Raw genomic sequence first — 57068 nt, forward strand, 5'->3', positions numbered from 1 at the left:
GTTCTTTGCCCGCAACGGCGCCCGCGTTCTGGTTGCCAATGTCATGGGCCGCGTCTTCATGCATCCGGAACTCGACGATCCCTTCAAGGCGGCCGAGGCGATCCTCGACGCCTGTCCGCTCGGCGAGCAGGCGGATGCGATCGTCTTCGATTTCCATGCGGAAGCGACCAGCGAGAAGCAGTGCTTCGGCCATTTCGTCGACGGCCGCGCGAGCCTCGTCGTCGGCACGCACACACACGTGCCGACCGCCGATCACCAGATCCTCAATGGCGGTACGGCCTATATGAGTGACGCTGGCATGTGCGGCGACTACGATTCTTCGCTCGGCATGGACAAGGAAGAACCGCTCAACCGCTTCATCTCGAAGATGCCGAAGGGACGCTTCGAGGCGGCCTCCGGCCCCGCGACCATCTGCGGCCTCGGCGTCGAGATCTCCGATCGCACCGGTCTTGCCGAAAAGATCGCGCCTTTGCGCCTCGGCCCAAGACTGGCCGAGACGATCCCGGATTTCTGGTCCTAAAGCGAAGTCAGCCGCATTTCCGGCCCGCCGAACGCGCTTCTGGTTGAAGCGCGTTCCACCACGTATCGCCTTCCGGGAATTGATTTTTTTCAAGGTGACAACCCCATCAAATGATGGCAGGTTATCGCGAAATCACGCCGGGCCGGGGCGTGATGCATTCGAGCGTTTTCAAGAATGAATACCGTCCGCAGTCATGGATTGCGGGCTTGTGCTGTCGTCATCGGACAATCGGGAGCAGGTGCTCTCTGCCCGGCGATCTCGATCCAACAGCGTTCGCCGGCCCTGAGCGGAGACCGCTGTAACATTTGATTTTTTGCATGACTTTGTGACTTGGGTCGCTGCCGACCCTGGACTTTGTGCAGAGCGCGATGCGGGTGGGAAGCGTTCCTCCCCCCGTCTTGCTCTGGAGCAATCAAAACGATCGCGACGGTGCACCGGAAGGCCGCTCATCGCGATGATAGCGCGACTCCGGAAGTCGTCCGAGGCGATTTCGCCAGGAGTGGTGTAGTTTCAAAGAGTTAGGTCATTTCATGGGATCTCGCGACCGGTGGAATGGCCTTGTGCATTCGGAGGGCATGCATGTTGTCTAAGTGGCATTTGCCGATGATCGTCGGCGCTTCTCTTTCCCTTCTATCCACTGTTGGTGCCCAAGCGCAGGACGCGCAATTGCCCGTCGTGACCGTCGCCAAGCCGGTGGTGCGTGACGTGGTCGACAGCGACGAATTCATCGGCCGGTTCGAGCCGGTCGACGAGGTGCAGGTTCGCGCCCGCATCGGCGGTTATCTCGACGAGGTCAACTTCACCGATGGTGCCCTGGTGAAGAAGGGCGACAAGCTCTTCGTCATCGACCAGCGCCCCTATCGCACGTCTCTGTCTCAGGCCGAGTCGACGCTGGAATCGGCGCGCTCGTCGCTGGAATTCGCCGAAGCGCAATTCAAGCGGACGCAATCGTTGACGGGCACCGGCACGCTATCGATATCGACGCTCGACGACCATCGCCGCGAACTGCTTTCGGCGCAGGCGCTGGTGCGCGGCGCGGAAGCGGCGGTGGACCGCGCCAAGCTCGACCTCGATTACACCACGATCACCGCACCACTGAGCGGCCGTGTCGACCGGCGTCTGCTGTCACCGGGCAACCTTGTGCAGGCCGATCAGACCGTCCTGACGACGATCGTCTCGCTCGACCCGATCGACTTCTATTTCGACGTCGACGAGCGGCGGCTGCTTTCCTATGCGCGGGTCGCGCGCGAACGTGGTAGTGCGTTGCAGGAAGGCGGCGGTGCGCTGGAGGTGCTGGTCACCATCGCCGACTCCAATGAAGAGCCGTTCAAGGGCAAGCTCGACTTTGCCGAAAACCGTGTCGACCCACAGAGCGGCACGATGCGCGTGCGTGCCCGTCTTGAAAACCCGAAGCTGGTACTGCAGCCGGGTCTCTTCGGCCGTGTGCAGATCGAAGGCTCGAACACCTACAAGGCCGTGCTCATTCCGGACGAGGCGATTGGCGCCGACCAGAACGAGCGCATCGTCTACGAGGTGACCGGGGATGGATCAGTGGTGACCAAGCCGGTGCGCCTTGGACCGAAGCTGCACGGCTATCGCGTCATCCGCTCAGGCATGACCGGTGATGAGACCATCGTCGTCAACGGCCTCATGCGGGCGCGCCCCGGCACCAAGGTGAAGCCCGAAATGGTTGAGCTGCCCCCTGAGGCGCAAGCGGTGGGGACGGCGCAATGAGGTTCGCTCACTTCTTCGTCGACCGACCGATCTTCGCGTCGGTGCTTTCGATCGTACTCCTGATCGTCGGCAGCATCGCCTATTTCCAGCTTCCGGTGGCGCAGTATCCGGAAATCGCCCCGCCGACCATCGTCGTTCGCGCCGCCTATCCCGGTGCTGACGCCGACACCGTTGCCAATACCGTCGCGACGCCGCTCGAACAGGAAATTAACGGCGTCGAGAACATGCTCTACATGTCCTCCTATTCGACCGCCGACGGTTCGATGGCGCTGACGATCACCTTCAAGCTCGGCACCGACCTCGACCAGGCGCAGGTGCTGGTGCAGAACCGCGTGTCGATCGCCGAACCGCGCCTGCCGGAAGAGGTTCGCCGCATCGGCATCACCACGGCGAAGAGTTCGCCCGACCTGATGATGGTCGTGCATCTGCTCTCGCCCACCGAGCGCTACGACCAGCTCTACGTCTCGAACTATGCGCGCACGCGCATTCGCGACCTGCTGGTGCGGCTCGACGGCGTCGGCGACGTCATCCTGTTCGGCGAGCGCGAATATGCGCTGCGCGTCTGGCTCGATCCGGAAAAGCTCTCGGCCTACGGCATGACGGCGGGTGATGTCGTGCAGGCGCTGCGTGAACAGAACGTGCAGGTCTCCGGCGGCTCGATCGGCGGTCCGCCGGCGCCGGGTGACAGCGCGTTCCAGTATACCGTCACCACGGACGGTCGCTTCAGCGATGCGCGGCAGTTCCGCTACGTCATCGTCAAGGCGACGGAAACGGGCCGGCTCGTGCAGTTGCAGGACGTTGCCCGCATCGAACTCGGCGCGCGCGAATACGTCAACAACAGCTATCTGGACGGTAGCCCGGCGGTGGCGCTCGGCATCTTCTCGCGGCCGGGCACCAATGCGCTCGATGCCGCCGAGCAGATCCAGAAGGTGATGACCGACGTGTCGCGGGATTTCCCCGACGGCCTTGAATACCGGATCGTCTACAACCCGACCGAGTTCATCTCGGAATCGATCAACGAGGTCTACAAGACGATCGCCGAGGCGGCGGTTCTCGTAGCCATCGTCGTTCTCGTCTTCCTGCAGTCCTGGCGCACGGCGATCATCCCGATCGTGGCGATCCCCGTGTCGCTGGTCGGTACCTTCGCCTTCCTCTACGCCTTCGGCTTCTCGCTGAACATGCTGACGCTGTTCGGCCTGGTACTGGCAATCGGTATCGTCGTCGACGATGCGATCGTGGTGGTGGAGAACGTCGAGCGAAATCTCGCGCGCGGCATGACCCCGCGCGAGGCCTCGCACGTGACCATGGACGAGGTGGGGGCCGCGGTCATCGCCATCTCGCTTGTGTTGACCGCGGTCTTCGTGCCGACCGCCTTCATCCCCGGTATCGCCGGCCAGTTCTACCTGCAGTTCGCGGTGACGATCTCGGTCGCAACGGTCATTTCCGCCTTCAACTCGTTGACGCTGTCGCCCGCATTGGCGGCGATCCTGCTGAAACCGCATGAGAACGGCCACCACGAGAGCCGCAATCCGATCACGCGTTTCGGCCGGTCACTGGCAAACGGCTTCAACAACGGCTTTGACCGCATGGCCGAAGGTTATGCCTTTATCGTGCGCAAGCTGGTTTCGACGAGGACGGCGCTGGCTGCGGCCCTCATCGTTTTCGTCGGTCTGCTCGGAGCGACCTGGTACATGGCGCAGATCGTGCCGCGGGGCTTCGTGCCGACGATGGACCAGGGCTATGCGATCGTCGTCATCCAGCTTCCGGACGGGGCCTCGCTCGACCGGACCGACGCCGTGGTCAAGCGGGCTTCGAAGATCATCGAGGACGTGCCCGGGGTGAAGAGCGCCGTTGCCTTTGCCGGCTTCAACGGTGCGACCTTCACCAATGCATCCAATTCGGGCGTGGTTTTCGCCTCCTTCGAAAGCTTCGAAGAGCGGCTGAAGCATGGGCAGGGCGCCAACCAGATCATCGGTCAGCTCTATGGCAGCCTGCAGAGTATCCAGGAGGCCTTCATCATCGCCGTGCCGCCGCCTTCGGTGCGGGGCATCGGCAACTCCGGCGGCTTCAAGATGCAGATCATGGACCGCCAGGGCTCCGACATGCGCCGGGCGCTGGGACTTGCCTATCAGATGATGGGTGCTGCCAACCAGACGGAGGGGTTGACCGGGGTCTTCACCACATTCTCGGCCTCGAGCCCGCAATACTTCCTGGCGATCGATCGCGACAAGGCGCGTACGCTCAACGTGCCGATCCCCAATATCTTCGAGGCGCTGTCGATCAACCTCGGCACCTCCTACGTCAACGACTTCAATGCCTTTGGCCGTGTCTACCAGGTACGGGCTCAGGCCGATCAGCAGTACCGCATCGAGCGTGACGACATCCTCGCGCTGAAGGTACGTTCGGCGACCGGTGCGCTGGTGCCGATGGGGACGCTCGTCGAAATCAAGGATACCGCCGGCCCGACACTGGTTCAGCGCTACAACATGTATGTGTCGGTTCCGATCCAGGGCAACCCCGGCATCGGCGTATCGACGGGGACTGCTCTCGACAAGATGGAGGCGCTGGCCGCCCAGATCCTGCCGCAGGGCACGACCTTCGAGTGGACGGAGCTTGCCTTCCAGGAACGGCAGACCGGCAACACGGCGGTGTTCATCTTCGCGCTGTCGGTGGTCTTCGTGTTCCTGGCGCTGTCGGCCCAGTATGAAAGCTGGGTGCTGCCGCTGGCGATCATCCTGATCGTACCGCTCGGCGTGCTCGCAGCGCTGGTCGGCGTGTTCGTCCGCGGCCTCGATAACAACGTGCTGACCCAGATCGGGCTTATCGTGCTGATCGGCCTTGCGGCCAAGAACGCGATCCTGATCGTCGAGTTCGCGCGGCAGGGCGAGGACGAAGGCAAGACTCCGATCGAGGCGGCGGTCGAGGCCAGCCAGTTGCGCCTCAGGCCGATCCTGATGACCGCTTTTGCCTTCATCCTCGGCGTGGTGCCGCTGATGATCGCCACCGGCCCGGGTGCTGAAATGCGCCAGTCGCTCGGCACTGCGGTGTTCTCAGGCATGCTCGGCGTGACCTTCCTCGGCCTGTTCCTGACGCCGGTCTTCTACGTGGCCCTCAGGTCGCTCCGGCGGCGCAAACCAGTTGTGGCGACAGAGCCCGCCACTCATCCGGCGGAGTAGCCAAGCCCTCCTAGAAAGTGGCGATGCCCGGCAGCAATGCCGGGCATTTGCTGTTGAACGGGGCCAATTTACCGGTTCGCAGTCGGGGGCGGTGACGAAAACGTGAGCAGGGCCTGCCGTTTGTAACTGGACGAGGCCGAAAGCTTGAACAATTCTCTCCCCGCCCGTGACGCCATCATCAGGCCGAGCGAAGGCAAAGGCTTCCATTCGCTGTTCAACGGCTTCACTCCACGCGGCCCTCAGGCCCGAGGTCAAGCAAAGTGAGAGAGGTGAAGGCTGATGCTCCGGTACCTTGTCTACACGTTCGCCGCCATATGGCTCATTCATGCGTTCTGGCCATCGGTCGCGCATGCGCAACAACCGCCAAGCCACGCCAGCCAATGCCAGGCGATTGCAGAGGCTATACCCCAGGCGACCTTCGCCAGCTTCACCCCCGCCGCTGCCGCCAAGAGACAGGCAGCGGTCGGCGAGGTGACGATAACCTATCTCGGCCACTCCACCTTCCTGATCGAGACACCCGGCGGCGTGTCGATCGCGACCGACTACAATGGCTGGTTCGCGCCGTCGGCGCCGCCGACGGTCGCAACGATGAACAAGGCGCATTCGAGCCACTACACGCTTTCGCCTGACCCGGCGATCAAGAACGTCCTGCACGGCTGGGGCGACAGCGGCAAGCCCGCCCGTCATGACCTCGTGGTGGGCGACACCTACATTCGCAACGTCACGACCGACATCCGCGCCGGTGGGGCGGCGATGGAGCACGACGGCAACTCGATCTTCATCTTCGAGGTGGCGGATCTGTGCATCGGGCATCTCGGGCATCTTCATCACGAACTCGACGACAGCCACTATCGCCAGATCGGCCGACTCGACGTTCTCATGGTTCCCGTCGACGGTGGCCTGACCATGGGGGGCGAAGGCATGAGCCGGGTCGTCAACCGGCTGCGGTCGTCGCTGATCCTGCCGATGCACCGCCGCGGCCCGCCAATCGATGCTTTCCTCGATATGTTCGGCGAAGACTACGACAAACGCTTCGCCGAGAGTGCCAGCGTCAAAGTCTCGTTGCGTTCCTTGCCAAGCAAACCTCTGATTTATATTCTGCAGGGCGTCTGAACTTTCAGGATCGCCCGATGAAGTTGCTTGTAGTTGGCGTTTCGCTTTTCCTGTCCCTGTCGACCCTTGCCGAGGCAGGCGGCGCGCCTCCGCCCCGCATGCCCTCTCCCGAAGGACAACAACTGCAGAACCCACCTGAGACGACGGTGCGGCCGGCGGGCGCGCAGGAGGTGTTCGTGATGCCCTCGGGCAATATCGGCTGCGTCTATACGCCGGCCGGCGGCACGCCGGTCTACCAGCCCGCCGACGGCGGCCCCGAACTTTCCTGCGATATCGTCGCGCCGCGTTACGTTCGGGCCACAATGGGCCGCACGGGTGCAGCCATGCTTGATCACGCCGTCGGCGATCCGAGCTGTTGTTCCTCCGGGCAGGTGCTCGACTACGGGCAAAGCTGGGTGCGGGGGCCGTTTTCCTGCGCCTCCGAACGCACTGGCCTTTCGTGCCGTCGCGATGACGGACACAGCTTCCTCCTAAGCCGCGCGCGGGTATCGGCCGACTGAAAAGCCGCGCCCCGGCTGGACGAAAAGCGGCAATAAAACTATAAGGCGCCCCATTCCTACATAATCATGCATGCAGAGGGTGCCATGGCTGGCCATTCACAGTTCAAGAACATCATGCACCGCAAGGGCCGTCAGGATGCGGTGCGCTCGAAAATGTTTTCCAAGCTCGCGCGCGAGATCACGGTTGCCGCCAAGTCCGGTATGCCCGACCCGGCGATGAACGCGCGCCTGCGCCTGGCGATCCAGAACGCCAAGGCGCAGTCGATGCCGAAGGACAACATCGAACGGGCGATCAAGAAGGCCTCCGGCGGAGACGCGGAGAACTACGAAGAAGTCCGCTACGAGGGTTACGGCCCCGGTGGCGTTGCCGTCATCGTCGAAGCCTTGACCGACAACCGCAACCGTACCGCCTCCAACGTGCGCTCGACCTTCACGAAGGCTGGCGGTGCGCTCGGTGAAACCGGTTCGGTTTCCTTCTCCTTCGATCGCGTTGGCGAGATCACCTACAAGCTTTCGGTCGGTGACGCCGACAAGGTGATGGATGCGGCGATCGAAGCGGGTGCCGACGACGTCACCACCGACGAGGACGGTCACACGATCATCTGCGGCTTCGAGGCGATCGGCGAAGTCTCCAAGGCGCTCGAAGACACGCTCGGCGAAGCCGAAACGGTCAAGGCGATCTGGAAGGCCCAGAACACCGTTCCGGTCGACGAGGAAAAGGCGCAGTCGCTGATGAAGCTCATCGACATCCTTGAAGACGACGACGACGTCCAGAACGTCTATTCGAACTTTGAAGTGTCGGACGAGATTCTGGCGAAGCTGTCGGCCTGATCCGACGCCCGGCAAGTTCCGGAATACTTACCCGTGTCCGGAAGGGCACGGGTTTTTCTTTGGGCGCCGTGCGCCTGGACAAGCGCACAAATACGCCCTAGCACTTTGATTCCAGAGCGTCTTCCCGCTTCCAGCGTTTCCACTTGAACGCTAATGTGCCGCTGATGACCTATCAGTTCGCGATCTTCGATTTCGATGGCACGCTGGCCGATACGGCGGCGGGCTTCATGGCCGCCTGCAACAGTGCCGCGCGTTGCTACGGCTTTCGTGAGCTTTCCACTGCGGAATTCCAGTCGCTGAGAACGATGGGCAACCGCGAAATCATCGCGCATCTCGGTGTGCCCGTATGGAAGTTGCCGCAGATTGCCACCTTCATGCGTAGGGCCATGGCGGCCGAGGCTGCCTCCGTCCGGCTGTTTCCGGGCGTTGCCGAGTTGCTGGCGCGGTTGAAGGCTGCCGGTATCGGCATCGCCATCGTCAGCTCGAACGCGGAAGAGGGCATTCGCGCTGCGCTCGGAGAAGCGGCTGCCGCTGTGGACCTATTCGAATGCGGTGCTGCTCTTTTCGGCAAGGCGCAGCATTTCAAGAAGGCGATCCGATACTCGGGCCTGGATCCCGCCCGGTTCCTCGCGATCGGGGACGAGGCGCGCGACATCGAGGCGGCGCGCAAGGCCGGCATTGCCGCAGGTGCCGTGGCCTGGGGCTATGCCGATCCGGACTTTCTGCAGAAGCTTGGACCGGACCGGTTCTTCACCCGCATGGAGGAGATCGCGCCCGCTTTCGGCGTGATCTGACCGTGCTTTATCAGGCTGCCTTGGCGAGATCGCGCTGGGCGTCGGCGAAGAGGCGAAGCGAATTCAGGCGGGCGTCCATGTCGAAGATCGGCATGGAGATGATCAGCTCGTCGGCCCTTGTCTGCTCAAGGAATGTTGCGATCTTGCGGCGGACCGTCTCTGGCCCGCCGACCACCGCATACATCATCGAATGGTCGACGAAGATCTTTTCGTCATAGCTCCAGAGTCCATCCATCGACTGGACCGGCGGCGGGAACTGCCCGCGCGCATTGCGACGCAGCGCCACGAAGGATTGTTGCATCGAGGTGAAGAGATAGTTCGCCTCCTCATCCGTATCGGCGGCGACACCCATGACGCCGACCATGACCTGAGGCTTGTCGAGCGTCTCGGACGGGGTAAAGCGTTCGCGGTAAATTTCGAGCGCCGAGAGCAGCATGTCGGGCGCGAAATGTGAGGCGAAGGCGAAGGGGAGGCCGAGCATACCGGCGAGATGGGCGCTGAAATGGCTGGAGCCCAGCAGCCAGATCGGCACATTGGTATCGGCACCCGGAACGGCGATGATCTTCTGGTCTTCTGCCACCGGGCCGAGCAACGCCTGCAGTTCGACGACGTCGTTCGGGAAATTGTTGCCGCTCGCTTCCATGTTGCGCCGAAGCGCCTGGGCGGTGCGCATGTCGGTGCCGGGCGCACGGCCGAGGCCGAGATCGATGCGGCCCGGATAAAGAGCTGCCAGCGTGCCGAATTGTTCGGCGATCACCAGCGGCGAGTGGTTGGGCAGCATGATGCCGCCGGAGCCGACGCGGATGGTCTTGGTGGCGGCAGCCACGTGCGAGATCACCAGTGAGGTCGCGGCACTGGCGATGCCCTTCATGCCGTGATGCTCTGCCAGCCAGAACCGTTGATAACCGTTTTCCTCGGCAGCCTGGGCCAGCCGGCGCGAATTTTCGAGCGATTGGGCGACGCTGCCGCCTTGCGTGATCGGGGAGAGATCGAGGACGGAGAAAGTCGCCATGGCAAAGGCCTTCATTGAGAGAAATTGATGGAAAGCTATGTAAGCTCAATTTTCCTCAATCCAAGGGTGGTAGCGAAGAAATCCCCGCGGGTCCTTTCAACTGTGCGTATGTTTTTGTTTTGTTCACTTTTTGCTGGCAGCGTCCAGGCTGGCATCATAGGGTGAATTTCATGCAGAATACGATTCGCATCATCGGCATCGATCCGGGCCTGCGCCGCACCGGCTGGGGCATCATCGAGACGCTCGGCAATTCGCTGCGCTTCGTGGCTTCAGGCACCGTTACCTCCGATGGCGATATGGATCTCGCCTCGCGGCTCTGCCAGTTGCACGACGGCCTTGCCGAGGTGGTGCACAGCTACCAGCCGCACGAGGCGGCAGTGGAGCAGACCTTCGTCAACAAGGACGCGACTGCGACGCTGAAACTCGGCCAGGCACGCGGCATCGCGATGCTGGTGCCGGCGCGCGCCGGGCTGAGGGTCGCCGAATATGCACCGAACGCGGTCAAGAAGGCGGTGATCGGCGTCGGCCATGGCGAGAAGCAGCAGATCCACATGATGATCAAGGTTCTGATGCCGAAGGTCGAGTTCAAGGGCAACGATGCGGCGGACGCGTTGGCGATCGCCATCTGCCATGCCCACAACCGGCAATCTGTGACCAGCCGGCTCGCCGCATTGATGGCGTAGTTGCAGTAGATCTAAAGTATGACGGCGACCCTACGCGTCTTGAAAGACGCGCGACGCTGGAGACAAGATATCTTCCGATGGTCTGGGCGACCATCCCCCACCGCGAGAGACGCCATATGATCGGCAAATTGAAGGGTACCATCGACGAGATCGGCGAGGATCATGTCGTGCTCGACGTGCATGGCGTCGGCTATGTCGCCTTTTGTTCGGCGCGCACGTTGTCCAAACTCGGCTCTGCCGGCGAGGCGGCCATACTCTTCATCGAGACCTATGTGCGCGAGGATCAGTTGAAGCTCTTCGGCTTCCTCACTGCGCTGGAGCGGGAATGGTTCCGGCTGTTGCAGAGCGTGCAGGGCGTCGGCTCGAAAGTGGCGCTCGCAGTGCTCTCGACCCTGACGCCGGGCGAACTGGCCAATGCCATTGCGCTGCAGGACAAAACTTCGGTCTCGCGCGCCCCGGGCGTCGGCCCGAAGGTGGCGGTGCGCATCGTCACCGAGCTCAAGAACAAGGCGCCGTCCTTTGCCGGTGAAATGTCGTCGTCGATCGGCCTCAAGCAAGAGCTTGGAGACGGCGTCGCGTCCGCGCCGGTCTCCGATGCTGTCTCGGCACTCACCAATCTTGGCTACTCGCGTGACCAGGCGGCCAATGCGGTTGCGGCTGCGCTGAAGAACGGCGGCGAGGGCGGCGACAGCGCCAAGCTCATTCGCCTCGGCCTCAAGGAACTGGCGCGATGAGCGCTTGCCTTGGCGAGGCGCAGAAGGCAGAACGGAAGAGGCCGGACACCGGTGGGTGCCCGCGCAATGACGACCGACCAACTGGAACGAATGCATGACTGACGCGGCACGTCTGATAACGCCGGAAAAACGCGGTGAGGATCTCGACGCGACCATGCGTCCGCAGTCGCTGGACGAGTTTACCGGCCAGGCGGAAGCGCGCGCCAACCTGAAGATCTTCATCGAGGCGGCCAAGAACCGCGGCGAGGCGCTGGACCACGTGCTCTTCGTCGGCCCGCCAGGTCTCGGCAAGACGACGCTTGCGCAGATCATGGCCAAGGAGCTCGGGGTCAATTTCCGCTCGACTTCCGGTCCGGTCATCGCCAAGGCCGGCGACCTTGCGGCCCTGCTCACCAATCTCGAAGAGCGTGACGTGCTCTTCATCGACGAAATCCACCGGCTCAATCCTGCTGTCGAAGAGATTCTCTATCCGGCGATGGAGGATTTCCAGCTCGACCTCATCATCGGAGAGGGTCCGGCGGCACGCTCGGTGAAGATTGACCTGTCGAAATTCACGCTGGTGGCGGCGACGACCCGCCTCGGCCTTTTGACGACGCCGCTTCGCGACCGCTTCGGCATTCCGGTGCGGCTCAATTTTTATACGGTCGAGGAACTGGAATCGATCGTCCGGCGCGGCGCCAGGCTGATGGGCCTCGGCATGACCGACGACGGTGCGCGCGAGATCGCCCGCCGCGCCCGCGGCACGCCGCGCATTGCCGGCCGGCTGCTGCGCCGGGTGCGCGACTTCGCCGAAGTGGCGCGCGCCGAAGCCGTGACCAAGCAGATTGCCGACGAAGCGCTGACGCGGCTGCTTGTCGACAACATGGGGCTCGACCAGCTCGACCGCCGCTACCTCTTCATGATCGCGCAGAATTTCGCCGGCGGTCCTGTCGGTATCGAAACCATCGCCGCTGGCCTCTCGGAACCGCGTGATGCGATCGAAGACATCATCGAGCCCTACCTGATCCAGCAGGGCTTCATCCAGCGAACACCGCGCGGTCGTATCTTGACCGCAAATGCCTGGAAACATATCGGCCTCAACCCGCCGAAAGAGGTCGAGGCGACGCAGTTTCGGCTGACACTCGAGGACGAATAGATGATTACACGCCGCGGATTATTGAAAGTGATCGGCGGCGGGATCGCCAGCATGGCCGCACTCGGTGGTTACGCCTTTGCCGTGGAGCCACTGGCTCGTCTGAGCGTGACCCGTTACGCGGTGACGCCGCCCGGTTGGACGCCCGGCCTAAAGCTTCGTGTCGTCATGCTCACGGATATCCATGCTTGCGAGCCGTGGATGCCGGCGAGCCGCATCGCTTCGATTTGCCGCCAGGCCAACAGTCTCGGCGGCGATGTCACGGTGCTCCTCGGCGACTATGTCGCCGGTATGAACTTCGTCACCAGCTACGTGCATTCCAGCGAATGGTCGAAAGCGCTTGCCACGCTCACGGCACCGCTCGGCGTTCATGCCGTGATGGGCAATCACGACTGGTGGGAGGACAAGACGGCGCAGAGAAATGGCGCTGGTCCGACCTTCGGGCACAAGGCGCTGCAGGATGTCGGCATCAACGTCTACAGCAATCGGGCGATCCGGCTTGAAAAGGACGGGCAGGGCTTCTGGATTGCCGGTCTCGAAGACCAGCTTGCCCTGGTGCCGGGCAAGAAGTGGCAGCGCCAGCGCATGACAGGTCTCGACGATCTCGACGGCACGCTTGCCCAGGTGGCCGACGGTGATCCTGTCATTCTGCTTGCCCACGAGCCGGACATCTTCCCGAGCGTTCCCGCGCGGGTCGCGCTGACGCTGTCGGGCCATACCCATGGTGGCCAGGTGCGGTTTCTCGGCTACGCGCCGGTGGTGCCTTCGCGCTTCGGCGATCGCTACGCCTATGGCCATATGGTCGAGGAAAACCGCAACCTCATCGTCTCGGGTGGACTCGGCTGCTCTCTCGCGCCTGTCCGTTTCGGCGTCCCGCCGGAGATCGTCGTCATCGATCTCGGGTAATCACGTCCACGCCGTGCGCGAGGGGTGCCCGCCACCACTAGTCGGGTGGGGTAGCCGATTGGGGAGGGCCGAGCGTCGCCTGTCTCCGTCGCTGGTGATGTGCCTGGCTCATTTCAAGGGGTAACGGCTGCGATCTGTGAATTCGTATTCAATGTGACTATTTTACAATATTCTTAATCTCGCCACAGCGATGCCGCGCTTTGAGCCGATTTCGTCCGTACCTAGAGCCCGGGCGACGCCAGACCTAGTCCAAAGGCCAGTTCGCAGGCGCTGAAAGGTGTCAGGAATGCGGCAAAGTAAGGGCTAGCTAAGGCGACAACGGGCGTAACAGTATCACATGCCGCCTAGGGACAGACGGAAGAGTATTGCGTTCAGCGTTATTTCACATGGTCTGAGGGAACACGAAGAGGCGCCAAATTAGCGGGGGGTGCCGTTCCCATGTGATGCTAACGACATCGGAAGGTACTTTTCTAATGGGACTCACGTTTCTGATTAATACCCTGAGCCTGGATCTCGTCATCGGACTGAAAACAGGCCTGCGCATTCTTCATTTCATCGGCCTTGCGCTCGGATTGGGCGCCGCCACCGTTCTCGACCTCATGATCCTGCGCTTTTTCATCAAGGGGAAGGTGTCTCCGGAGCACTTCGCCGTGTTTCACTTCGGGTCGAGGATCGTCAATTGGGGGTTGATCCTCCTATGGGTCACCGGTTTCGGCTTCCTGGCCTATTACGGCTTCTTCGAGCCGATCAAGCTCGGTAACGAAAAAGTCTGGGCGAAGATGACCATCGTCGCCATCCTGACGATCAACGGGGCGTTCATCCACGCGGTCATCCTGCCGAAGGTGAAGGCGCAGATCGGTTCGTCGCTGATGGATGGCATGTCGACGATGCAGCGCAGTGTTTTCCTCGTCTCCGGCGCCGTCTCGGCCACATCCTGGTATGTGCCGCTGATGCTCGGTGCACTGCCGCAACTCAACTTCGTGGTGCCGATGACTGCCATCCTGACGGCTTATGCGGTGCTGCTCGCTGCGGCCATTGCCTTTGCGCACAGTCTGCTCTTCGTCGTACCGGGCTCGGCAGTGAGACCCAGGTCCTCTTCGCGCGTTGAGCCGGAAATGGAACTTCCCGCGGTCGCCTGACCGCCCCGGCAGCTGATCGACTGCCCCGATCGGCGCTGGTTTCGGCGCGACAAGAAAGGCCCGGCGTCCGCGACGCCGGGCCTTTCCGCTTGATGTCAGGCAAGCATGGCTCCGATCGTGCGCCGCAGCCGCTCGATTCCGCCCGGCTGCCACCCCATTCCTCTCAGCCTTCGGGTATCCATGGCATTGAAGGACGCCAGGGGCGCGGCATCCGGCAAGGCATGCGTGCTGCCGGTGATCTCCTTGACGATGGCAAGCAGCGCGCGGTTATCGACAAGCACGTCGGAGACATTGAGGGTCACGCACCCGGCAGGTTCACGCGGGCTTTCTATTGCCAATCGGACCGCAGCGCCGACATCGTCGCCATGCACCTCCGTGCCCGCGCGCGACAGAACCGGGCGTCCGGTGAGGTAGTCCGAGACGAGTTCCTGCCACTTGTGGCGGGTGCCGGGGCGCGTCTCGCCGTAGACACCGGTGACCCGCAGGTTGACGGGCCTGAATTCCGGGCCGGACATGGCGGCCAGAGCCTGTTCGGCTTCGAGCTTGAGGCGGCCGTAGAGCGTTTCCGGCCGGCACGGCGTTTCTTCCATGAGTTCCAGGCCCGGCATCTGCTCGCCGTAGACGGCACGGCTCGACAGAAACAGGCAGGTCTTCACCCCGCTCATGCTTGCCTCCCGAAAGAGGCGAAGGCTGCCGTCCAGATTGGCCACGCGAAAGCCTTCGGGGTCGTTGCCTTCGCCACCCCGGTAGCGTCCTGGCACATGTTCAAAGGCCGCGTGGACAAAATGGTCGATATTCGCGAAGGCTGCACCTTGGTCGCGCGTCGCATCGAGTGCCAGCGGCTGAAACGCGGTCGGGGCCCGGAAGTGCCCGGTTGCCGGCGGTGTGCGTGCCCCGACGACGACCTCGTAGCCGTGGTCGGCTAGGTGCTCGACGATGAAGCGGCCGACGAAGCCCGTGCCGCCCGAGACAAGTACCCGGCTCATCGGTATGCCGGATTGGGTAGGGAGGCGACCTCCGGGATGCCGTCCCCGGTCAGGTAGGCGAACCAGAGGTCGATCAGCGGCTGCAGGATCTCGGCTCGGGGGTGATCCGTCTCCCAGGGCTTTTCATACTGGAAGTGCAGCACGCCGATCGAGCGCCAGTCCCAGAGATCGGGCATGTTGAACCAAACATATTGCAGCATGTTCATCGTCACCGGCAGGCCATGCCAGTCCGGGAAGAACGTTTGCAGGAATGTCTGGTCCGTGCGCGGCCAGAAGGCGTCGGGGGCGTCCAGGCGGGCGAGCATCTGCGTGAATGTCGCCCGTGACGGTTCGGCGACGAAGACGCCGGAATTCAGCCGGTGAAAGTCGGCGAGGCTTTCATAGACATTGGGCGCGGCAGAGAATTCCGGGTAGGCAAACAGCCGGTCGATGTCCTTGAGCACGATCGCGTCGGCGTCGATGAAGACACAGCGTCGGTATTCGCTAAGCTGCCAGAGTCGGAGCTTGCAGAAATTGTCGAGCGGCGAGTGAAACTCCGGTTTGCGGCCCTTGGTGAAGGGTGCTTTCTCATGCACGTTCCGGCGCTGATGACGCGCGTTAAAGGCGTCGGAGAGTGGCAACAGGTCGGTCTCGACCAGGCGGCATTGGAATTCTGCAAGCGGCGCCAGTGCTTCGATCGAAACGCCGCCGGTGTGGAGCACGACGATATCCGCCCTCGTGCCTGTGAGCCGGATGGAGCGCGCGAGCGCGCGAGCGCCGAGCGCATAGTCGGTATTGGTGACGAGCGTCACGTAGGCATGGTCGGCGGAAGGCGGCGAGGAGGGGCTGAGCCCCTCCGAGGGATCGTTCGATGTCATGAAACGGATTTCAGCCGCTTGCCCTCTGGGTCGTGGTTGATGAGCGGCGCGATGTCCTTGGTCCAGGCGGAGACGGCGGGCACGCGCGTTCTGTCGACACGATAGGCGAATTTCTTCGCGACATCGACGATTTCCGACAGAAGCCCGTCCTGCAGCCGTGTTGGGTTGAGGCCGAGCGCCAGGAATTTCTCGTTGTGGACGACGAGTTCGTTCTCGGCGGCTTCCTTGCGCGGGTTCGGCAACCAGGCGATCTGCGCGCCTGATATCGATGCGATCATCTCAGCGAGGTCGCGCACCCGGTGGGTCTCGGTCATCTGGTTGAAGATCTCGACGCGGCTGCCGCGGGCCGGCGGGCTCTTGAGCGCCAGTTCGATGCAGCGGACCGAATCCTGGATATGGATGAAGGCGCGCGTCTGGCCGCCGGTGCCGTGTACGGTCAGCGGATAGCCTATTGCCGCCTGGATGAGGAAGCGGTTCAAGACGGTGCCGTAGTCGCCGTCATAGTCGAAGCGGTTGATCAGCTGCGGGTGGCGGCGCGTCTGCTCGGTGTGGGTGCCCCAGACGATGCCCTGGTGAAGATCGGTGATCCGCAGGCCATCGTTCTTCGCGTAGAACTGGAAGAGCAACTGATCCAGGCACTTGGTCATGTGGTAGATCGAGCCGGGATTGGACGGGTAGAGGATTTCCTGGCTGACGGTCTCGCCGCCCATCGTCTCGATGCCGACAGGCAGGTAGCCCTCCGGAATGGCGGCACCGATGGTGGAGTAGCCGTAGACGCCCATGGTGCCGAGATGAACCAGATGGGTATCCAGCCCGAGTTCGACCAGTGCATTCAACAGGTTATGCGTGGCGTTGACGTTGTTGTTGACCGTATAGTTCTTGTGGCGGTCGCTCTTCATCGAATAGGGGGCGGCGCGCTGCTCGGCAAAATGCACGATCGCATCCGGGCGATGCTCGGCCAGCCAGTTCTTGAGCAGTTCGTAGTCGCGAGCAAGATCGATCAGGTTGAAGTGGATGCGGCGGCCGGTTTCGGCGTGCCAGATGCGGGTGCGTTCCTGGATCGAATCCATCGGTGTCAGCGATTGCACGCCGAGTTCCGTATCGATCCAGCGGCGCGAGAGATTGTCGAGAATATGAACGTCGTGGCCGGCATCGGACAGGTGAAGGGCCGTGGGCCAGCCGACGAAGCCGTCGCCGCCAAGGATCGCGATCTTCATGCACGTTCTCCAGATCGAGAAGGAAGTCCGTCACGTGATAGGATAGGATTGTGACAACGCTGCAATGCTTGCAAATGGCATTTTGTTCCTGCACAGGAATCGGGAATTCTTGTCGGAGAAGAGCATGTCCCTGATTTCGCTCGCAGGCGAACTGACCGAAAACGGCCATCGGCTGATCCAGCGCGTCTATTACGAAGACACCGATTTTTCCGGCGTCGTCTATCACGCCAGATACCTGCATTTCATGGAGCGCGCGCGCACCGACTTCCTGCGGCTGCTCGGTGTCGAACAGGCGACGCTGGCGATCGAGGGCGACACCGAAGGCCTAGTCTTCGTCGTGCATCGCATGGAGATCGACTTCAAGCTGCCGGCGCGCATGGACGATATCCTGACGATCACCACGGTCACGGAGAAGGCCGGCGGTGCCAAGATGGTGTTGCAACAGGAAATCCGCCGCGGTGAGCAGTTGCTGATCGCCGCCAAGGTGATCATCGCCGTCATCAACGGCCAGGGCCGCCCGCGGCGGCTACCGGAGGCGCTGGCCTACAAGTTCCAGCATGCGAAAGAGAGTGCCGGCTAGCCCGGCACGGCTGCGGCAAACAAGGCTCAGTCCGGCTCGTTCACCCCGAGCTTGTCCATGATCTTTCTGGTCAGGGACTGCCTGACCTTTGTCAGGTCCTGCCAGGGATCCGTCCCGCTTTCGATCCGTTCGAGAATGTCCGGGATCCGGAACCCATTGGCGGCTTCGAGGGCGGTAAGCTCGTTCCAGCTGATGGGCGTGGCGACGGGGCCGCCGGCCCGCGCTCGGGTGGAGTAGGGGGCGATCGCGGTCGAGCCGCGTTCGTTCCTCAGCCAGTCGATGAAGATGCGCCCCTTGCGCTTTTCCTTCGACATCGTGGCGATGAACCGGCCGGGCTCGCGGTCGGCAAATCCTTGCGCAAAACTCTTGGCGAATGCCTTGGCCTGCGGCCAGGTTGCCCGGGCCGTCAGCGGCACGATGACATGCACACCCTTTCCGCCAGTGACCATGGGAGCCGATTTCAGCCCGATCTCATCGAGCGCATCGCGCAGGACCATGGCCGCACCCTTGACCAGTTCGAAGTCGAGACCTTCATCAGGATCAAGATCGAAGACCAGTCGATCGGGACTTTCCAGCTTGTCGACGCGCGATCCCCATATATGGAACTCCAGCGTGCCCATCTGGACCGCGGCGACCAATCCCTTGGCATCGCGCACATACATGTAGTTTTCCGTCTCGCCTGAGCTTTCCGTGATCGCGACTTCCTTGATCTCGTCGGGAAATCCGTCGCCTGCATGCTTCTGGTAGAAGCGTGGCCCCCTGACGCCCTGTGGGGCACGCACGAACGAGAGCAGCCGTTCGGAGGCATAGGGCAGCATGCGGCCGGCAACCACCGCATAGTAGCGGGCGAGGTCCAGCTTGCTGATCGCTTGGCTCTCGAACAGGATGCGGTCCGGGTGAGTGATACGCACGCCGAGAACGGTTTCGTCGGGCGTGGCTTGCTTCGCGTTTACCGGCTTTGCCACTTTGCCCTGAGATTTCGTTGCAGCTTTCGTCGTTTCGGCTGTCACGGTCTTTCCCTCCTTGTCCTCCTCCTTGGAGGCCCAGACGTGCTTCTTCCTTCGCCCTTTCCCGAGGCGATCTCGTCCATGGTTCGGCCGGTGGCGACACTCGTCTGGCGGTCCTCCAGCAAAGCCTCGCCATCCTCGAAAGCGACGTCGTCAACCTCCTTGATCAGCAGCCAGTTCTCGCGCTTTTCGCCCGGTCGCGGGCGCATGCGCACCAATGCCCATCCGCCCTGCATGCGTTCGCCATTTAGACGGAACGTGAGCTTGCCGTCCCGCAGTCCCTGAGTGGGGTCCTCATCCGTCTCCCACCAACCGGTGTCCCACAACACGACGGTGCCGCCGCCATATTGCTTCTCTGGGATCGTCCCTTCGAAATCGCCGTAGGCAAGAGGATGATCTTCGGTTCTGACTGCAAGCCGCTTGTCTTCCGGGTCGAGGCTCGGTCCGCGGGTCACCGCCCAGCTTTTCAGCACGCCGTCCCACTCCAACCGGAAGTCGTAGTGCAGACGCGTGGCGTCGTGCTTTTGCACGAGGAAGCGCTTGCGGCCCGAGCGCTTGCGACCGGGCTTGCCTTTGGGTTCGCGGGTCAAGGTGAATTCGCGGCGCTTGTTGTATTCGGCGAGCGGGTCATGGCGTGCGGCCATCACCCGCCCCCACCCAGGCGTCGGAGGGTTGGAATCTTATCAACGGGTACGGCCGGTTGAGGCTCGCGGGCGAGGACCCGTTCGGTATGGGCGATGTCGCCGCTTGTGACGATGGGAACCGGATCGGCGATGATCGCCTGAAGGACTTCGGCCGACAGCACCCCGTGGGCAAGCGCGTCCTCCAGGCGGCGCAGGTCTCGCGCTCGGCCCTGAGTTCGGCATAAAGCGCCAGGATCAGTCGGTCCCGCGGATCGAAATGCGGAGAGGAAGAGCGTTTGTCGCGCTGTCGTGTCGTCTGATCGGCCATGGCGAAGAAACGTGCCTGACTGACGTAAGTTCCGGCAGCCAAGTGATACTGCAAAGACACAGCACGGTAACGGTTGCTTAACCATAATGGTGTCTTAATCACTGCATCAGGATTTGTGCAGTGCACGTCATCCTTTGACCAAAATTGACGGCAAGAAGGCAACCTAAAGCTAATTAAGGTCGCGATGGTGCGATCTGCGGCGGTGCCGGGCACTCTTGCAAACAGGACGTTTGGGCTACCCGGTCACGAGCATGAACCGCTCTTGCCGGGTGTTTGGATTCGGGGACTGAAGACGATGGAACAGGTTGGATTGGCCGCTGCGACGCACGATGTGACCCTCTGGTCGCTGTTCATGCAAGCGGGCTTTGTCGTGAAGCTGGTCATGCTGGGGCTGATTGCCGCCTCGGTCTGGACCTGGGCGATCGTTGTCGACAAGACGCTGAACTACGGCCGCGTGCGCCGTCAGCTCGACAGCTTCGAGCAGGTGTTCTGGTCCGGCCAGTCGCTGGAAGAACTCTACCGGACGCTCGCCGACAGGCAGACCGCTGGCATGGGAGCGATCTTCGTTTCCGCGATGCGCGAATGGAAGAAGAGCTTCGAGCGCGGGGCCCGGTCGCCGATCGGCCTGCAGATGCGTATCGACCGCGCCATGGACGTGACGCTCGCACGGGAATCGGAATCGCTGGAGGCCCGCCTCGGCTCGCTTGCAACGATCGGTTCGGCTGCACCCTTCATCGGCCTCTTTGGTACGGTCGTCGGTATCATGACCTCCTTCCAGGCGATCGCCGGCTCGAAGTCGACCAACCTTGCAGTCGTGGCGCCCGGTATCGCCGAAGCGCTGCTCGCCACCGCGATCGGCCTTCTCGCCGCTATCCCGGCGGTTATCGCCTACAACAAGTTCTCCGCAGACGCCGGCAAGCTGTCGGCACGCATGGAAGCTTTCGCCGACGAGTTCTCTGGCATCCTGTCGCGGCAGATCGACGAGAAGCTGCAGAACCCGCGCCAGGCCGCGCAGTAATCGCCAGAGAATACGGAGACCACGCTGATGGGTATGTCGGTTGGCGGAGCCAAAGGTTCGGGCGGCGGTCGTCGTCGTCGCGGCGGCAAGAAAGCCATAATGAGCGAAATCAACGTCACGCCGTTCGTCGACGTCATGCTCGTGCTGCTGATCATCTTCATGGTGGCGGCACCGATGATGACGGTCGGTGTGCCGATCGATCTGCCGGAAACGCAGGCCAAGGCGCTCAATTCCGATACGCAGCCGATTACCGTTTCGGTCAACCCGGCCGGCGAGATCTACCTGCAGGAGACGCCGATCGCGATCGATGAGGTCGTGCCAAAGCTCGAGGCGATCGCCACCACGGGCTACAACGAGCGCATCTATGTGCGTGGCGACACCAACGCCGACTACGGCACGGTCATGAAGGTCATGGCCCGCATCTCGGCTGCAGGTTTCAAGAACCTCGGCCTCGTCACGCTGCAAGAACAGGAAAAGTGATCGTCCACGATGAAGGGCAGTCTCGCTACATCTGCTGTCCTCCACGCCCTGGTTCTGACCTGGGCGATGGTGTCGCTCGGCAGCCCGGCTGACTTCCAGGTCGCCGACGTCGAGGCTCTGCCTGTCGACATCGTTCCCTATTCGGAAATGACGCAGGTACAGCAGGGCGACAAGAAGGCTCCGAAGAAGGAGACGTCGTCACCGGTGCCGACCAAGCGGCCGGAGACGAACCAGCCCGCCGAGAACGTCGGCGACAACGATACCGACCTGAAGACGCCGCCGACGCCGAACGCCAAGCCGTCGAAGAGCGAAGCCACGGCCTCTCCGCAGAAGAACGAGAAGCCCGAGCCGACGCCTGATCCGGTCGAACAGGAAATCAAGAAGGTCGAGGAGACCAAGCCGGCATCCGAACCTGCGACTGAAGTCGCGGCGCTGCCGGAGCCCAAGCAGGAAGTGAAGCCGGAGACGAAGCCCGATCCGGCGCCGGCCGAAGAAAAGCCGGCCGAGAACCCGGAAGCCGAAGCGCTGCCCGAAAAGGTGCCGACCCCGGCGGCCAAGCCGAAGGTTGAAAAGCCGGCCCAGAGCGCCAAGACGCCTGAACGCAAGAACGAGGCAACGCCGAAGGAACAGAAGAAGGCGGCCTCCACTGAAGATAGCAAGTTCAACGCCGACGAGATCGCGGCCCTGCTCAACCGGCAGGATCCGTCTGCTGGCGGCGCAAAGCGCTCGACGCAGGAGGCTGCTCTTGGCGGCAAGAAGACGATCGGCGTGGGCCTCAGCGCCAACGAGATCGATGGCGTCAAGGGTCAGATCCAGGGCAACTGGTCGCTGACGCCCGGCCTGACCGGCGTTCAGGAAGTCCGCGTCTCGATCCGGGTGCAGTTGGATCCGGCCGGCAACATCGTCGGTACGCCCGAGGTCACTGCAACTGGCGGGCCTGAGGGAACGCGCCGCGCTGTCGAAAGCAGCACGCTGCGCGCGCTCCGTCGCTCGTCGCCTCTACAGAACCTGCCACCTGAAAAATATGATGGCGAAAAAGGATGGAATACCCTCGTGCTGAACTTCGATCCCTCGGAATTCGCACTCTAGAGCTGCCGGGAATGGAACCATGCCGGATAGCCAACACTACCGCACAAACCCTTCGTATTAAGCTGAAAGGCTTGTCTCAATGATCAAGGTCTCTCTTTTCCGTGCCCTGATGGTGGCCGCGGGCATGTTAGCCGCGGTTGTCGCGGCGACACCGGCGAACGCCGTCGTCGAAATCAACATCAACAAGGGTAATGTCGAACCCCTGCCGATCGCGATTACCGATTTCCTTCAGGGCGAACTCGGTCAGAAGATCTCTGATGTGGTCGCTGCCGACCTGAAGCGCTCGGGCCTGTTCGCGCCGATCAACAAGGGCGCCTTCATCGAGAAGATCAGCAATCCTGACGCCACGCCGCGCTTCGAGGACTGGAAGGTCATCAATGCGCAGGCGCTCGTCACCGGCCGCGTGACGCAGGAAGGCGACGGCAGGCTGAAAGCCGAGTTCCGCCTGTGGGATACGTTCGGCAACAAGCAGATGACCGGCCAGCAGTTCTTTACCCAGCCGGAAAACTGGCGCCGCGTCGCCCACATCATCGCCGACGCCATCTATGAGAGCGTCACCGGTGAAAAGGGCTATTTCGATACGCGTATCGTCTATGTCGCCGAAAGCGGCCCGAAGACGGCACGCAAGCGTCAGCTCGCGATCATGGACCAGGACGGCTTCAACGCCCGTGCGCTCACCAATTCCAACGACATCGTTCTGACGCCGCGCTTCTCGCCGAACCGCCAGGAAGTCACCTACATGTCGTTCGAAAACCAGCAGCCGCGCGTCTACCTGCTGCAGCTGGAAACCGGACAGCGTGAGGTCGTCGGCAACTTCCCCGGCATGACCTTCTCGCCGCGCTTCTCGCCCGATGGCCAGCGGGTCATCATGAGCCTGCAGCAGGACGGCAATGCCAACATCTATACGATGGACCTGCGCTCGCGCACGACGACGCGCCTCACCAACACCGCCGCGATCGACACCGCACCGTCCTATTCGCCCGATGGCAGCCAGATCGCCTTTGAAAGCGACCGCGGCGGTCGACAGCAGATCTACGTGATGGGCGCCGACGGCTCCGGCCAGCGCCGCATCTCCTTCGGCGACGGCTCCTATTCGACGCCGGTCTGGTCTCCGCGCGGCGACCTCATCGCCTTCACCAAGCAGTCGGGCGGCAAATTCTCGATCGGCGTGATGAAGACCGACGGTTCAGGCGAGCGCATCCTGACGACCGGCTTCCACAACGAAGGCCCCACCTGGGCACCGAACGGCCGCGTCTTGATGTTCTTCCGCCAGAACTCGGGCGCCGGCGGTCCGCAGCTCTATTCGATCGATCTGAGCGGTTACAACGAGCAGCAGATCCCGACCCAGGGCTTCGCCTCCGACCCCGCCTGGTCGCCGCTGCTCGAATAGGCTGATCCAATTTGCGGCGGGAAAATGTGGCAACGATGCCGCTTTCTCGCCGCAAAGTGCTGGTCTAGCAGGCCCCGAGCCGAAATTATCGATTTGTTAACCATAACTGTTGAAAAGCGATTAACCGCTTCCGGTTACAGTCTGGCAACCGTGAATTCAGACACTTCCAAGGAGACCGGCGCATGAGCCGAATTGACACCCCGGCCGTAGGCCGCATGCAGACCATCGCTCGCAACCCCGTCATGATCGCTCTGGTCATGACGCTTGCCATCGCTGGCTGTGCATCGAAGAAGAACATGCCGAACAACGCCAACGAGCTCGGCCTCGGCGGCGCGGGCGCCGCAACGCCGGGTTCGCAGCAGGACTTCACCGTCAATGTCGGCGACCGCATCTTCTTCGACACCGACTCCACCTCGATCCGCGCCGACGCGCAGCAGACGCTCGCCCGCCAGGCTCAGTGGCTCGCCAAGTACCCGAACTACGCGATCACCATTGAAGGCCATGCCGACGAACGCGGCACGCGCGAATACAACCTGGCACTCGGCGCCCGCCGTGCAGCCTCTACCCGCGACTATCTGATCAGCCAGGGCGTTCCGTCCAATCGGATGAAGACCATCTCCTACGGCAAGGAAAAGCCGGTTGCCGTCTGCGACGACATCTCGTGCTGGTCGCAGAACCGTCGCGCCGTTACCGTTCTCGGTGGCGCCGGCATGTAATCTCACGGCCGCGCTTCGGCACGGCTCCGATTGCACGTGTGATCGCAAGATCACAGACTGCTAAATTAAAAGGGCGGCTCTCGGCCGCCCTTTGCTTTTTTACCACACTTTGGCCGAACTCCGTTGCTTTTTCAGGGTAATTGGAAAACTGTGCGGCAATCACCCAATTGACTCGGCGAGATGTATTGCGGGCCCCGGCTCAAGGGTGGGACAACCGATATTCGAACAGGACAAATGAAATGAAGAGATTTGTCGTGGCGGGACTGATCGGTCTGACGGCTCTTGTGGGCCTGGGCCAGACGGCGAACGCCATGCCGCTTTCAGGGCTGCTGGCCCGAACGACTGAAGCTCAAGCCGGCGCGCAGCAGAAGCTGCCCGTGGTGAAGGTACAGTCGGCCGAGACCGCACGGATTGGCCAGCTTGAGGAACAGATCCGCTCGCTCAACGGGCGTATCGAAGAAATGAGCTTTCAGCTCCTGCAGATGCAGGAGCAGATCCGGAAGTTCCAGGAGGACAACGAATTCCGTTTCCAGGATCTGGAAAGCGGCAAGGCCTCCCCGAAGAAGAGCGGCGCTTTGCAGACGCCGAAGACCAGCGATCAGGCGTCCGTCACCCCCGGGGTGACGGATAGCCAGACCATGCCACCGGCGGGTGGCGGCAACGACATGGCTTCCTCCGGCCTTTCGTCCGGTGGTGACCAGGGCGCCAATGGTGCCGCTCCGCCGACCACGCTCGGCCAGATCGTCTTCGACCAGAGCGGCAATCCGGTCTCGACCACGACCGATGCGCGACCCGGCGCAAATGCGACACCGCCCGGCGTCGATGCCGGTGCTGGTCTGCCCACCAACGATGGCGGCCTGAACGGCAATCCGGGCAACCAGCAGACGGCGTCACTCGACAATCCTGGTGATCTCTACCAGTCGGCCTACGGCCATGTTCTCTCGGGCGATTACAGCACGGCGGAGCAGGAGTTCGGCGATTATCTGGCAGCGTTCCCGCAGGGTGACAAGGCGGCCGACGCCAGCTTCTGGTTGGGTGAGGCGCAGTATTCGCAGGGCAAATATAGTGATGCGGCCAAGACCTTCCTGAACGCACACCAGGCCCACGGCAAGTCGCCGAAGGCGCCGGAGATGCTGCTGAAGCTCGGCATGTCGCTCGGCGCGCTCGACAACAAGGAAACGGCCTGCGCGACGCTGCGTGAGGTCAACAAGCGCTACCCGAAGGCTTCGCCTGCGGTAAAGGCAAAGGTGACGAGCGAGCAGAGCCGCTTTGGCTGCTGAGGCCCACCCGCCAATCGCCGTTGTCGAGACGGCAAAACGATTTCTTGCCTCCTTCGATAGACCCGCACGAATCCTCGTGGCCGTCTCCGGCGGGAGCGACTCGAAAGGACTGCTTCTCGCTCTCAACGAGGCGATCGAGGCAACCAAGCCCACAGAATTTTCCCTGGCCGCCTGCACGGTCGATCATGCGCTGAGGCCGGAATCGGCCGAAGAGGCGCGCAATGTCGCAGCGTTTTGCGAGAGCCTGGGCGTACCGCATATCACTGTCCGATGGGACGGCGCGAAGCCCAGTACCGGCATTCAGGCAGCGGCGCGCGAGGCGCGCTATGCCTTGCTGGCCGCCGCCGCGCAGCGTTTAGAAGCATCCACAGTCGTCACCGGTCATACGCTGGACGATCAGCGTGAGACGATCCTGATGCGAGCCCAGCGCGGGGAGGGACCCGGCGCCGCGGGCATGGCCGGGGCCACGCTCTATGACCGACGCATCTGGGTGCAGCGTCCCTTCCTTGCGGTCGACCGTACGGCCATCCGCGCCTTTCTCACCGATCGGAAGGTCGGCTGGTTCGATGATCCGAGCAATGTGAACCCACGCTTCGAGCGGGTCCGCGCGCGGGCCTCGCTGGCGTCATCGGCCGAGATCGCTGCCGGCATTTGGGACGCCCAGTCCCGGGCGCAATCGTCGGCAGCCGCCGCCACTCTGCTCGACCGGCATGTGTGGGTGCATGCGGGGTTGGTCGCCGAAATCGCGCCTCAGATGGCCGGCCCGTCCCGGAACATCGATTGGCAGAGGGCGTTACTCGCGCTGACGACCGTGATCGGCGGCCGCGCGCATCTGCCTGCCGCCGAGACGGCGGAGCGGCTGACGGCGTTCCTGGAGAAGGAGGCAGCGGGCCGGCTAACCGCCGGGCGCGTCGTTTTCGACCGGCGCTCGACCGGTCTATATCTCTATCGCGAGGCGCGCGATGTCGAAGATTTGACATTGCAAACGGGACAAGCCGGTATCTGGGACGGTCGTTTTCTGGTCCGCAATGGGGGTGGGGTCCCCCTCACGGTGACGGTGGAAGGCGGCCGCGGACCACAACAGCAGAGACTTATTGCCGCAGGTCTGCCACCGGGCGTTGCCGGCCGCGCGTCGCTGACGGCGCCGAAGGTCTTGTCTGAGCAGGGCGAAAGTGTCGCATCCATCACAATCGAGCCGAGGATCGGGCTCTACGACACCTTTTTGCCGGGTTTCGACCGGATCATGGCCGATCGGATCGCCGTATTGTTCGGACGAGAGCCTTATCCTCCGCCGCCGGTTCACGATCTATTGACAGAAATGGAACGGTAGCCGGCGGTTTGCCTTGGCAATACGTCACCAGAACCCTATGTTAGGGAGCAAGACAGCGGCTCGCGAAATGCGCGGGTCGTGACAGGTTCCGGGGAGTTCGATGAACCCTAATTTTCGTAATCTTGCCCTTTGGGCAATCATAGCGCTTCTGCTGATCGCGTTGTTCAGCATGTTCCAGCAGCCGACGGAGCGCACCGGCTCGCGCGAGATTCCGTTCTCGCAGTTCCTTAAGGACGTGGATGCGAGCCGCGTCAAGGAAGTCGTGATCACCGGCTCGAAAGTGATCGGCAGCTATTCCGAAAGCGGCGCTACCTTCCAAACCTACGCGCCTTCAGTCGATACGGCGCTGACCGAGCGCCTCGAAGCCAAGGACGTGACGGTCACGGTTCGCCCGGAAACCGACGGCTCGTCCGGCTTCCTGAGCTATATCGGCACGTTGCTTCCGATGCTTCTGATCCTCGGCGTCTGGCTGTTCTTCATGCGGCAGATGCAGGGCGGTTCGCGCGGCGCCATGGGCTTCGGCAAGTCCAAGGCCAAACTCCTGACGGAAGCGCATGGCCGCGTCACTTTTGACGATGTCGCCGGCGTCGATGAAGCCAAGCAGGACCTTGAGGAAATCGTCGAATTCCTGCGTGACCCGCAGAAGTTCCAGCGTCTTGGCGGCCGCATTCCGCGCGGCGTGCTGCTCGTCGGCCCTCCGGGTACCGGTAAGACGCTGCTTGCACGCTCGGTTGCAGGCGAAGCCAACGTGCCGTTCTTCACCATCTCCGGTTCCGACTTCGTCGAAATGTTCGTCGGCGTTGGCGCCAGCCGTGTGCGCGACATGTTCGAGCAGGCCAAGAAGAATGCGCCCTGCATCATCTTCATTGACGAAATCGACGCCGTCGGTCGCCATCGTGGCGCCGGTCTCGGCGGCGGTAACGACGAACGCGAACAGACGCTCAACCAGTTGCTGGTCGAGATGGACGGCTTCGAAGCCAACGAAGGCATCATCCTGATCGCCGCGACCAACCGTCCCGACGTTCTCGATCCGGCGCTTCTGCGTCCGGGCCGCTTCGACCGGCAGGTCGTCGTTCCGAACCCGGATATCAACGGTCGCGAACGCATCCTCAAGGTGCATGTGCGCAACGTGCCGCTGGCACCGAACGTTGACCTCAAGGTGCTGGCCCGCGGTACGCCCGGCTTCTCCGGTGCCGACCTCATGAACCTCGTCAACGAGGCGGCACTGATGGCGGCTCGCCGCAACAAGCGTCTTGTCACCATGCTCGAGTTCGAGGATGCCAAGGACAAGATCATGATGGGCGCGGAGCGTCGCTCCTCTGCCATGACCGAAGCCGAAAAGAAGCTGACCGCCTATCACGAAGCCGGTCACGCGATCCTGGCGCTCAACGTTCCCTCGGCCGATCCGCTGCACAAGGCAACGATCATCCCGCGTGGCCGGGCGCTTGGCATGGTCATGCAGTTGCCGGAAGGCGACCGCTACTCGATGAGCTACAAGTGGATGGTCTCGCGCCTTGCCATCATGATGGGCGGACGCGTTGCCGAAGAACTGACCTTCGGCAAGGAGAACATCACCTCGGGCGCATCGTCGGACATCGAACAGGCGACGAAGCTTGCTCGCGCGATGGTGACCCAGTGGGGCTTCTCCGACCAGCTCGGCCAGGTCTCCTACGGTGAAAATCAGCAGGAAGTCTTCCTCGGCCATTCCGTTGCCCAGCAGAAGAACGTGTCGGAAGCGACCGCCCAGAAGATCGACAACGAAATCCGTCGTCTGATCGATGAGGCCTACGAGACCGCGCGCAAAATCCTGACGGAGAAGAACCACGAGTTCGTGGCACTTGCCGAAGGGCTGCTCGAATACGAAACGCTGACCGGCGAAGAAATCAAGGCGCTGATCCGCGGCGAGAAGCCGGCACGCGACCTTGGCGACGATACGCCGCCGCATCGCGGCTCGGCCGTTCCCTCGGCTGGTTCCAAGAAGGAAGGCCCGGCGGGCAACAAGGGCGAAGAATCCGAAGGCGGATTCGAGCCGCAGCCCCAATAGCGCGACGATTAGAGATGCATCCGAGCCGCCGTTCCTTAAGTGGAGCGGCGGCTTTTGGTTGCCGACTTGGCGTCTGGCATTTGGTAACGGGATGTAATGATTTCTGATGTTACGCTCGCTGCCGTTTCCGATGCTTTTGTGTCAAAGAAGACAGGACGTGTTTGCGGCGGCTGCCCTTGAACGGAACGCCGGTCGCCAGACAGACGGCATCCAAGAGCATGAAATGAGGTCCGGTCAATGAAACCCAGTCGCGCAAAACGCAGACAGGCGGAGCTGGCCAAACCAGCACTGACCCGGCAGAACGATGGAGTTCTTATGAAGCGAAAGTATTTCGGCACCGACGGCATCCGCGGCCAGTCCAACATGTTTCCGATGACACCGGATCTGGCGATGCGGGTCGGCATCGCGGTCGGTACGATTTTTCGCAATGGTGCTCACCGCCACCGCGTGGTGATCGGCAAGGATACGCGCCTTTCGGGCTACATGCTCGAGAACGCGATGGTGGCGGGCTTTACGGCAGCCGGTCTCGACGTCTTCCTGCTCGGGCCGATCCCGACGCCGGGCGTCGCGATGCTCACCCGCTCGCTGCGCGCCGATATCGGCGTGATGATTTCCGCCTCGCATAATCCCTACCAGGATAACGGCATCAAGCTTTTCGGTCCCGACGGCTACAAGCTTTCCGACGACATTGAACAGAAGATCGAAGCCCTGCTCGACCAGGATCTTTCCGGGCAACTGGCGAAGTCGGAAGACATCGGCCGGGCGAAGCGCGTCGATGGCGACATCTATCGTTATCTGGAACACGCCAAGCGCACGCTGCCGCGTGACGTCACGCTGCAGGGGCTCCGGATCGCCGTCGATTGCGCCAATGGCGCGGCCTACAAGGTGGCGCCGACGGCCCTTTGGGAGCTGGGCGCGGAAGTCGTGACCATCGGAACGGAACCGAACGGTCTCAACATCAATCTTGACTGTGGCTCCACCCATCCGGCCACGCTGTCGAAGAAGGTCCATGAAGTGCGCGCCGACATCGGCATCGCGCTCGACGGCGATGCCGATCGTGTGCTGATCGTCGACGAGAACGGCACGGTGATTGACGGCGACCAGCTGATGGCGGTGATCGCCGACAGCTGGGCCGAAGACGGCATGCTGCGCGGCGGTGCGGTTGCGGCGACCGTCATGTCCAATCTCGGTCTCGAGCGCTACCTTAAGGGGCGCGGCATCGATCTGCGGCGCACGAAGGTCGGCGACCGCTATGTCGTCGAGCAGATGCGTCAGGACGGCCTCAATGTCGGTGGTGAACAGTCCGGCCATATCGTGCTTTCGGATTTCGGCACGACGGGCGATGGCCTTGTCGCCGCTCTGCAGATCCTCGCGGTGATCAAGCGCCAGGGCAAGCCGGTGAGCGAAGTGTGCCACCGCTTCGAACCGGTGCCGCAGGTCCTGAAGAATGTTCGGGTATCCGCCGGAAAGCCGCTTGAGGACGCGACGGTGCGTCAGGCGATCGCCGACGCGGAAGCGGAGCTTGCCAAGTCCGGCCGCCTCTTGATCCGCCCATCCGGTACGGAGCCGCTCATCCGCGTGATGGCGGAAGGTGACGATCGTGGCCAGGTCGAGCGCATCGTCGACGAGCTGGTCAACGTCATCGGCAGCGTGCGCAACGCCGCCTGACACATTCAGCGATTGATTTCCCTCCAGGGCCGGTGCGATGCATCGGCCTCTTTTTTTGCCTGCATCTCGAACGGGGGCACGGGGCGAGCCGTCCCATGACTGGAATTCCGATCGGCAGCATTGTTGGCTCTGAAAGACGACCCAGCGCATTGTCTTGCCGCTTTATTTAGCTTCACCTTAAGGGAACTACAGGGCAGAAAGTAACGCGGCACAGCAACCACAAGAATAGGCCGGTATCTTAACAATCTCGGTAAACGTTTGTAGTTAATCGGAACTTAACCTTTCCTCCTCATTATCCATAACCAACATCGGGATTTGGGCACCGGTTTCATGGTGAACCAAGCAACGGAATGTATTGGAGTGGGCCATGAAGAGAATTTTGAGTGGCGTTGTGGCTATCTTGCTCAGCGGCACGGCAGCATTTGCTGCGGATGTCTACCAACCTATGGAACCGGTGCCGGAGCAGCCCGTAGAGGTCATTCAGACCAGCGGTTGGTACCTGCGCGGCGACGTCGGCTATGCGTGGAACCATCTGCGCGGCGCAAACTATTACCAGGGCGGCCCCGGCGGCTCCGTCACCGATTTCGAATCTGCGGATATCGATGACTCCTGGGTTATCGGCGGCGGTGTCGGTTATCAGTTCAACAACTACCTGCGTGCCGACGTCACGGCCGACTACTGGGGCAACGCCGACTTTGCCGGCTCGACCCTGGGGTTCTGCGGCAGTGTTCCGGGCCCCTGCGTTTCGAGCGATAAAAGCTCGGTTTCCGCCTGGAGCCTGATGGCCAACGCCTATGTCGATATCGGTACTTACGGTGCCTTCACCCCTTACGTCGGTGCCGGTATCGGTGCCACGCACGTCAAGTGGGATGGACTGCGCAACACCAGCTGCAGCGTCAGCAATCCGGCAGCCTGCGACCCGACGACGGATCACAGTGGCGAGAGCAAGTGGCGCTTCACCTACGCGCTGATGGCCGGTACGGCGATCGACCTTACCTGCAATCTCAAGGCAGACGTCGGATACCGCTTCCGCCAGGTCGATGACGGCGACATGTTCGGCTTCGCCAACGGTGGCGGTCCGGGCTCCGACGAGGGCTTCTACATCCACGAAGCACGCGCCGGTCTGCGCTACTCCTTCGGCAATACCTGCGAAGTGCCTTACGAGCCGCCGCCGGTGGTCTACAAATAATCGGATCGTTTCGGGGAAATACCAAGGCCACCTTCGGGTGGCCTTTTTCGTTGCCGCCAACCTTTGCCTGTTCCCTAACAAGCATGGTTAACCGTGGGTTAACCAGTCGCTGCCAATAGTTAACGCTGAACGAAGCGGTGACGGCATGGCTCCATCCCGCACGAATAGCTGCGGTGAAAGGGCATGGGCATGGATTGGCGAAACGGGTTCTGCGGAGCCGCTTTTGGTGCCGGCCTGCTTCTTTCGGGTGCCGCGCTGGCGGCCGACGAGGATCTGCTGAATGCTCCGGAGATCACCATCGAAAAAGAAACGGCCAGTTCAGGCGGCATCTACCTGCGCGGCGATATCGGCTATGCGCCCTGGCGCGGCGAAGGCGATCCCTACTACCGGACCTTCGATGCGGGCACGCTGAGCTACGGCAGCGTTCCCTTCGACAATGCGCGTTTTGACAAGCCGTTCTCCGGCTCGCTCGGCGTTGGTTATCAGTTCACCGATATGTTCCGCGCCGATCTGACGGCCGACTATTTCGAGGGCCGATTCAATGGTTCGTCCTCGTCCGCCGGTCCCTGCGCCGGGCAGGGGGCAGGGACATCCTGCGCCTTCTCGACCGCAGCCGATTACTCCGCCCTCGGTTTGATGGCGAACGCCTATATGGATTTCGGCACGCTCGCCGGCTTCACGCCCTATGTCGGCGGGGGTATCGGCGCGACGCGTCTCAACTGGGACACGGCAGTCGAAAGCGCCACTTGCGTCGCCGGCGTCGGCGCCTGCGCCGGTTCCCCCACCTCGGCCTCCTACGAGGGACGCGACAGCTGGCGTTTCACCTATGCGCTGATGGCGGGCGTCTCCTATGATCTCGGCGACCAGTTGAAGCTCGATGTCGGCTATCGCTACTCCCATATCGCCGATGGCGAGATGTTTGGTTTCGGGGCCGAGGCTCTGGCGGGCGCGACCGGCGACAAGGGCTTCGACGACGGGCTTTCCCGCCACGAGATTCGCGCGGGCCTGCGCTTCTCCTTCTAACGCCTTGAGGCGCCACGGTTTCGGTGGAAGTCGGGTCATGCTGATCCGCCTTATGTCCCAGCCTCTTGCTCGGAAGGAAGTGACGGTCGGCAACAATCGGTCGGTGGGCATTGCTCCGCTTTTGCAGATGTTGCCCGTCACGCCATAAATTTTCTCGATTGCGACAAAGCGCTTGACTTCCGGTCCCGCTCACAATATCGACGACGGCGGGACACCCTTCCCCAACGAAGGGCTATCTATCTGGAAGGATAGCACATGGCAAAGCCTGCACAGCCGGACCTCCGTCCGAACAATACCCATTTCTCTTCTGGCCCTTGCTCGAAGCGCCCCGGTTGGACGCTCGCCGCTCTCTCCGATGCTCCGCTCGGTCGTTCGCACCGCGCCAAGATCGGCAAGACGAAGCTGAAGCAGGCCATCGATCTTACCCGTGACATTCTTGAAGTGCCGGCTGATTACCGCATCGGTATCGTGCCCGCTTCCGATACCGGCGCCGTCGAAATGGCGCTCTGGTCGCTGCTCGGTCCGCGTGGCGTCGACATGGTCGCCTGGGAAAGCTTTGGCGCCGGCTGGGTGACCGACGTGGTCAAGCAGCTGAAGCTCGCCGACGTTCGCAAGTTCGAAGCCGGCTACGGCGAACTTCCCGATCTTTCCAAGGTCGATTTCGATCGCGACGTGGTCTTCACCTGGAACGGGACGACCTCGGGCGTGCGTGTGCCGAACGGCGACTTCATCCCGGCAGACCGCAAGGGCCTGACGATCTGCGACGCGACCTCGGCCGCCTTCGCGCAGAACCTCGATTTCGCCAAGCTCGATGTCGTCACCTTCTCCTGGCAGAAGGTTCTTGGCGGCGAGGGCGCCCACGGCGTCATCATCCTGTCGCCGCGTGCCGTCGAACGCCTGCTGACCTACGTTCCGGCCTGGCCGCTGCCGAAGATCTTCCGCATGACCTCGGGCGGCAAGCTGATCGAAGGCATCTTCACCGGTGAAACCATCAACACGCCGTCGATGCTCTGCGTCGAAGATTACATCGATGCGCTCGTCTGGGCGCAGCAGGTCGGCGGGCTCAAGGGCCTGATGGCGCGCGCCGACGCCAATGCGCAGGCGATTTTCGAGTTTGTTGCCGCCAATGACTGGATCGCCAACCTGGCGGTAAAGGACGAGACCCGCTCCAACACCTCGGTCTGCTTGAAGATCGTCGACAAGGACGTGCTCGCGCTCGACGTCGACGGACAGGCAGCCTTTGCCAAGGGCGTGGTTGCCCTTCTCGAAAAGGAAGGCGTTGCCTTCGACATCGGCCACTACCGCGATGCACCATCCGGTCTTCGCATCTGGGCCGGTGCCACCATCGAGACCGCCGACATGAAGGCGCTGATGCCGTGGCTGACCTGGGCCTTCGAGACCCAGAAGGCAACACTGGCGCAGGCCGCTGCCTGATCGGACAAGGGGTGAGGACAATGAACTTCGCCCGCATCTCACACTGATTTGAGTGATCCGCTTCGCTCCCGATGGGAGCGAGGCTCGGCTAACCGCATTCCCATTCAGACCTGATCTTTAAGGAGGCCTCTCATGGCACCTCGCGTTCTCGTATCCGACGAACTGTCGGAAACCGCAGTCCAGATCTTCCGCGATCGCGGCGTTGAAGTCGATTTCCAGCCGAAGCTCGGCAAGGACAAGGACAAGCTTGCCGAAATCATCGGCAATTATGATGGCCTTGCCATCCGCTCGGCCACCAAGGCGACGGAAAAGCTGATCGCGGCTGCGACCAACCTCAAGGTCATCGGCCGTGCCGGCATCGGCGTCGATAACGTGGATATCCCGGCCGCGTCGCGTCGCGGTATCATCGTGATGAACACGCCCTTCGGCAACTCGATCACGACCGCCGAACACGCTATCGCGCTGCTCTTTGCCGTTGCCCGCCAGCTTCCGGCTGCCGACACCTCGACGCAGGCCGGCAAGTGGGAAAAGTCCCGCTTCATGGGTGTCGAAATCACCGGCAAGACGCTCGGCGTCATCGGCGCAGGCAACATCGGCTCGATCGTCTGCTCGCGCGCCATCGGCCTGAAGATGCACGTTCTCGCCTATGACCCGTTCCTTTCCAAGGAGCGTGCCGAGGAAATGGGCGTCACCAAGGTCGAGCTCGACGAGCTGCTCGCCCAGGCTGATTTCATCACCCTGCACGTGCCGCTGACCGACAAGACCCGCAACATCCTGAGCGCCGAGGCACTCGCCAAGACCAAGCCGGGTGTACGCATCGTCAACTGCGCTCGCGGCGGTCTCGTCGATGAAAAGGCGCTTGCCGAAGCGATCAAGTCGGGCCACGTCGCCGGCGCTGGCTTCGACGTGTTCGAAGTCGAGCCCGCGACCGAGAGCCCGCTCTTCGGCCTGCCGAATGTCGTCTGCACCCCGCATCTCGGCGCGTCGACCACGGAAGCCCAGGAGAACGTGGCGCTGCAGGTTGCCGAGCAGATGTCGGACTACCTGGTCAAGGGTGCCGTCTCCAACGCCATCAACATGCCGTCGATCACCGCTGAGGAAGCGCCGATCCTGAAGCCGTTCATCCGGCTTGCCGACGTCCTCGGCGCCTTCGTCGGCCAGGTCACCGAAAGCGCGATCAAGGAAATCGAGATCCTCTATGACGGCTCGACCGCCGGCATGAACACCAAGGCGCTGACGAGCGCCGTGCTTGCCGGTCTCATCCGGCCGCAGGTTGCCGACGTCAACATGGTTTCGGCGCCGGTCATGATCAAGGAAAAGGGCATCATCCTGTCCGAGGTGAAGCGCGACAAGACCGGCGTCTTCGACGGCTACATCAAGCTGACGGTGAAGACGGCGAACCAGACGCGTTCGGTCGCCGGTACGGTGTTCTCGGACGGCAAGCCGCGCTTCATCCAGATCAAGGGCATCAACCTCGATGCGGATGTCGGCAGCCACATGGTCTACATCACCAACACCGACGTCCCCGGCATGATCGGCTTCATCGGCACGACGCTCGGCGATGCCGGCGTCAACATCGCGAACTTCCAGCTCGGCCGCGAGAAGGAAGCCGGCGACGCGATCGCGCTGCTCTATGTCGACGGTGCGGTTTCGGAGGCCGTGCTTGACAAGCTGCGCGCCAATCAGGCAATTCGCCAGGCAAAGCCGCTGGTCTTCAACATCGATTGACGCCAGCCCAGCAAGCGGCAGCACGGGCTGCCGCTTTGCCGACCCAATCACCGGACATAGCGAGGACGCACCGGCTGACCGCCGGTGCGTTTTCCTGTTTGAACGCATGTGACGAGAAATGACCGCAACGACATTCCGCTGGCGCGAAGCAAGTCTGCCTGACCTTACCTCCGTATCGAAGATCCAGCTCGTGGTGCACCAGGCCTTTCCCGAGGACGACGCCGTGCTCGCTGACCGCATAGCCCTCAGCTCTGCCGGCTGCTTCATGCTCGACGCAGAGGGGCAGTCCCGCGGCTACGTGCTGAGCCATCCTTGGCTCCGCGGCGCACCGCCCTCGCTGAACACCATGCTTGGCGAAATTCCTGATGCCGCCGATACCTGGTACATCCATGATCTCGCGCTCTTGCCGGAGATGCGTGGCTCCGGCGCGGGCGGCGGAATTCTTCCCCTTCTGGAGGATGCCGCCAGAACGGAAGGGTTGCGATCGATGTCACTCGTCTCGGTCAACGGATCCCGCGGCTTCTGGGAGAGGCAAGGGTTTGAAGTGCGCATGGACGAGCGGCTGGCGCTGAAGCTCTCGAGCTACGGCGAGGAAGCGCTTTATATGGAGCGGCCGCTTGCCTGAGAAATGAAAATGGCGCCGGAAACCGGCGCCATTTCTCTTTGTCTCGATCGACGGGAGATCAGGCGGCCCGCCGTGTCGCCGGGCGCCACTCTCTCTCCTCGACGGTGAACTGGGCAAGCCGACCGGAAAGCACGTTGCTTTCGCCGGCGAGCGCTTGGCTTGCTGCCGAGGTCTGTTCGACCATGGCGGCGTTCTGCTGTGTCATCTGGTCCATCTGGTTGACGGCGGTGTTGATTTCACGCAGCCCGACAGACTGTTCGCGGGCGGCCGTCGCAATGGCGACGATGCGCTCGTTGATTTCGTTGACCCGTCGCTCGATATCGCCGAGCGCCGAGCCCGTCGCTTCGACCAGCCGTACGCCGGCCGAAACCTCGACGCCCGACGCGGTAATCAGGCCCTTGATCTCCTTGGCGGCCGTTGCCGAGCGCTGCGCCAGTTCCCGCACCTCCTGCGCCACGACGGCAAAGCCCTTGCCGGCGTCACCCGCGCGCGCTGCCTCGACGCCTGCATTCAGTGCAAGCAGGTTCGTCTGGAAGGCGATGTCGTCGATCACGCCGATGATCTCGCCGATCTTCGAGGACGAATGCTCGATGCGACCCATCGCATGGATGGCGTCACGCACGACCTCGCTCGAGGTGGCCGCACCCTGGCGGGCTTCGGCGACCATGCGGGTTGCTTCCTCGGCGCGGTTCGTGGAGTTCTGGACCGCGGAGGTGATCTCGTCGAGGGCGGCTGCCGTTTCTTCGAGAGATGCCGCCTGCTGCTCGGTCCGCTGCGACAGGTCATTGGCTGCCCGGCTGATCTCGTTGGCATTGCCCGTGACGACAGAGGTGGAATCGGCGATCGCGCTCACTGTGGAGCGAAGAGCGGCAACGGCGGTGTTGAAATCCTGGCGCAGCTTCTCGTAGTCGGCGCCGAGATCCGGCACATGGGTGGTGAGGTCCCCGCTCGCGAGCCTTTCGAGAGCGCCGCCAATGGTGCTGACGACATGGGCCTGCACACGGGCAGTTGCCTGCTGCATTTCCTCGTTCGCGCTGCGCTCGCCGTCGAGTGCCACTTGCTGTTCACGCTGGCGAACTTCGAGCGCGTTGCGTTCGATCACCGAGGCGCGCAGCACGACAAGCGCATCCGCCATGTGGCCGATTTCGTCGCGGCGGTCGGTATCTGGAACTTCCGAACGGGTGTCGTTGTTCGACACTTCGAGCATGACGTCCTTCAGCCGGTTGATCGGCCGGCTGATCGAGCGACCGATCGCCATGGCGGCGGCAAGCGTTGCGATCGCAGCGATCGCCGTGGTGATGATCGTCATCAGCAGCGACGCGTTGTACTTGGCGGCGAGATCGTCGGCATAGACGCCTGTACCCACACCCCAGCCCCAGGGCTTGAAGCCCTGGATGTAGGAGTATTTCTCGACCGGTTCCTCGTGGCCTGGCTTGTCCCAATAATAGTTGACGATGCCACTGCCCGGGTTCTGGGAGAGCGCAATGAGCTCGACGTTGAAGGCCTTGCCGTTGGTGTCCTTCAGGCCGCGGATGTCGGTGCCGACGAGCTGCTTGGCGAGGGGATGGGCGACCATCATGCCGTCGAAGCTATTGATGAAGAAATAGCCGTCCTGGCCGAAGCGCATGGCCATGACAGCCGAAATGGCGCGGCTCTGGGCTTCTTCCCGGGTCAGTGCGCCGCTGCGCTCCTGTTCCTCGAAGCTCGCGATCGTGGAGATCGCTGCCTCCGTGACGTTGCGCAGCATCTGCCGGCGCTCGTCGCTGACTTCGGAGTTGGCGACCTGCGTCTTGTAGGCCATGGCTGCTGCCATGAAGACCAGCGCCATCGCCGTCAATAAATAGATACGTGTCGAAATTCTAATATTTTTCACTGCCTTAGCCCCAAGGAGAGTATTCTGGCGGGGACAGAAACACTCATCTGCTAACCAAGGCTTAAGCCAACTCCCGAGTTCTAGCGATTGCATCGCGCGACGCTTGCCCGGCAGGCGTGACGCTCGTCAGCGCGGGCGACCCCTCTCGGCAATGGCGATACCACCAAGCACAAGCAGGAGCGCGACGAGATGGAAAAGATGGAAGGTCTCGCCGATCAGCATAACGGAAAGCAGCGTTCCGAAAACAGGGATAGCATTGATGAACAGGCCGGCGCGGTTGGCGCCGATCATCTCGACGCCACGGACATAAAGCACCTGTGACATCAGCGAGGGGAAGATCGCCGCATAGAGGACGATGACCCACCCGGTGGTGTCCGGCACGATCGCCGTGCCGCTGCCGATTTCCCAGACGAGCAGCGGCAGGGCGCTGAGGAGCGCGCCGAAGGCCGGTGCCGCAATGAAGCTCTGCCAATGCATCGTCGGCTTGTAGCGGAGCGCGACCGTGTAGCCGGCATAGACGACGCAGGCGACGATCATCAGGGCGTCGCCGAAATTGAACTCAAGTGTCAGCAGGCTCGAAATGTCGCCATGGGCGGCGGTCACCAGCACGCCGATCAGCGTAACGGTGAAGCCGATCACCTGGGCGATCGACGCCCTCGTGCGGAAGAGCACGAAGTTGAACAGGAAGATCAGCATCGGGACGCCGGCCTGAAGAATGACGGCATTGATGGCGCTCGTATATTTCAGTGCCGAGTAGAGCAGGGCGTTGAAGGTGGTGAAGCCGATCGCACCATAGGCGAGCAGCTGCAGCCAATGCTGGCGGATCTTTTTCCAGTCGCGACGGATCTGCGGCGTCATCAGCACCAGGATGACGATCAGTGCGAACACCCAGCGCAACGTCGTCAGCATCATCGGGCTCACGTGTCCGACCGCCATCTTGCCGGCGACAGAATTGCCGCCCCAGAAGAGCGCGGTGATGCAAAGATAGAAATAGGCCCTGGAATTCACGATGCTCTGACCTGTGCGGAGATGGGCGACCTGTTGCCGCGATGGCGGGGAAAGGCGAAGATATAGGCGCTAAATCCCGGCCTTGTCATGCAAAAAGGGCAGAACGCCGGGCACAACGGGGTCGCTTTCCAGATGACAACACAGTATAGATGCGCGGGTTTGAGAACAGCGCAGCCTCGTTTGCGCGCCTGAACAGGAAGAGAATTATGACGAACGTCGTAGTGGTCGGCTCCCAATGGGGTGACGAAGGCAAAGGCAAGATTGTGGATTGGCTCTCCGAGCGCGCCGATATCGTCGTGCGCTTTCAGGGCGGTCACAATGCCGGCCATACGCTGGTAATCGACGGCGTCAGCTACAAGCTGTCGCTCCTGCCCTCGGGCGTCGTCCGTCCCGGCAAGCTTGCCGTCATCGGCAACGGCGTCGTCATCGATCCGCATGCTCTGATCGCCGAGATCGACAAGCTTGGCAAGCAGGGCATTGCGATTACGCCGGACAACCTGCGCATCGCCGACAACGCCACGCTGATCCTGTCGCTGCACCGCGAACTCGACGGCATCCGCGAAGATGCGGCCTCCAACAGCGGCACCAAAATCGGCACCACGCGCCGCGGCATCGGCCCGGCCTACGAAGACAAGGTCGGCCGTCGCGCCATCCGCGTCATGGACCTCGCCGATCTCGACACTCTGCCGGCCAAGGTCGACCGCCTGCTGACGCATCACAACGCGCTGCGTCGCGGCCTCGGTGAAGCCGAGATCAGCCACGAAGCGATCATGCAGGAGCTTTCTTCCGTTGCCGCCAAGGTGTTGCCGTTCATGGACACCATCTGGGTTCTGCTCGACAAGGCCCGCCGCAAGGGCGCGCGCATCCTGTTCGAAGGTGCGCAGGGCACGCTGCTCGACATCGACCACGGCACCTATCCGTTCGTCACCTCGTCGAACACGGTTGCCGGCCAGGCTGCCGCCGGTTCGGGCATGGGCCCGGGTTCGCTCGGCTACATCCTCGGCATCACCAAGGCCTACACGACGCGCGTCGGCGAAGGCCCGTTCCCGACCGAGCTCACAGATGAAATCGGCCAGTTCCTCGGCGAAAAGGGTCATGAGTTCGGCACCGTGACAGGTCGCAAGCGCCGCTGCGGCTGGTTCGACGCGGCACTGGTGCGCCAGTCGGTCGCCGCCAACGGCATCACCGGTATCGCGCTCACCAAGCTCGATGTGCTCGACGGTCTTGACGAACTGAAGATCTGCGTCGGTTATACTCTGGACGGACAGCAGATCGATCATTTGCCGGCAAGCCAGGCGCAGCAAGCTTCGGCAAAGCCAGTGTATGTTACACTTGAAGGCTGGAAGGAATCGACGGTTGGCGCACGCAGCTGGGCGGATCTTCCGGCACAGGCGATCAAATACGTTCGCCAGGTGGAAGAACTGATCGGCGCGCCGGTTGCCCTTCTTTCCACCAGCCCGGAGCGGGACGACACGATACTTGTGACGGACCCCTTTGAGGACTAGTGTCGGCGAAATGACATTGCGTCGCGATCGCAAAGACATACCTGGGCGTATGAGAAAGTACTAATGGCGGATTTTGTTGCAGTTATTCGCAGGACCGTTGACGGCCTGTCGGAAAACACACCCGAAATGCGGGACAGGGTATACGAGAAGGCGCGCGCGGCCGTGCGCCGCCAACTCGAAAACATGAACCCGCGTCCGTCGGACGACATGATCAATCGCCAGTTGGCGAAACTCGAAAACGCCATCGTCGAGGTCGACAGCGAATATGTCGAGGCCTTGCCGGCTCTCGAAGAAACGGAGGCGGTGGAGGACACGTCCGAAGCCGTAGCCGTCGAGCCGCCAGTTGAAGAAGCTGTTTCCGAACCCGAAGCGCAGCCCGAACCGATTGCCGAAAGCGAGCCGGTTGCAGTCGCTGAGGAAGCGGCACCGGAAGCGGAAAGCACGACGGAACTCGACCACCGTGCCAAGGTCTATGAGGAGCCGGCGCAGCACGCCGAACACGAGGTTGAAGCCGGAGAGGTAGCTCCAGCGGAACCGACTGCAGAAGAACCGGTTGCGGAATACATTGAAACGACCGAGGTACCGGTCGAGGAGGCGAACGCTCCCGTCGTCGAAGAGGCGCAGGCCGTTGCCCCGGCCTACGAGGCTGCGGAATATTCTGAGCCCGCTGCGGTCGAAACCTATGTAGAAACATATGAAGAGACCGTCGCTCCGCCGTCCGTAGACGAAGAGCCTCGCCCGGTTGAAGAGCCGACGTGGCATGAGGCGCCGGCGGCGGCCGATGAACATAAGCCGGCCGCATCCGAATGGGATCTGCCGGAATGGGACACGGCAACGCCGGTAGCGGCACCTGTCCCGGCGCATGAGCCTGCGCGCGACGTGCATGAGCCGGCCGGTACGCCCGAGCTTCTGGGCATGCATCCGGTCGAAGAACCGCAGCAGGAGGCGCCGGTCGAGGCCCCCAAGGCCGCGTCTGCAGGCAATTGGTCGTTCGACGACAACGACCCGTTTGCGCCGTTCGAGGAACGGCGCACCGAAAAGAGCGTTGAGCCGGAGATTGCCGATTGGTCGTGGCCCGTCGAAAGGACCGGACAGGCTGCCGCTGCGGATGCTCCCCAGAGCCAGCAGGACCGTGCCGGCACGGCCTGGGACCACATCGACGACCTGCTCGGCTTCGAGGGCGCCGCGGCTGCCGCGACGACGGGTGCAGCAACATCCAACGCTGCACGCGAGGCCGATCGAGGCGCCGACGGAGCGGCGCCCGCGGCGTCGCGACCGGCGTCTTACCGGGCCACGCCGAAACCATCGCGCTTCAGTATCAAGCGTCTCGCCATAGCTGCTGTCCTTCTGCTGGCGCTCGGCGGCGGCGGTTTTGCCTATTGGAAGAACCGGGAAGCCGGCAACGCTTGGCTTTCGGGCATCGGCGCATCGATCACTTCGGCCGTTTCAAACATCGGAGGATCGCCGGCAAAAGAGAGCGCTCCTCCGCCAGCAAACCAGGGCGAAACGACGCAGCAGGAACCGGTACAGCACGACGACACGGCGGTCCCGGACAACAATTCGACGAAGTTTACGCAGCGGCTTCTGGGTGACGGATCCGAAGTTGACAATGGCCCTGCCGTCGCGAGTGCCGAAGGTGCCGCGCAGGAAGGCAAGTCGGTAGCGCAGCAGACCGAGGCGAGCAAGCCTGCGGAAGCAGCCACTGCCCAGGGTGGAACGGCCGGGCAGGCAGCAGGCACGCAGCCCGCGGGCCAGCAGACCGGTGGCCAGCCGACAACCCCGGAGATCGCGATCGCCAACGGCGAGAAGATGTTCCTCTACGAAGAGCGTCTCGGCCAGTCTTCGCCGACGGCCATTCCGGGAACCGTTGCATGGTCGGTAAAGGAAGAATCGCCTGGCGGCGATGCCAAGCCCGAACCGGCCGTCCAGGCGCAGATCACCATTCCGGACCGGGGCCTGACTGCGTTGATGACGATCAAGCGCAATGCTGACGAGTCGTTGCCGGCAAGCCATGTCATCGAATTTGTCTTCTCGCTGCCGCCGAATTTCGAGGGCGGCGCGATCGACAGCGTACAGCGCGTTTCGATGAAGCGTACGGAGCAGGACCGCGGCGATGCGTTGATCGCCGTTCCGGCCAAGATCACCGACGATTTCCATATGATCGCGCTGAACGATTCGAAGGACGCGATGGGCAACAACACGGAGTTGCTGCGCAGCCGCAGCTGGATTGATATTCCGCTGACCTACAGGAACGGGCGCCGCGCATTGCTGACGCTGGAGAAGGGCCCGAGCGGAACCGACGCCTTCAACCAGGTGCTGCGCGCCTGGGCGGCCGCACCGGCAACGGACGCGGCGACCAACAGCCAGTAATCCGGAGAGAGATCCGAAGAGCAAAGAAAAACCCGGCTGGAGCGATCCGCCGGGTTTTTTGTTTGGCTCTGCACACGGGCGCATTAGCGCCCGCATGGCGTGAAGAGCGTTATGCGCCCTCGACGACCCGCAATGCATTGGCGCGCTCAAGGGCGGCCTTGCGCACAGCGTCCTGGACCTTCTCGAAAGCACGAACCTCGATCTGTCGTACGCGCTCGCGGCTGATATCGAATTCGGCCGAAAGATCTTCGAGCGTCAGCGGCTCTTCCGTCAGGCGGCGCGCCTCGAAGATGCGGCGTTCACGGTCGTTCAGCACCTTCATCGCATTGGCGAGCAGTGCCCTGCGGCTTTCAAGCTCGTCCTGCTCGATCAGGATTTCTTCCTGGTTGTCGTGGTCGTCGACGAGCCAGTCCTGCCACTGGCCGGAGTCACCCTCGCTCGCCTTGATCGGGGCATTGAGCGAAGCGTCGCCGGACAGGCGGCGGTTCATCGAGATCACTTCATCCTCGCTCACCTTGAGCGTGGTGGCGATTTCCTTGACGTGTTCCGGCTTCAGGTCGCCCTCATCGAGCGCCTGGATCTTGCCCTTGAGGCGACGCAGGTTGAAGAACAGCCGCTTCTGGTTGGCGGTCGTGCCCATTTTCACCAGCGACCACGAGCGCAGGATATATTCCTGGATCGCCGCCTTGATCCACCACATGGCGTAGGTGGCGAGGCGGAAACCGCGATCGGGTTCGAATTTCTTGACGGCTTGCATCAAGCCGACATTGCCTTCGGATACGACTTCGCCGATCGGCAGGCCGTAGCCGCGATAACCCATCGCGATCTTGGCGACGAGACGAAGGTGGCTGGTCACCAGCTTGTGCGCCGCCTTGCGGTCGTCATGTTCCTGGTACCGCTTGGCGAGCATGTACTCTTCCTGCGGCTCCAGCATCGGGAACTTGCGGATTTCGTCGAGATAACGATTGAGGCCGCCTTCTCCAGCGGCAATGGTCGGCAAATTGTTTCGGGCCATATGAAGCACCCCCCTTAATAGTCTCCGGCCTCCGGTCGGCAAGCCGGGCATGTGGGTCTTCGTCAAGACCCCACGAGCCTAGAAAATAAGTACGGCGAAAGCATGATTCAAGGAGTCCGGTTTCACCAATGTGTGAGACCGGGCGACGGGAATGTCACGAACAGAGACTGAACCTTAGATTGGAATCCCACTGCCGGAATTCAAGGGCCCGGCTCACGCCTCGGTGCGCAGGGCCTCGATCAGTTGCTCCATGTCGACCGGCATCGGCGCTTCGAAATGCATGGTATCGCCGGTCGCCGGATGCTCGAACTGCAGCATGAAGGCGTGCAGGGCCTGGCGGTGGAATTGATTGACGACGGCCTTGGCTGCATCCGGCAACAAATTCGCCTTGGTGCGGAAGGCGGCGCCATATTCCGGATCGCCGATCAGCGGATGGCCGATATGCGCCATGTGGACGCGGATCTGGTGCGTGCGCCCCGTTTCCAGGTGGCATTCCACCGTTGACGCCAGGCAGGTGCCGTCGGGCTTTTCGAGATAACGCTCGACGACCTCATAGTGGGTAATGGCTTCGCGGGCGTCGTCGCTGTCCTCGCGCTTGACCGCGCGTTTCGTTCGGTCGCCGGCTCGCCCGAGCGGCGCGTCGATCGTTCCCTTCAGCTGCCGCGGTCGTCCCCAGACGACGGCCCGGTAGGCGCGTTCGAGCGGGCCGGTGCGACCGTGGTCTGCAAACTGTTCGGAGAGATGGCGATGGGCGGCATCATTCTTGGCGACCACCATGACGCCGCTCGTCTCCTTGTCGAGGCGATGGACAATGCCTGGGCGCTTGACGCCGCCGATGCCCGACAGGCTGCTGCCGCAGTGATGGATGAGTGCGTTGACCAGTGTGCCGGTCCAGTTGCCGGCGCCTGGATGTACGACGAGGCCGGCGGGCTTGCAAAGCACGATCAGGTGGTCGTCCTCGTAGAGCACGTCGAGCGGGATGTCTTCGCCCTTCGGCTCCGGATCTTCCGGCTCGGGCAGGTCGATCTCGAAGACGTCGCCGGGATGCACCTTCTTTTTCGGTTCGGTTACCGGCTTGCCGTTGATCGACACGGCGCCCTGTTCGATCAGGCTCTTGATCCGGTTGCGGGAGAATTCACCCGAAAGTGCGTCGGTCAGGAACGAATCGAGGCGTCCTGCGGCATCCTCGCCTGCCGTCAGGACTTTCCTATTGGCCGTCGCTTGTTTAAAGGGGTCGTTCATTCCGTTCCAAATCCGAAAAAAGGCCAACCATGACCGCAATCGAGCCCGATGACCAGGAAGACAAGCCGCTAGATCCGGCCATGGAAAATGTCCGCCGCAAGATGGTGAAGCTTCAGCTCGTCTCGGCCGGCGTCATGTTGGTCATGCTTATGGCGGTCCTTGGGACGATTGTCTACAAGCTGACGCGCACGGACGCTAAGGCACCTGTCCAGGCTGCCACTGCCGTCGTTCCGAGCGAAGCACCGGTCAATGCGGTCGCGGCACTTCCCGCCGGCTTCACAGTGACGAACGTGGCGCTCTCGGGCTCCCAGGTGCTGTTCTACGGCAACCTTCCGGGCTCGGAGCCGCGTGCGATCGTGTTCGATATCGGCACCGGTCGCATCGTCGCCGATATCACCGTTAGGACCAACTGACGGCATGTCGAGCGCCCTCCCGCCCGTTCAGCGCATCGATGACCCTGCCGATCCCCGGATTGCTGGCTTCGTCTCGATCAAGGAGCGCGATCTGACCGGGCGGCATGGCCGCTTCATCGCCGAAGGAACGGTGGTGTTGCGCATGCTGGCGGCGGCGCACGAAGCCGGGAGCGGTTTTGCCGCCGAGGCGATCCTGCTGCTCGAAAATCGTCTTGCCGGCGTTCAGGATATTCTTGAGCGCTTCCCGCCGACGGTGCCCGTCTATGTGGCGGAGGCGGGGGTGTTCGATGCGATCGCCGGGTTCAACATGCACCGAGGCGTGCTGGCGCTCGGCCGCCGCGAAGGTGAGCAAGGCCTTGATGCATTGATCGCGTCCTTGCCGACGTCGAGCCTCGTTTTGGCGGCTTGCGGCATTTCCAACCACGACAACATGGGCGCGCTCTTCCGCAACGCCGCGGCCTTTGGGGTCGATGCCGTGCTGATGGATGAGACGAGTTGCGATCCGATGTACCGCAAGGCGATCCGGGTCTCCGTCGGCTCGGTGCTGACCGTTCCCTTTGTGCGCGAAGGCTCCGTGGCTGCCATGTTGGAACGGCTGCAGGGGGCGGGCTTTGCGATCTGGGGGCTCTCGCCCGCCGGCGAGACCGATCTTGGCGCGATCCCGCCGGCGGCGCGCACTGCGCTTCTGATGGGAACCGAAGGCGAGGGGCTGCCGCAATCGGTGCTGACCTCGATCCGTACGGCGCGCATCCGCCAGCGCCCGGGCCTCGACAGTCTCAATGTCTCGACAGCAGCCGGTATCGCCCTGCACCAGGTGGCGCTGATCAACGGCCGGATCTGACGTCGCGTTCTCAAGCTTGCGATTGATAGGAAGAGGCTCGCCTGCCCGCCAGTGGTGGCAGGCTCGTCAAGAGCGCTCTCCGTCAGGCCGTCTAGGAGCCTATTCGCGCGGCAGGATGTCCTTTGCCCGCTTCGCCAAACTCTCGCGCTTGGTCGTGGCTTCCTCATTCCCGTCCCCGGCCAGCAGGTTGAGAATGGGGGAGGAGGGACCTTCGTTCGTGGCCGTCAGCGCAACCATGCCGGCGGCGATTGACGCGACCTCGTCGCGCAGGGCGTCGTCGTGCGCGGCGGATTTCGAATTGGTCAAGCGCTCCGAAAGAGCGGTAGCGCGGTTGCGCAGATCGTCGGCGGTGGCAGAACCTGGAATGTCGGTTGCCGGCGCAACGGCGGCCGCGGAACGGTTGCCCGATTGCTCGGTGGCCGGACGGCGTTCCTTCCTCAGCGGGAAGGCGATGCCGGCGGCGCGCAGGGCCTTGGCTGCGTCGCGCATTTCCTGGTTGGTATCCTTCACTTTGGTTTTCAGTCGTTCGATTTCGCCGGCGCGTCGCTCCAGCGCACTCTCGCGGTCGGCGCTCGTGGCCATCTCGCGCGCGAGCTTGTCTTCCAATCGGTGCAGCCGCGTTTCGTCATGTGAAAGACGAAGCTCCATTTCCTTGGAATGGGTCGTCTCGGCCTTGAGATCGCCACGCAGGGCTTCTCGCTCGTCGCGCAAGGTGGCGATCCGGCTCTTCAGATGCTCGACCTCGGTCTCGCGTGCCGCCAGGGTGATCTTGAGATTGTCGATTTCTGCGCCATGATGGGCAAGGTGCACGCCGAGCTTCTGTATCTCGTCGGCTTTAGCGGCATTGTCGCGCTCGACGCCGTCGAGCGTTGTCTTCATCCGTTCCAGGCGCTGTTCGAATTGCCGAATGGCGGAGCGCATGTCTGCCGCTTCGACGTTCATATCGGCAAGCTGGGCATTCAGGTCGGAGTTCTCCCCGGTCAGGCGCCGCGCCTCCTGCAAGCTCTTCTCGTTGGTCAACATGAGCGCCACGCCCTTGTCGCGCTCGCGCTTGAGGGCCTGTTGGGTGCGCGCATTTTCGGCGGCGTAGGCCGCGCGGGCAGCGTCCTTTTGCGCACGCACCTCCTGCGGGCTAAGCGGCATGGTCGCCTTCAAGCGGTCCTCGGCGAACCGCACGACACGGCGGTGGATCGCCGGGGCGACCAGCAGACCGAGGATGATCGCCGTCAGAAAGCCCAGGGCAAAGAGAAGCGCGAATTGGATCACGAGCTGGCCGTTTCAAAACTGTGTCGGAACCGCAGCGCCTGCCGGAAGTCGCGGTCCGGCAGGCGCTGCGCATTTCCGCTTCCTTGCACTAAACATGACGTTTCGTGCGCTGCAAGTGTCTGGCGCGGGATTTTGCCCACGCCAGCGCGACCAGTGCCTCAGAAGGGGTTCCAGGTGGGCGTCTGGGTCATCTTGAGGTAACCGACGTTGACGCCGAGCCGTGCGCCGATACCGGTGCGGATCGGAACGACGACGATCTGCTCGTCGGTCAGAACCGTCATGCCGACGCCGGCGACGACGTAGGCCGAACCGGAGACACCGCCGAAGCGCTTGTAGAGGGCCGGTACGCTCGGCAGATTGTAGACCAGCATCATGGCGCGGCTGCCTTGGCCGCCCCAGTCGATACCGAGCGACGGACCCTGCCAGAAGACGCTGTGCTGGCCGGCGTTCTTGGTGTTGAGCTCGCCTTCGCCGTAGGTGAGGCCGGCGATGAATGCGCCTGAGCCTTCCTGCCCGAGAATGTAGCCGTTGGGCAGGCCGTAACGCTCGAAGGCGCGTTCGACGACCTTCGCCAGACCGCCCGAGGTTTCGCCGAAGAAGCCGTGGCCGGCGTCGACGATTTCCTGCATCGTATATTGGCTGTTGTTCGCGGACTGGGCATGCGCCGTCGTTTGGGCAGCAGCGACCAGGAACACCGTGGCCAGGACAACACGGCAAGCCTGCGTGGCTGCCTTCATGATCTGATGCATCGTTTCCTCCGTCAGGCGCGAAAATTGCTCGCTTGCGGGTTTGCAGCGGCCGCCAGTCAGATCACTGTGCGGCCAGTGAAGGGTCTGGACCAATTCCATGCAATTTGAACCGATGGTCTTAACAATCGGTTTACCAAATGTGGTGTCATTATGATCCACTGATGAACGGCTGCGCCGGACAGCCCATGACTTGCGTCTTTTCGCGTGAGGCTTTACCGGCGTCACGATGGCGCGTGCCCCCAAGCGGTGGGCCGGCGGAACCAATAAGGATACACGATGGCAACGAATCCGAACCTGACATTGACGGGACCCGATCTGGCCGCGCTTCTGTGCAGCCGGGTTTGCCACGACATCATCTCGCCGGTTGGTGCCATCAACAACGGCCTGGAACTGCTTGATGAAGGCGGCGCCGACGCGGATGCGATGGACCTGATCCGGACAAGTGCGCTCAACGCATCGGTTCGCCTGAAGTTCGCCCGTCTCGCTTTCGGTGCCTCCGGCTCGGTTGGCGCGTCGATTGACACCGGCGAAGCGGAAAAAGCCGCCAAGGATTTTGCGGCTGCCGAGAAGAAGACCGAGGTCAACTGGCACGGCCCGCGCGCGATCATCGCCAAGAACCGGGTCAAGCTGCTGCTGAACCTCTTCCTCATCGCCTACGGCGCGATCCCGCGCGGCGGTTCGATCGACGTGACGCTCGAGAACCCGGAACTCGACGCTGTCTTCACCCTGGTCGCGAAGGGTCGCATGATGCGCGTGCCGCCGAGACTGACGGAACTCCTGTCCGGCACGCCGGAAGAAGCGGTCGATGCGCATTCGATCCAACCGTATTACACCGTGCTGCTCGGCGAGGAAGCCGGCATGACGATCGAGGTTGCATCGACCGGTGAAGAGATCATCTTCACCACCCGCGTTGCAGCCTGAGGTTTCATTTTCCGGCTGAAAGCACTTCGTTCCAGACCCTGAAAATGTGCGGCCCTGCGCCCTCGCGTGGGGCCGCCTGCGTGCGCCGCGCTTCTCGTTGCTTGCGTCCAGTTCTGGAAAAATTAATGTTTTCAGATGGTTGGGTTGGAGAAGAAAGGGGCCGTTAAGCAAGCTCCGTAACGAATTCTTTCCCAAATTTGTATAGAGTTGTTTCCAGCCTGCGAGTACGCGTATAGGTAAGTTGCGAAGGGAGTTGGACATGCGGCGCTTGATGATTGCCGACGGCTCGGATGTGGTCAGGAAAGTTGGGAAACGTATCCTGTCCGGCATGGGCTTCATGGTTTACGAGGCATCGAACAGCCTCGAGGCGCTTGTCCGCTGCGAAGCAGAGCTCCCGAATATCCTGATCATTGACGCCGGGTTGGATGGCGCGCTCGAACTCATCGGCAACATCCGGCGGCTTCCGAACGGTCCGGCGGTTCGGATCTATTACTGTGTCGTCGAGGCGGATCTCAAGAAGATGATGGCCGGAAAGCGCGCCGGCGCCGATGACTTCCTGCTTAAGCCTTTCGACCGCAAGATCCTGACCAGCGTTTTCGCCAGCCAGTCGATGGCGGCCTGAGCCGCCTTAACCAGATCTTTCGAAATGATACGAAGCCGTGGCCTGTGCCGCGGCTTTTTTGTTGTCTGGTACCGCCAACCCAGGCCAGGCGTCGAGCGACGTTGGGTGCGACAGGAGAGAGGAGGGGAGATTTGCTGGCGGCCGAAGCCTTGCAGGCTCGATGAGCGCTGCTGCGAAGCTGCGCCGCGCGACCGGATCGTCCAAAAACAAAACCCGCCTCAATCGGCGGGTCCTGTGAAAATCTCAATTGTCGGGCCCGCATCATGCGGGGGTCGGTGCAAGCCCTGGCGGGAAATCAGGCAGTTTCGGCGTACTCGGCACCATCCGGCTCGCGCAGCACGTAGCCGCGGCCCCAGACGGTCTCGATGTAGTTGGCGCCGCCGGCAGCGTTTGCAAGCTTCTTGCGGAGCTTGCAGATGAAGACGTCGATGATCTTCAATTCCGGCTCGTCCATGCCGCCATAGAGGTGGTTCAGGAACATTTCCTTGGTCAGCGTCGTGCCCTTGCGCAGCGAAAGCAGCTCGAGCATCTGGTATTCTTTGCCGGTCAGGTGGACGCGTTGTCCGCCGACTTCGACCGTCTTGGCATCCAGGTTGACGATCAGCTCGCCGGTGGAGATGACCGACTGGGCGTGACCCTTGGAACGACGGACGATGGCGTGAATACGGGCAACCAGCTCATCCTTATGGAAGGGCTTGGTCATGTAGTCGTCGGCGCCAAAGCCCAGGCCGCGGACCTTGTCTTCGATGCCGGCCATGCCGGAAAGAATCAGGATCGGGGTCTTCACCTTGGAAAGACGCAGCGTTCTCAAGACTTCATAGCCGGACATATCCGGCAGGTTGAGGTCGAGAAGGATGATGTCATAGTCATAAAGTTTGCCGAGATCGACGCCTTCTTCACCGAGATCGGTGGTGTAGACGTTAAAACTCTCGGACTTGAGCATCAGCTCAATGCTCTGAGCCGTTGCACTGTCGTCTTCAATTAATAGAACCCGCATATTCTTCCCCTTTTCCGCCGCCCAAGGTCGTCGTGGCACCCTTACGCGATACGGATCCAGTCGTTGCCTGATTTGGAGGCTGCCACCAAATGGTTAACAAATTCTGATTCCCTCTGGCAAGGTGTATCGAGATTGTTAAATATTTTTAGCAGTCTCCTGATTTCAAACGTGAATCCCGAACGGCTAATCTCATGTGAAACATGAGGAAATGCCGCTATCTGACTCTTCCGACTCGTTAATGCCAGGGCGGTCACATTTCGTGCCTCAGCATTTACGGAGCCTTAAATCATCACGCCTATGATTAACGATGCCCGTAAACGAAAGGTTACCAGCGGTAGGCTTTTGTTAATATCGCTGAAGATTTTTCGTTTCCGGTCCTGTTCGGGCCGGCTTGGGGGCAAATCAGTAACCGGGGTCTCGTTATCCACGGGAGTATTGCGTATGAAAGCACGTGAGAGCCTTGTCCGCCTGAAGGAGTTTCAGGTCCGCGAGAAGCAGCGTCAGCTGAACCAGCTTCAGATGATGATGGCTGAGTTCGAACGGATGACCAAGGATCTGGAAAATCAGATTATTTTCGAGGAAAAGAAGTCGGGTATCTCCGATCCCCAGCACTTCGCCTATCCCACCTTCGCCAAGGCCGCACGTCAGAGAGCCGACAATCTTCAGGTTTCCATTCGCGAACTGAAGACGCAGCAGGATGCTGCCGAACTCGCGCTCGAAGAAGTGCAGGCTGAATACGCGAAGGCGGCGGCCCTCGAAGAGCGGGACACATCGACCCGCCTGCGGGCATAAGCTGCGGCTCTTGCGCCTCGATCGGGCGCAGCGGAGCCGCAACGCCTTGATCCAACGGACGGTTTGACCCCAGGTCGGTTCCGGTCTGGGGGATTTGTGCGCTGGTCAGGCAGGTCGCCCGTTTCGGGGCAGATATTTCCAGCCTTGTCGGGTCATGCGTTTGGCATGACCCGATCCGGCACGATCGTGACAAGACAATGAGACCCGCCCGACGCCATGGCGTTCGGGCGGGTCTTCTCATTTTGAGATCGGTTTGAATTTGTGAAGATCGGGACAGGCCGGATCTCAGTCGCGTCTCATCCCTGGATGACGTCCTGCCATTCGGGGTGCCGCACCGCCTGCGCCTTCATGAACGGGCAGAGCGGGATGATCTTCCAGCCGCCTTTGCGGGCTTCTTCGATCGCATGTCTGGCAAGCGCCTGGCCGACACCCTTGCCGCGCAGGGCTTCCGGAACGAGGGTGTGATCGACAATGATCAATTGGGGAGACGTCCGCGAATAGGTCATTTCCCCGGTGTGGCCTTCGACCACGGTCGAATAGCGGCCGTGCGATCCAGTTTCCTCGAGTACGATTTCCATGACAGCCTTCCTTGGCGAACCAGTTTCTTTGTCTGGAAGCTAGCGCAGATTTCTGTAAATCGGAATCCACCAACCCGGTATCCCGGAAACACAGACTGTTCCCGAAAAAACACCAATCCGACCAGCCGCAGAGCGCAAAACGACGGCGGCGGCTCCGGGGAACCCGAAGCCGCCGCTCGACCTATGGCCCTGTAATGGGCGAACTAGTGGCGGTACTGCTGGATGCGAGTGGTGCGCAGGCCGGCAAGACCATGATCGTTGATCGAGGACTGCCAGGACAGGAATTCTTCGACCGTGAGGGTATAGCGTTCGCACGCCTCCTCAAGGCTCAACAGGCCACCGCGCACGGCGGCAACAACCTCTGCCTTGCGACGGATCACCCAGCGCCGGGTATTGGCCGGCGGCAGATCCGCAATCGTCAGAGGGCTGCCATCGGGGCCGATGACATATTTTACGCGTGGTCGCATCATTTCGGTCATGGGACTCTCTACACAAACTCAAGACCATATGACCGTGACCTTAGCCTGCCACATTTAACATTTGCCTAAGCAGCAAGTAACAATTTGCTCATAATTTGAGACACTTCGGCGAGGCGCCATATCGATGATCCGCCCCGGGTCAATTCATGGGGCTGTGCGCCCTATCCTTGTGAATTGCTTTGAGAAGAGCCTGGATTATCCCGGAATTGTCATGGGAGCCATGCAATTACCACATTTCACTTTAACTAAAATTTTTGATAACGAGGCGCTGAAATAAGGATGAGCGTCGTATGTGCGCTCCCGCAATCATTCTTGGTGCATCGTCATAGTTTTCACAACCGGACGCGTTTCTTGCGCGGACAGGCCGGTAGCGGCGGCTGTATTTCGTTTGCCGGGGTGAAGTTCATGCTTCAGGTGATCTGAGGCGTTTTTGTATTCTCTCGACCGGGCGCGGTGGCGCCTGGGGATGTGGTGATCGCAGATGAAGGAATCGAACGAACCGGCCTTGCTGCGCGAGGCTGAAACGGCGGACATTTTCTCGGACGTCGATACGGCTGCCGTCCGCACCGAATACGAACTTCTGCATCTCATGCGGCGGCTGATCGCCCGCTATGGCTTTGGTCATTTCATGATCGCGCGCATGCCGCTGGCCGAACAGCAGCGCTTTTCCGAGCGGCTGGTGCTCAGCAACTGGCCGTCGGAACTGGTGCGCCAATACGATGCCTGCGAAACCTTCCAGTCGAGCACGCTGGTCGAGCGGCTGCGGTTTACGAAGCTGCCGGTGACCGGCGGGCCCGAACTTCTGGACGTCGCCGCAAAGCCCGTGGACGAGGCGATGGTGCACCGGCTGCACGCCCACCCGGAGATGGCACGTCACTTCGCCGTGCTCCTGCACACCAGCAATGGCGATCCCTTCATAGCCATGCTGTCAGGCCGGCGCGAGGCCCCGGTGGGTGTCGAATGCGCGACGCTCTATCTGACACTGGTCCAGCTTTTCGAATGCCTGGAACGTACCTTCGACACCGGCAGTTCGGCACGGGAGAAGCTGTCGAGCCGCGAGGTCGAATGCCTGCGCTGGGCAGCGGCCGGCAAGAGCAGCGACGAGATCGCCATCATCCTGGGCATTTCGACCTATACGGTCAGCAGCTATTTCAAGAGCGCGACCCGCAAGCTCGATGCGGTCAACCGCATGCAGGCGATCGCCCGCGCCATGCGGCTGAAGCTGATCTGACGCCGAAACGTGGCGCGTCTTAAGGACGCGCGGCTTCGCCGGTTTGCGGCCGGCCTTGCCGCCGGACGGACAAGTTTCTATATGTCGCGGGAATGAAAGTGCTACGGCTGCCTTTGCGCGTCTCATAGGATGCGCGGTGCCGTAGAGCCGAGCATGCCGTGAGCCGAGGGTTTTTCGGCCAAGCATCGCATGAAGCGTGAAACAGGGCAGGCGCAAGGTTGCCGCCCGAAGGCCGGATTGGATCCCGTGAACAGTCTCGATTTTGACCGCAAGCCCGAAGATACGCGTGTCGTTGTTGCCATGTCCGGCGGCGTCGACAGTTCTGTCGTCGCTGGCCTGCTCAAACGCGAGGGCTACGACGTTCTCGGTATCACGCTGCAGCTCTATGATCATGGCGCCGCCGTCCATCGTGCCGGCTCCTGCTGCGCCGGCCAGGACATCGACGATGCACGCCGCGTCTGCGAAACGCTCGGCATTCCGCACTATGTGCTCGACTACGAAGCGCGCTTCCGCGAAACGGTGATCAATCCCTTCGCCGAAAGCTATATTGCTGGCGAGACGCCGATCCCTTGCGTCGCCTGCAACCAGACCGTCAAGTTTGCCGATCTCCTGGCGACCGCCAAGGAGCTCGGCGCCGACGCGCTGGCGACCGGCCACTATATCCGCTCGCGCCCGAGCCCGAACCCGCGCTACGCCGGCCAGCGGGCGCTCTACCGCCCGACGGATGCCGACCGCGACCAGAGCTATTTCCTCTTTGCGACGACGCAGGAGCAGATCGACTATCTGCGCTTTCCGCTCGGTCATCTCTCCAAGGCCGAGACACGCAAGCTCGCCGAAGAGATGGGCCTCGTCGTCGCCCAGAAGGCCGACAGCCAGGACATCTGTTTCGTGCCCCAGGGCAAGTACAGCGACATCGTCTCGAAGCTGAAGCCGAATGCAGCACTCTCCGGCGAGATCGTGCATCTCGACGGCCGCGTGCTCGGCAGGCATGAGGGCATCCTCCACTACACCATCGGTCAGCGCCGCGGCATCGGCGTCGCGACCGGCGAGCCGCTCTATGTCGTCTATCTCGACGCGCGCTCGCGCCGCGTCATCGTCGGCCCCAAGGAAGCGCTGGAAACGCGCCGCGTCTATCTGCGCGACGTCAACTGGCTCGGCGATGAAGACGTCGAGGCGGCAGCCGCACGTGGCTTTGAGTGTTTCGCCAAGGTGCGCTCCACGCGCCAGCCGGCGCCGGCCGTCCTCGCGATGGACGACGAGGGCATCTATGTGGAGCTCGCCGAAGGCGAAGCCGGCATCGCGCCCGGCCAGGCCTGCGCGCTTTATTCCGGCGTCGGCGAGGACGCGCGCGTCTATGGCGGCGGATTCATTCGCAAATCGGAGCGTGAAGCAAGCGCAGAAGCCGCTCTGAAGGCGCTGCTTTCTGCGCAGGCAGCCGCCTGAAGCCCTTGATTTCCGGGCTGTTGTGAAAACTTCACATTTTCCCGGAGACTTGGCTTGACACTGGCCGGAAGCGGGCCGTATAAGCCGCCCGTCCAGTCAAGACGGCTTCCACTTCGAAGCGCTGACGCGGTACCCGGCGGAGTAGCTCAGTAGGTTAGAGCAGAGGAATCATAATCCTTGTGTCGGGGGTTCGAATCCCTCCTCCGCTACCATTTCTCCAAACTACATTTCTAGATTGTAGCCGCGCGTGAATATGGGAAACGCTCGGCCTAATGATCGTCAAGCCGCGCTTGGATCAGCCAACACTGCAGACACATGGAACCGCGCCCGGTTTTGCCAGGATGTTCGAGAAGTTCGGTTTTGTGTTTGAACCAGTCGACACGCCTAGATGCGGCGCGGCGGACGGACGCTCTGATCAGCGCCCGTAACAATCAAATTCGCATAATTATCCTCGGCATCTTAAAATTGCACGGTTAACCTAGGATCCGCCCTGAGTGCATGCAAGGGGGCGGCGCTTGCACGTTCCAGTCGAATCGAAGCATCGTCGATAAGTAGATTGGAGCGGGAAGGGGCCGCACGGATGAGGTCCGGCGACTACATTCTGGGGGATGATCAACCCAAAACCAACCCCTGGCGCGACGATCGCCTCGGCTACGCGCCTTTCGCGAAGCGGTTGGCAAACGTCGCCATCAACATGAACATTCCAAATGGCTATGTCATTGGACTGCATGGCCGGTGGGGCAGTGGCAAAACGACTCTCGTGAATTTCATCCTCGAGTATTTGAAGAAACACAATGAGGAATGCGAAGACGCCACCGCGAAGGTCGAGCATATCGA

At 62.1% G+C, this 57068-nt stretch carries 50 protein-coding genes, 1 tRNA gene and 2 pseudogenes (2 of these 53 running past the window's edge); 38 read left to right on the top strand and 15 right to left on the bottom strand.

What is annotated here, in order from left to right:
* The 7 genes from AB4Z53_RS13150 to AB4Z53_RS13180 form a co-directional block, all read left to right on the top strand.
* Positions 1–520 carry the 3' portion of a TIGR00282 family metallophosphoesterase gene (locus AB4Z53_RS13150; protein ID WP_291160468.1) on the top strand. The gene continues 305 nt to the left of window position 1, outside the view, so the window shows 520 of its 825 coding nt (coding positions 306–825); the start codon falls outside the window, past its left edge; the stop codon is at positions 518–520.
* 579 nt (positions 521–1099) lie between these two features.
* Positions 1100–2254, top strand: a complete 1155-nt coding sequence (locus AB4Z53_RS13155) for an efflux RND transporter periplasmic adaptor subunit (protein WP_113540895.1) — start codon at positions 1100–1102, stop codon at positions 2252–2254.
* Positions 2251–5430 carry an efflux RND transporter permease subunit gene (locus tag AB4Z53_RS13160; RefSeq protein ID WP_113540896.1) on the top strand — a complete coding sequence of 1060 codons (3180 nt, stop codon included), beginning with the start codon at positions 2251–2253 and terminating at the stop codon, positions 5428–5430. Before AB4Z53_RS13155 ends, AB4Z53_RS13160 begins: the two co-directional genes overlap by 4 nt.
* 276 nt (positions 5431–5706) lie before the next feature.
* Positions 5707–6543 carry an MBL fold metallo-hydrolase gene (locus AB4Z53_RS13165; RefSeq protein ID WP_441596327.1) on the top strand — a complete coding sequence of 279 codons (837 nt, stop codon included), beginning with the start codon at positions 5707–5709 and terminating at the stop codon, positions 6541–6543.
* A gap of 17 nt (positions 6544–6560) precedes the next feature.
* Entirely contained in the window at positions 6561–7043 is a 483-nt protein-coding gene (locus AB4Z53_RS13170) for a hypothetical protein (protein WP_441596255.1), read from the top strand.
* A gap of 84 nt (positions 7044–7127) precedes the next feature.
* Entirely contained in the window at positions 7128–7874 is a 747-nt protein-coding gene (locus AB4Z53_RS13175; RefSeq protein ID WP_043625539.1) for a YebC/PmpR family DNA-binding transcriptional regulator, read from the top strand.
* A 164-nt stretch (positions 7875–8038) separates the two neighbouring features.
* Positions 8039–8668: an HAD hydrolase-like protein gene (locus AB4Z53_RS13180; RefSeq protein ID WP_441596257.1), complete on the top strand. Its 630-nt coding sequence runs from the start codon at positions 8039–8041 to the stop codon at positions 8666–8668.
* A 10-nt stretch (positions 8669–8678) separates the two neighbouring features.
* Here AB4Z53_RS13180 and AB4Z53_RS13185 read toward each other — a convergent pair whose 3' ends face one another.
* Positions 8679–9680 (bottom strand): LLM class flavin-dependent oxidoreductase, encoded by a 1002-nt coding sequence (locus AB4Z53_RS13185; RefSeq protein ID WP_113540907.1) that lies wholly within the window; start codon positions 9678–9680, stop codon positions 8679–8681.
* 170 nt (positions 9681–9850) lie between these two features.
* Here AB4Z53_RS13185 and ruvC point away from each other — a divergent pair, with 170 nt between their 5' ends.
* The 5 genes from ruvC (at position 9851) to AB4Z53_RS13210 (ending at position 14274) form a co-directional block, all read left to right on the top strand.
* Complete coding sequence (gene ruvC, locus AB4Z53_RS13190; RefSeq protein WP_113540908.1) at positions 9851–10363, top strand: crossover junction endodeoxyribonuclease RuvC; 513 nt, start codon at positions 9851–9853, stop codon at positions 10361–10363.
* 116 nt (positions 10364–10479) lie between these two features.
* Positions 10480–11097: a Holliday junction branch migration protein RuvA gene (gene ruvA / locus AB4Z53_RS13195; RefSeq protein ID WP_223725521.1), complete on the top strand. Its 618-nt coding sequence runs from the start codon at positions 10480–10482 to the stop codon at positions 11095–11097.
* A gap of 94 nt (positions 11098–11191) precedes the next feature.
* Positions 11192–12232, top strand: a complete 1041-nt coding sequence (ruvB, locus tag AB4Z53_RS13200; RefSeq protein WP_065375272.1) for a Holliday junction branch migration DNA helicase RuvB — start codon at positions 11192–11194, stop codon at positions 12230–12232.
* Positions 12233–13135, top strand: coding sequence for a metallophosphoesterase (locus AB4Z53_RS13205; RefSeq protein WP_113540899.1), 903 nt, complete (start codon positions 12233–12235; stop codon positions 13133–13135).
* A gap of 473 nt (positions 13136–13608) precedes the next feature.
* Positions 13609–14274, top strand: coding sequence for a hypothetical protein (locus AB4Z53_RS13210; RefSeq protein ID WP_291160442.1), 666 nt, complete (start codon positions 13609–13611; stop codon positions 14272–14274).
* A gap of 95 nt (positions 14275–14369) precedes the next feature.
* On the opposite strand, the gene AB4Z53_RS13215 is transcribed toward AB4Z53_RS13210, so the two are convergent.
* The 3 genes from AB4Z53_RS13215 to AB4Z53_RS13225 are packed head-to-tail and all read right to left on the bottom strand — an operon-like array spanning position 14370 to position 17334.
* A complete protein-coding gene (locus tag AB4Z53_RS13215) occupies positions 14370–15260 on the bottom strand; it encodes an NAD-dependent epimerase/dehydratase family protein (protein WP_113540900.1) in 891 nt (296 codons plus the stop codon).
* Positions 15257–16117, bottom strand: a complete 861-nt coding sequence (locus AB4Z53_RS13220; protein WP_441596261.1) for a glycosyltransferase — start codon at positions 16115–16117, stop codon at positions 15257–15259. The genes AB4Z53_RS13215 and AB4Z53_RS13220 overlap by 4 nt, the downstream gene beginning before the upstream one ends.
* Complete coding sequence (locus AB4Z53_RS13225; RefSeq protein ID WP_113540902.1) at positions 16114–17334, bottom strand: NAD-dependent epimerase/dehydratase family protein; 1221 nt, start codon at positions 17332–17334, stop codon at positions 16114–16116. Before AB4Z53_RS13225 ends, AB4Z53_RS13220 begins: the two co-directional genes overlap by 4 nt.
* 124 nt (positions 17335–17458) lie before the next feature.
* On the opposite strand from AB4Z53_RS13225, the gene ybgC reads away from it, so the two are divergent.
* Positions 17459–17914: a tol-pal system-associated acyl-CoA thioesterase gene (gene ybgC, locus AB4Z53_RS13230; RefSeq protein WP_113540903.1), complete on the top strand. Its 456-nt coding sequence runs from the start codon at positions 17459–17461 to the stop codon at positions 17912–17914.
* A 26-nt stretch (positions 17915–17940) separates the two neighbouring features.
* Here ybgC and ligD read toward each other — a convergent pair.
* Both ligD and AB4Z53_RS13240 read right to left on the bottom strand, forming a co-directional pair.
* Positions 17941–19565, bottom strand: a pseudogene (ligD, locus tag AB4Z53_RS13235) (non-homologous end-joining DNA ligase).
* Positions 19565–19872, bottom strand: a pseudogene (locus tag AB4Z53_RS13240) (hypothetical protein). The pseudogenes ligD and AB4Z53_RS13240 overlap by 1 nt, the downstream one beginning before the upstream one ends.
* Positions 19873–20167: 295 nt before the next feature.
* On the opposite strand from AB4Z53_RS13240, the gene tolQ reads away from it, so the two are divergent.
* The 14 genes from tolQ (at position 20168) to AB4Z53_RS13310 (ending at position 36886) form a co-directional block, all read left to right on the top strand.
* A complete protein-coding gene (gene tolQ / locus AB4Z53_RS13245) occupies positions 20168–20890 on the top strand; it encodes a protein TolQ (protein ID WP_113538644.1) in 723 nt (240 codons plus the stop codon).
* A gap of 27 nt (positions 20891–20917) precedes the next feature.
* A complete protein-coding gene (gene tolR / locus AB4Z53_RS13250) occupies positions 20918–21370 on the top strand; it encodes a protein TolR (protein ID WP_112807350.1) in 453 nt (150 codons plus the stop codon).
* 9 nt (positions 21371–21379) lie between these two features.
* Positions 21380–22459 (top strand): hypothetical protein, encoded by a 1080-nt coding sequence (locus tag AB4Z53_RS13255; RefSeq protein WP_113538645.1) that lies wholly within the window; start codon positions 21380–21382, stop codon positions 22457–22459.
* 79 nt (positions 22460–22538) lie between these two features.
* Entirely contained in the window at positions 22539–23849 is a 1311-nt protein-coding gene (tolB, locus tag AB4Z53_RS13260; protein ID WP_113538646.1) for a Tol-Pal system beta propeller repeat protein TolB, read from the top strand.
* 182 nt (positions 23850–24031) lie between these two features.
* A complete protein-coding gene (gene pal, locus AB4Z53_RS13265; RefSeq protein WP_113538647.1) occupies positions 24032–24565 on the top strand; it encodes a peptidoglycan-associated lipoprotein Pal in 534 nt (177 codons plus the stop codon).
* Positions 24566–24804: 239 nt separating this feature from the next.
* Positions 24805–25845, top strand: a complete 1041-nt coding sequence (gene ybgF, locus AB4Z53_RS13270) for a tol-pal system protein YbgF (protein WP_441596265.1) — start codon at positions 24805–24807, stop codon at positions 25843–25845.
* Between the two features lie 70 nt (positions 25846–25915).
* Positions 25916–27175, top strand: a complete 1260-nt coding sequence (tilS, locus tag AB4Z53_RS13275; protein ID WP_441596328.1) for a tRNA lysidine(34) synthetase TilS — start codon at positions 25916–25918, stop codon at positions 27173–27175.
* A gap of 100 nt (positions 27176–27275) precedes the next feature.
* Positions 27276–29219, top strand: a complete 1944-nt coding sequence (gene ftsH / locus AB4Z53_RS13280) for an ATP-dependent zinc metalloprotease FtsH (RefSeq protein ID WP_113538650.1) — start codon at positions 27276–27278, stop codon at positions 29217–29219.
* A 315-nt stretch (positions 29220–29534) separates the two neighbouring features.
* On the top strand, positions 29535–30887 hold the full coding sequence (gene glmM, locus AB4Z53_RS13285; protein WP_113538651.1) for a phosphoglucosamine mutase: 1353 nt from the start codon (positions 29535–29537) through the stop codon (positions 30885–30887).
* Positions 30888–31254: 367 nt separating this feature from the next.
* Positions 31255–32076, top strand: coding sequence for an outer membrane protein (locus tag AB4Z53_RS13290; RefSeq protein WP_291158293.1), 822 nt, complete (start codon positions 31255–31257; stop codon positions 32074–32076).
* 189 nt (positions 32077–32265) lie between these two features.
* Positions 32266–33099, top strand: a complete 834-nt coding sequence (locus AB4Z53_RS13295) for an outer membrane protein (RefSeq protein ID WP_441596268.1) — start codon at positions 32266–32268, stop codon at positions 33097–33099.
* 255 nt (positions 33100–33354) lie between these two features.
* The gene (locus AB4Z53_RS13300) at positions 33355–34533 is read left to right on the top strand and encodes a phosphoserine transaminase (protein ID WP_441596270.1); all 1179 of its coding nucleotides are present in this window, start codon (positions 33355–33357) and stop codon (positions 34531–34533) included.
* Between the two features lie 132 nt (positions 34534–34665).
* Positions 34666–36261: a phosphoglycerate dehydrogenase gene (serA, locus tag AB4Z53_RS13305; protein ID WP_113538654.1), complete on the top strand. Its 1596-nt coding sequence runs from the start codon at positions 34666–34668 to the stop codon at positions 36259–36261.
* Positions 36262–36379: 118 nt separating this feature from the next.
* Positions 36380–36886, top strand: coding sequence for a GNAT family N-acetyltransferase (locus AB4Z53_RS13310; RefSeq protein ID WP_441596272.1), 507 nt, complete (start codon positions 36380–36382; stop codon positions 36884–36886).
* A 58-nt stretch (positions 36887–36944) separates the two neighbouring features.
* Here the strand turns inward: AB4Z53_RS13310 and AB4Z53_RS13315 are convergent, their stop codons facing one another.
* Together AB4Z53_RS13315 and AB4Z53_RS13320 are read right to left on the bottom strand one after the other, a co-directional pair.
* Entirely contained in the window at positions 36945–38759 is a 1815-nt protein-coding gene (locus AB4Z53_RS13315) for a methyl-accepting chemotaxis protein (RefSeq protein WP_113538656.1), read from the bottom strand.
* Positions 38760–38885: 126 nt separating this feature from the next.
* The gene (locus AB4Z53_RS13320) at positions 38886–39767 is read right to left on the bottom strand and encodes a DMT family transporter (protein WP_441596275.1); all 882 of its coding nucleotides are present in this window, start codon (positions 39765–39767) and stop codon (positions 38886–38888) included.
* 206 nt (positions 39768–39973) lie between these two features.
* Between AB4Z53_RS13320 and AB4Z53_RS13325 the strand changes: the two genes are divergently transcribed.
* Complete coding sequence (locus AB4Z53_RS13325; protein ID WP_441596276.1) at positions 39974–41272, top strand: adenylosuccinate synthase; 1299 nt, start codon at positions 39974–39976, stop codon at positions 41270–41272.
* 63 nt (positions 41273–41335) lie between these two features.
* Positions 41336–43642 (top strand): hypothetical protein, encoded by a 2307-nt coding sequence (locus AB4Z53_RS13330; protein ID WP_441596278.1) that lies wholly within the window; start codon positions 41336–41338, stop codon positions 43640–43642.
* Positions 43643–43751: 109 nt separating this feature from the next.
* Here AB4Z53_RS13330 and rpoH read toward each other — a convergent pair whose 3' ends face one another.
* Both rpoH and AB4Z53_RS13340 read right to left on the bottom strand, forming a co-directional pair.
* The gene (gene rpoH, locus AB4Z53_RS13335) at positions 43752–44657 is read right to left on the bottom strand and encodes an RNA polymerase sigma factor RpoH (RefSeq protein WP_113538660.1); all 906 of its coding nucleotides are present in this window, start codon (positions 44655–44657) and stop codon (positions 43752–43754) included.
* Between the two features lie 213 nt (positions 44658–44870).
* Positions 44871–45899 carry an RluA family pseudouridine synthase gene (locus AB4Z53_RS13340; RefSeq protein WP_113538661.1) on the bottom strand — a complete coding sequence of 343 codons (1029 nt, stop codon included), beginning with the start codon at positions 45897–45899 and terminating at the stop codon, positions 44871–44873.
* Between the two features lie 29 nt (positions 45900–45928).
* Between AB4Z53_RS13340 and AB4Z53_RS13345 the strand changes: the two genes are divergently transcribed.
* Together AB4Z53_RS13345 and AB4Z53_RS13350 are read left to right on the top strand one after the other, a co-directional pair.
* Positions 45929–46312 (top strand): hypothetical protein, encoded by a 384-nt coding sequence (locus tag AB4Z53_RS13345; RefSeq protein ID WP_113538662.1) that lies wholly within the window; start codon positions 45929–45931, stop codon positions 46310–46312.
* Positions 46313–46316: 4 nt separating this feature from the next.
* Positions 46317–47153, top strand: coding sequence for a TrmH family RNA methyltransferase (locus AB4Z53_RS13350; protein ID WP_113538663.1), 837 nt, complete (start codon positions 46317–46319; stop codon positions 47151–47153).
* Between the two features lie 99 nt (positions 47154–47252).
* Here the strand turns inward: AB4Z53_RS13350 and AB4Z53_RS13355 are convergent, their stop codons facing one another.
* Positions 47253–48419: a hypothetical protein gene (locus AB4Z53_RS13355; protein WP_441596281.1), complete on the bottom strand. Its 1167-nt coding sequence runs from the start codon at positions 48417–48419 to the stop codon at positions 47253–47255.
* Positions 48420–48577: 158 nt separating this feature from the next.
* On the bottom strand, positions 48578–49168 hold the full coding sequence (locus AB4Z53_RS13360) for an EipA family protein (protein ID WP_113538726.1): 591 nt from the start codon (positions 49166–49168) through the stop codon (positions 48578–48580).
* A 276-nt stretch (positions 49169–49444) separates the two neighbouring features.
* Here AB4Z53_RS13360 and chpT point away from each other — a divergent pair, with 276 nt between their 5' ends.
* Together chpT and AB4Z53_RS13370 are read left to right on the top strand one after the other, a co-directional pair.
* A complete protein-coding gene (gene chpT / locus AB4Z53_RS13365) occupies positions 49445–50089 on the top strand; it encodes a histidine phosphotransferase ChpT (protein WP_113538665.1) in 645 nt (214 codons plus the stop codon).
* A gap of 259 nt (positions 50090–50348) precedes the next feature.
* Positions 50349–50711: a response regulator gene (locus tag AB4Z53_RS13370; RefSeq protein ID WP_113538666.1), complete on the top strand. Its 363-nt coding sequence runs from the start codon at positions 50349–50351 to the stop codon at positions 50709–50711.
* A 295-nt stretch (positions 50712–51006) separates the two neighbouring features.
* On the opposite strand, the gene ctrA is transcribed toward AB4Z53_RS13370, so the two are convergent.
* Positions 51007–51708 (bottom strand): response regulator transcription factor CtrA, encoded by a 702-nt coding sequence (gene ctrA / locus AB4Z53_RS13375; RefSeq protein ID WP_025424706.1) that lies wholly within the window; start codon positions 51706–51708, stop codon positions 51007–51009.
* 441 nt (positions 51709–52149) lie between these two features.
* On the opposite strand from ctrA, the gene AB4Z53_RS13380 reads away from it, so the two are divergent.
* Positions 52150–52500, top strand: coding sequence for a flagellar export protein FliJ (locus tag AB4Z53_RS13380; protein ID WP_034806460.1), 351 nt, complete (start codon positions 52150–52152; stop codon positions 52498–52500).
* Positions 52501–52796: 296 nt separating this feature from the next.
* Here AB4Z53_RS13380 and AB4Z53_RS13385 read toward each other — a convergent pair whose 3' ends face one another.
* Positions 52797–53078 (bottom strand): GNAT family N-acetyltransferase, encoded by a 282-nt coding sequence (locus AB4Z53_RS13385; protein ID WP_113538667.1) that lies wholly within the window; start codon positions 53076–53078, stop codon positions 52797–52799.
* Between the two features lie 203 nt (positions 53079–53281).
* Entirely contained in the window at positions 53282–53557 is a 276-nt protein-coding gene (gene sciP, locus AB4Z53_RS13390; protein ID WP_003527546.1) for a CtrA inhibitor SciP, read from the bottom strand.
* A gap of 481 nt (positions 53558–54038) precedes the next feature.
* Between sciP and AB4Z53_RS13395 the strand changes: the two genes are divergently transcribed.
* The 4 genes from AB4Z53_RS13395 to AB4Z53_RS13410 all read left to right on the top strand — a co-directional run.
* The gene (locus tag AB4Z53_RS13395; RefSeq protein WP_113538668.1) at positions 54039–54788 is read left to right on the top strand and encodes a helix-turn-helix transcriptional regulator; all 750 of its coding nucleotides are present in this window, start codon (positions 54039–54041) and stop codon (positions 54786–54788) included.
* Between the two features lie 189 nt (positions 54789–54977).
* Positions 54978–56231, top strand: a complete 1254-nt coding sequence (mnmA, locus tag AB4Z53_RS13400) for a tRNA 2-thiouridine(34) synthase MnmA (RefSeq protein ID WP_162768802.1) — start codon at positions 54978–54980, stop codon at positions 56229–56231.
* A 135-nt stretch (positions 56232–56366) separates the two neighbouring features.
* Positions 56367–56443: transfer RNA gene (locus AB4Z53_RS13405), tRNA-Met, on the top strand.
* A gap of 368 nt (positions 56444–56811) precedes the next feature.
* A protein-coding gene (locus tag AB4Z53_RS13410; protein ID WP_441596285.1) for a KAP family P-loop NTPase fold protein crosses the window boundary here: on the top strand, positions 56812–57068 show its beginning. Its footprint extends 1930 nt past the window's final position; the window shows 257 of its 2187 coding nt (coding positions 1–257); it begins with the start codon at positions 56812–56814; its stop codon lies off the right edge, out of view.

The organism is Ensifer sp. 2TAB8 (assembly GCF_052115125.1).
Taxonomy (GTDB): Bacteria; Pseudomonadota; Alphaproteobacteria; order Rhizobiales; family Rhizobiaceae; genus Ensifer.

Coding starts and splice junctions, on each gene's coding strand:
- AB4Z53_RS13155 (WP_113540895.1), top strand. CDS start 1,100: ATGTTGTCTAAGTGGCATTTGCCGATGATCGTCGGCGCTTCTCTTTCC.
- AB4Z53_RS13160 (WP_113540896.1), top strand. CDS start 2,251: ATGAGGTTCGCTCACTTCTTCGTCGACCGACCGATCTTCGCGTCGGTG.
- AB4Z53_RS13170 (WP_441596255.1), top strand. CDS start 6,561: ATGAAGTTGCTTGTAGTTGGCGTTTCGCTTTTCCTGTCCCTGTCGACC.
- AB4Z53_RS13175 (WP_043625539.1), top strand. CDS start 7,128: ATGGCTGGCCATTCACAGTTCAAGAACATCATGCACCGCAAGGGCCGT.
- AB4Z53_RS13180 (WP_441596257.1), top strand. CDS start 8,039: ATGACCTATCAGTTCGCGATCTTCGATTTCGATGGCACGCTGGCCGAT.
- AB4Z53_RS13185 (WP_113540907.1), bottom strand. CDS start 9,680: ATGGCGACTTTCTCCGTCCTCGATCTCTCCCCGATCACGCAAGGCGGC.
- ruvC (WP_113540908.1), top strand. CDS start 9,851: ATGCAGAATACGATTCGCATCATCGGCATCGATCCGGGCCTGCGCCGC.
- ruvA (WP_223725521.1), top strand. CDS start 10,480: ATGATCGGCAAATTGAAGGGTACCATCGACGAGATCGGCGAGGATCAT.
- ruvB (WP_065375272.1), top strand. CDS start 11,192: ATGACTGACGCGGCACGTCTGATAACGCCGGAAAAACGCGGTGAGGAT.
- AB4Z53_RS13205 (WP_113540899.1), top strand. CDS start 12,233: ATGATTACACGCCGCGGATTATTGAAAGTGATCGGCGGCGGGATCGCC.
- AB4Z53_RS13210 (WP_291160442.1), top strand. CDS start 13,609: ATGGGACTCACGTTTCTGATTAATACCCTGAGCCTGGATCTCGTCATC.
- AB4Z53_RS13215 (WP_113540900.1), bottom strand. CDS start 15,260: ATGAGCCGGGTACTTGTCTCGGGCGGCACGGGCTTCGTCGGCCGCTTC.
- AB4Z53_RS13220 (WP_441596261.1), bottom strand. CDS start 16,117: ATGACATCGAACGATCCCTCGGAGGGGCTCAGCCCCTCCTCGCCGCCT.
- AB4Z53_RS13225 (WP_113540902.1), bottom strand. CDS start 17,334: ATGAAGATCGCGATCCTTGGCGGCGACGGCTTCGTCGGCTGGCCCACG.
- ybgC (WP_113540903.1), top strand. CDS start 17,459: ATGTCCCTGATTTCGCTCGCAGGCGAACTGACCGAAAACGGCCATCGG.
- tolQ (WP_113538644.1), top strand. CDS start 20,168: ATGGAACAGGTTGGATTGGCCGCTGCGACGCACGATGTGACCCTCTGG.
- tolR (WP_112807350.1), top strand. CDS start 20,918: ATGGGTATGTCGGTTGGCGGAGCCAAAGGTTCGGGCGGCGGTCGTCGT.
- AB4Z53_RS13255 (WP_113538645.1), top strand. CDS start 21,380: ATGAAGGGCAGTCTCGCTACATCTGCTGTCCTCCACGCCCTGGTTCTG.
- tolB (WP_113538646.1), top strand. CDS start 22,539: ATGATCAAGGTCTCTCTTTTCCGTGCCCTGATGGTGGCCGCGGGCATG.
- pal (WP_113538647.1), top strand. CDS start 24,032: ATGAGCCGAATTGACACCCCGGCCGTAGGCCGCATGCAGACCATCGCT.
- ybgF (WP_441596265.1), top strand. CDS start 24,805: ATGAAGAGATTTGTCGTGGCGGGACTGATCGGTCTGACGGCTCTTGTG.
- ftsH (WP_113538650.1), top strand. CDS start 27,276: ATGAACCCTAATTTTCGTAATCTTGCCCTTTGGGCAATCATAGCGCTT.
- glmM (WP_113538651.1), top strand. CDS start 29,535: ATGAAGCGAAAGTATTTCGGCACCGACGGCATCCGCGGCCAGTCCAAC.
- AB4Z53_RS13290 (WP_291158293.1), top strand. CDS start 31,255: ATGAAGAGAATTTTGAGTGGCGTTGTGGCTATCTTGCTCAGCGGCACG.
- AB4Z53_RS13295 (WP_441596268.1), top strand. CDS start 32,266: ATGGATTGGCGAAACGGGTTCTGCGGAGCCGCTTTTGGTGCCGGCCTG.
- AB4Z53_RS13300 (WP_441596270.1), top strand. CDS start 33,355: ATGGCAAAGCCTGCACAGCCGGACCTCCGTCCGAACAATACCCATTTC.
- serA (WP_113538654.1), top strand. CDS start 34,666: ATGGCACCTCGCGTTCTCGTATCCGACGAACTGTCGGAAACCGCAGTC.
- AB4Z53_RS13310 (WP_441596272.1), top strand. CDS start 36,380: ATGACCGCAACGACATTCCGCTGGCGCGAAGCAAGTCTGCCTGACCTT.
- AB4Z53_RS13325 (WP_441596276.1), top strand. CDS start 39,974: ATGACGAACGTCGTAGTGGTCGGCTCCCAATGGGGTGACGAAGGCAAA.
- AB4Z53_RS13330 (WP_441596278.1), top strand. CDS start 41,336: ATGGCGGATTTTGTTGCAGTTATTCGCAGGACCGTTGACGGCCTGTCG.
- rpoH (WP_113538660.1), bottom strand. CDS start 44,657: ATGGCCCGAAACAATTTGCCGACCATTGCCGCTGGAGAAGGCGGCCTC.
- AB4Z53_RS13340 (WP_113538661.1), bottom strand. CDS start 45,899: ATGAACGACCCCTTTAAACAAGCGACGGCCAATAGGAAAGTCCTGACG.
- AB4Z53_RS13345 (WP_113538662.1), top strand. CDS start 45,929: ATGACCGCAATCGAGCCCGATGACCAGGAAGACAAGCCGCTAGATCCG.
- AB4Z53_RS13350 (WP_113538663.1), top strand. CDS start 46,317: ATGTCGAGCGCCCTCCCGCCCGTTCAGCGCATCGATGACCCTGCCGAT.
- AB4Z53_RS13360 (WP_113538726.1), bottom strand. CDS start 49,168: ATGCATCAGATCATGAAGGCAGCCACGCAGGCTTGCCGTGTTGTCCTG.
- chpT (WP_113538665.1), top strand. CDS start 49,445: ATGGCAACGAATCCGAACCTGACATTGACGGGACCCGATCTGGCCGCG.
- AB4Z53_RS13370 (WP_113538666.1), top strand. CDS start 50,349: ATGCGGCGCTTGATGATTGCCGACGGCTCGGATGTGGTCAGGAAAGTT.
- ctrA (WP_025424706.1), bottom strand. CDS start 51,708: ATGCGGGTTCTATTAATTGAAGACGACAGTGCAACGGCTCAGAGCATT.
- AB4Z53_RS13380 (WP_034806460.1), top strand. CDS start 52,150: ATGAAAGCACGTGAGAGCCTTGTCCGCCTGAAGGAGTTTCAGGTCCGC.
- AB4Z53_RS13385 (WP_113538667.1), bottom strand. CDS start 53,078: ATGGAAATCGTACTCGAGGAAACTGGATCGCACGGCCGCTATTCGACC.
- sciP (WP_003527546.1), bottom strand. CDS start 53,557: ATGACCGAAATGATGCGACCACGCGTAAAATATGTCATCGGCCCCGAT.
- AB4Z53_RS13395 (WP_113538668.1), top strand. CDS start 54,039: ATGAAGGAATCGAACGAACCGGCCTTGCTGCGCGAGGCTGAAACGGCG.
- mnmA (WP_162768802.1), top strand. CDS start 54,978: ATGAAGCGTGAAACAGGGCAGGCGCAAGGTTGCCGCCCGAAGGCCGGA.